The 57,671-nt window shown below is 26.9% G+C and carries 53 protein-coding genes (1 of these 53 running past the window's edge); 19 read left to right on the top strand and 34 right to left on the bottom strand.

Annotation, left to right across the window (positions count from 1 at the left end; genetic code table 11):
* Positions 1–1,210 carry the 3' portion of an oligosaccharide flippase family protein gene (locus BLV71_RS13015; RefSeq protein WP_255405199.1) on the top strand. The gene continues 41 nt to the left of window position 1, outside the view, so only the last 1,210 of its 1,251 coding nucleotides appear in the window; its start codon lies beyond the left edge, outside the window; its stop codon occupies positions 1,208–1,210.
* Here BLV71_RS13015 and BLV71_RS13020 read toward each other — a convergent pair.
* Entirely contained in the window at positions 1,197–1,610 is a 414-nt protein-coding gene (locus BLV71_RS13020; RefSeq protein ID WP_093870969.1) for a VOC family protein, read from the bottom strand. The two genes, BLV71_RS13015 and BLV71_RS13020, sit on opposite strands and share 14 nt — an antisense overlap.
* Before the next feature lies 1 nt (position 1,611).
* Entirely contained in the window at positions 1,612–2,541 is a 930-nt protein-coding gene (locus BLV71_RS13025) for a 2-hydroxyacid dehydrogenase (protein ID WP_093870970.1), read from the bottom strand.
* 116 nt (positions 2,542–2,657) lie between these two features.
* Here BLV71_RS13025 and BLV71_RS13030 point away from each other — a divergent pair, with 116 nt between their 5' ends.
* Positions 2,658–3,068, top strand: a complete 411-nt coding sequence (locus tag BLV71_RS13030) for an Lrp/AsnC family transcriptional regulator (protein ID WP_093870971.1) — start codon at positions 2,658–2,660, stop codon at positions 3,066–3,068.
* Between the two features lie 89 nt (positions 3,069–3,157).
* On the opposite strand, the gene BLV71_RS13035 is transcribed toward BLV71_RS13030, so the two are convergent.
* The 4 genes from BLV71_RS13035 to BLV71_RS13050 all read right to left on the bottom strand — a co-directional run bounded on the left by BLV71_RS13035 (position 3,158) and on the right by BLV71_RS13050 (position 9,993).
* Entirely contained in the window at positions 3,158–4,351 is a 1,194-nt protein-coding gene (locus tag BLV71_RS13035; RefSeq protein WP_093870972.1) for a glycosyltransferase, read from the bottom strand.
* A 107-nt stretch (positions 4,352–4,458) separates the two neighbouring features.
* A complete protein-coding gene (locus BLV71_RS13040) occupies positions 4,459–5,988 on the bottom strand; it encodes a glycosyl hydrolase (RefSeq protein ID WP_093870973.1) in 1,530 nt (509 codons plus the stop codon).
* A gap of 3 nt (positions 5,989–5,991) precedes the next feature.
* On the bottom strand, positions 5,992–6,945 hold the full coding sequence (locus BLV71_RS13045; protein WP_093870974.1) for a hypothetical protein: 954 nt from the start codon (positions 6,943–6,945) through the stop codon (positions 5,992–5,994).
* Entirely contained in the window at positions 6,946–9,993 is a 3,048-nt protein-coding gene (locus tag BLV71_RS13050; RefSeq protein ID WP_093870975.1) for a glycosyltransferase family protein, read from the bottom strand.
* Between the two features lie 165 nt (positions 9,994–10,158).
* Between BLV71_RS13050 and BLV71_RS13055 the strand changes: the two genes are divergently transcribed.
* The gene (locus BLV71_RS13055) at positions 10,159–10,503 is read left to right on the top strand and encodes a glycosyltransferase (protein WP_093870976.1); all 345 of its coding nucleotides are present in this window, start codon (positions 10,159–10,161) and stop codon (positions 10,501–10,503) included.
* Between the two features lie 270 nt (positions 10,504–10,773).
* Here BLV71_RS13055 and BLV71_RS13060 read toward each other — a convergent pair whose 3' ends face one another.
* The 5 genes from BLV71_RS13060 to gcvT all read right to left on the bottom strand — a co-directional run bounded on the left by BLV71_RS13060 (position 10,774) and on the right by gcvT (position 17,936).
* Positions 10,774–12,504, bottom strand: a complete 1,731-nt coding sequence (locus BLV71_RS13060) for an ATP-binding protein (protein WP_093870977.1) — start codon at positions 12,502–12,504, stop codon at positions 10,774–10,776.
* Positions 12,497–13,039: a heme NO-binding domain-containing protein gene (locus tag BLV71_RS13065; RefSeq protein ID WP_093870978.1), complete on the bottom strand. Its 543-nt coding sequence runs from the start codon at positions 13,037–13,039 to the stop codon at positions 12,497–12,499. The genes BLV71_RS13060 and BLV71_RS13065 overlap by 8 nt, the downstream gene beginning before the upstream one ends.
* A gap of 60 nt (positions 13,040–13,099) precedes the next feature.
* Complete coding sequence (locus tag BLV71_RS13070) at positions 13,100–13,501, bottom strand: response regulator (RefSeq protein WP_093870979.1); 402 nt, start codon at positions 13,499–13,501, stop codon at positions 13,100–13,102.
* Between the two features lie 424 nt (positions 13,502–13,925).
* Positions 13,926–16,520: a DUF6923 family protein gene (locus BLV71_RS13075; protein ID WP_093870980.1), complete on the bottom strand. Its 2,595-nt coding sequence runs from the start codon at positions 16,518–16,520 to the stop codon at positions 13,926–13,928.
* Between the two features lie 333 nt (positions 16,521–16,853).
* Positions 16,854–17,936, bottom strand: coding sequence for a glycine cleavage system aminomethyltransferase GcvT (gene gcvT / locus BLV71_RS13080; protein ID WP_093870981.1), 1,083 nt, complete (start codon positions 17,934–17,936; stop codon positions 16,854–16,856).
* A 155-nt stretch (positions 17,937–18,091) separates the two neighbouring features.
* On the opposite strand from gcvT, the gene BLV71_RS13085 reads away from it, so the two are divergent.
* Entirely contained in the window at positions 18,092–18,637 is a 546-nt protein-coding gene (locus BLV71_RS13085) for a TlpA family protein disulfide reductase (RefSeq protein WP_093870982.1), read from the top strand.
* Between the two features lie 32 nt (positions 18,638–18,669).
* On the top strand, positions 18,670–18,888 hold the full coding sequence (locus tag BLV71_RS13090) for a VF530 family protein (RefSeq protein ID WP_093870983.1): 219 nt from the start codon (positions 18,670–18,672) through the stop codon (positions 18,886–18,888).
* 71 nt (positions 18,889–18,959) lie between these two features.
* Here BLV71_RS13090 and BLV71_RS13095 read toward each other — a convergent pair whose 3' ends face one another.
* Complete coding sequence (locus BLV71_RS13095; RefSeq protein ID WP_143032789.1) at positions 18,960–19,304, bottom strand: hypothetical protein; 345 nt, start codon at positions 19,302–19,304, stop codon at positions 18,960–18,962.
* Between the two features lie 154 nt (positions 19,305–19,458).
* Positions 19,459–20,310: an alpha/beta fold hydrolase gene (locus BLV71_RS13100; RefSeq protein WP_093870985.1), complete on the bottom strand. Its 852-nt coding sequence runs from the start codon at positions 20,308–20,310 to the stop codon at positions 19,459–19,461.
* 91 nt (positions 20,311–20,401) lie between these two features.
* Here BLV71_RS13100 and priA point away from each other — a divergent pair, with 91 nt between their 5' ends.
* The gene (priA, locus tag BLV71_RS13105) at positions 20,402–22,825 is read left to right on the top strand and encodes a replication restart helicase PriA (RefSeq protein WP_255405278.1); all 2,424 of its coding nucleotides are present in this window, start codon (positions 20,402–20,404) and stop codon (positions 22,823–22,825) included.
* Between the two features lie 252 nt (positions 22,826–23,077).
* Positions 23,078–23,233, top strand: coding sequence for a hypothetical protein (locus tag BLV71_RS18625; protein ID WP_158530841.1), 156 nt, complete (start codon positions 23,078–23,080; stop codon positions 23,231–23,233).
* Positions 23,234–23,313: 80 nt separating this feature from the next.
* On the opposite strand, the gene BLV71_RS13110 is transcribed toward BLV71_RS18625, so the two are convergent.
* From BLV71_RS13110 to BLV71_RS13145, 8 genes are all read right to left on the bottom strand, one after another.
* Positions 23,314–23,880, bottom strand: coding sequence for a type 1 periplasmic binding fold superfamily protein (locus BLV71_RS13110; protein ID WP_093870987.1), 567 nt, complete (start codon positions 23,878–23,880; stop codon positions 23,314–23,316).
* A 13-nt stretch (positions 23,881–23,893) separates the two neighbouring features.
* Positions 23,894–26,299 (bottom strand): TonB-dependent receptor, encoded by a 2,406-nt coding sequence (locus BLV71_RS13115; RefSeq protein ID WP_093870988.1) that lies wholly within the window; start codon positions 26,297–26,299, stop codon positions 23,894–23,896.
* Between the two features lie 35 nt (positions 26,300–26,334).
* A complete protein-coding gene (locus BLV71_RS13120) occupies positions 26,335–26,649 on the bottom strand; it encodes a hypothetical protein (RefSeq protein WP_093870989.1) in 315 nt (104 codons plus the stop codon).
* Positions 26,650–26,712: 63 nt separating this feature from the next.
* On the bottom strand, positions 26,713–27,492 hold the full coding sequence (locus tag BLV71_RS13125) for a TerC family protein (protein ID WP_093870990.1): 780 nt from the start codon (positions 27,490–27,492) through the stop codon (positions 26,713–26,715).
* Between the two features lie 4 nt (positions 27,493–27,496).
* Positions 27,497–27,916: a hypothetical protein gene (locus BLV71_RS13130; RefSeq protein WP_093870991.1), complete on the bottom strand. Its 420-nt coding sequence runs from the start codon at positions 27,914–27,916 to the stop codon at positions 27,497–27,499.
* A 13-nt stretch (positions 27,917–27,929) separates the two neighbouring features.
* Entirely contained in the window at positions 27,930–29,273 is a 1,344-nt protein-coding gene (purB, locus tag BLV71_RS13135) for an adenylosuccinate lyase (protein WP_093870992.1), read from the bottom strand.
* A 101-nt stretch (positions 29,274–29,374) separates the two neighbouring features.
* A complete protein-coding gene (locus BLV71_RS13140; protein WP_093870993.1) occupies positions 29,375–31,882 on the bottom strand; it encodes a T9SS type A sorting domain-containing protein in 2,508 nt (835 codons plus the stop codon).
* Positions 31,883–31,965: 83 nt separating this feature from the next.
* Positions 31,966–32,562: a Crp/Fnr family transcriptional regulator gene (locus BLV71_RS13145; RefSeq protein WP_093870994.1), complete on the bottom strand. Its 597-nt coding sequence runs from the start codon at positions 32,560–32,562 to the stop codon at positions 31,966–31,968.
* 68 nt (positions 32,563–32,630) lie between these two features.
* Here BLV71_RS13145 and BLV71_RS13150 point away from each other — a divergent pair, with 68 nt between their 5' ends.
* Positions 32,631–33,038: a group III truncated hemoglobin gene (locus tag BLV71_RS13150; RefSeq protein ID WP_093870995.1), complete on the top strand. Its 408-nt coding sequence runs from the start codon at positions 32,631–32,633 to the stop codon at positions 33,036–33,038.
* Here the strand turns inward: BLV71_RS13150 and BLV71_RS13155 are convergent.
* On the bottom strand, positions 33,019–33,366 hold the full coding sequence (locus BLV71_RS13155; protein ID WP_093870996.1) for a hypothetical protein: 348 nt from the start codon (positions 33,364–33,366) through the stop codon (positions 33,019–33,021). The genes BLV71_RS13150 and BLV71_RS13155 overlap by 20 nt on opposite strands.
* Before the next feature lie 143 nt (positions 33,367–33,509).
* Here BLV71_RS13155 and BLV71_RS13160 point away from each other — a divergent pair, with 143 nt between their 5' ends.
* Entirely contained in the window at positions 33,510–35,528 is a 2,019-nt protein-coding gene (locus BLV71_RS13160) for a vWA domain-containing protein (RefSeq protein WP_255405200.1), read from the top strand.
* Between the two features lie 96 nt (positions 35,529–35,624).
* Here the strand turns inward: BLV71_RS13160 and BLV71_RS13165 are convergent, their stop codons facing one another.
* Genes BLV71_RS13165 through BLV71_RS13190 form a run of 6 tightly spaced genes read right to left on the bottom strand, consistent with a single transcriptional unit; the run spans position 35,625 to position 41,244 of the window.
* Positions 35,625–35,963: a hypothetical protein gene (locus BLV71_RS13165; RefSeq protein ID WP_093870997.1), complete on the bottom strand. Its 339-nt coding sequence runs from the start codon at positions 35,961–35,963 to the stop codon at positions 35,625–35,627.
* Between the two features lie 40 nt (positions 35,964–36,003).
* Entirely contained in the window at positions 36,004–37,338 is a 1,335-nt protein-coding gene (locus BLV71_RS13170; RefSeq protein WP_093870998.1) for a DUF58 domain-containing protein, read from the bottom strand.
* A 2-nt stretch (positions 37,339–37,340) separates the two neighbouring features.
* Positions 37,341–38,345, bottom strand: coding sequence for an AAA family ATPase (locus BLV71_RS13175; protein WP_093870999.1), 1,005 nt, complete (start codon positions 38,343–38,345; stop codon positions 37,341–37,343).
* A 2-nt stretch (positions 38,346–38,347) separates the two neighbouring features.
* Positions 38,348–39,553: a hypothetical protein gene (locus BLV71_RS13180; protein WP_093871000.1), complete on the bottom strand. Its 1,206-nt coding sequence runs from the start codon at positions 39,551–39,553 to the stop codon at positions 38,348–38,350.
* Positions 39,554–40,279: a hypothetical protein gene (locus tag BLV71_RS13185; protein WP_093871001.1), complete on the bottom strand. Its 726-nt coding sequence runs from the start codon at positions 40,277–40,279 to the stop codon at positions 39,554–39,556.
* Positions 40,279–41,244, bottom strand: a complete 966-nt coding sequence (locus BLV71_RS13190; protein WP_093871002.1) for a stage II sporulation protein M — start codon at positions 41,242–41,244, stop codon at positions 40,279–40,281. The genes BLV71_RS13185 and BLV71_RS13190 overlap by 1 nt, the downstream gene beginning before the upstream one ends.
* A 21-nt stretch (positions 41,245–41,265) precedes the next feature.
* Between BLV71_RS13190 and BLV71_RS13195 the strand changes: the two genes are divergently transcribed.
* From BLV71_RS13195 to BLV71_RS13220, 6 genes are all read left to right on the top strand, one after another.
* Positions 41,266–42,078, top strand: coding sequence for an RDD family protein (locus BLV71_RS13195; protein WP_093871003.1), 813 nt, complete (start codon positions 41,266–41,268; stop codon positions 42,076–42,078).
* Positions 42,079–42,176: 98 nt separating this feature from the next.
* Positions 42,177–42,512, top strand: a complete 336-nt coding sequence (locus BLV71_RS13200; RefSeq protein WP_143032790.1) for a hypothetical protein — start codon at positions 42,177–42,179, stop codon at positions 42,510–42,512.
* A gap of 113 nt (positions 42,513–42,625) precedes the next feature.
* The gene (locus BLV71_RS13205) at positions 42,626–46,939 is read left to right on the top strand and encodes a CusA/CzcA family heavy metal efflux RND transporter (RefSeq protein ID WP_093871005.1); all 4,314 of its coding nucleotides are present in this window, start codon (positions 42,626–42,628) and stop codon (positions 46,937–46,939) included.
* Between the two features lie 4 nt (positions 46,940–46,943).
* Positions 46,944–48,137: an efflux RND transporter periplasmic adaptor subunit gene (locus BLV71_RS13210; RefSeq protein ID WP_176974404.1), complete on the top strand. Its 1,194-nt coding sequence runs from the start codon at positions 46,944–46,946 to the stop codon at positions 48,135–48,137.
* Positions 48,138–48,234: 97 nt separating this feature from the next.
* Entirely contained in the window at positions 48,235–49,122 is an 888-nt protein-coding gene (locus BLV71_RS13215) for a cation diffusion facilitator family transporter (RefSeq protein WP_093871007.1), read from the top strand.
* An 80-nt stretch (positions 49,123–49,202) separates the two neighbouring features.
* Positions 49,203–49,991 (top strand): prohibitin family protein, encoded by a 789-nt coding sequence (locus tag BLV71_RS13220; RefSeq protein ID WP_369813937.1) that lies wholly within the window; start codon positions 49,203–49,205, stop codon positions 49,989–49,991.
* 41 nt (positions 49,992–50,032) lie between these two features.
* Here BLV71_RS13220 and BLV71_RS13225 read toward each other — a convergent pair whose 3' ends face one another.
* Positions 50,033–50,923: a sterol desaturase family protein gene (locus BLV71_RS13225; protein ID WP_093871009.1), complete on the bottom strand. Its 891-nt coding sequence runs from the start codon at positions 50,921–50,923 to the stop codon at positions 50,033–50,035.
* 123 nt (positions 50,924–51,046) lie between these two features.
* Here BLV71_RS13225 and rpsF point away from each other — a divergent pair, with 123 nt between their 5' ends.
* The 3 genes from rpsF to rplI are packed head-to-tail and all read left to right on the top strand — an operon-like array spanning position 51,047 to position 52,153.
* On the top strand, positions 51,047–51,388 hold the full coding sequence (rpsF, locus tag BLV71_RS13230) for a 30S ribosomal protein S6 (protein WP_093871010.1): 342 nt from the start codon (positions 51,047–51,049) through the stop codon (positions 51,386–51,388).
* 3 nt (positions 51,389–51,391) lie between these two features.
* Positions 51,392–51,688 (top strand): 30S ribosomal protein S18, encoded by a 297-nt coding sequence (gene rpsR, locus BLV71_RS13235; protein WP_093871011.1) that lies wholly within the window; start codon positions 51,392–51,394, stop codon positions 51,686–51,688.
* Between the two features lie 15 nt (positions 51,689–51,703).
* A complete protein-coding gene (rplI, locus tag BLV71_RS13240; protein ID WP_093871012.1) occupies positions 51,704–52,153 on the top strand; it encodes a 50S ribosomal protein L9 in 450 nt (149 codons plus the stop codon).
* A 225-nt stretch (positions 52,154–52,378) separates the two neighbouring features.
* On the opposite strand, the gene lysA is transcribed toward rplI, so the two are convergent.
* Positions 52,379–53,599: a diaminopimelate decarboxylase gene (gene lysA / locus BLV71_RS13245; RefSeq protein ID WP_255405279.1), complete on the bottom strand. Its 1,221-nt coding sequence runs from the start codon at positions 53,597–53,599 to the stop codon at positions 52,379–52,381.
* A gap of 323 nt (positions 53,600–53,922) precedes the next feature.
* Between lysA and BLV71_RS13250 the strand changes: the two genes are divergently transcribed.
* Entirely contained in the window at positions 53,923–54,327 is a 405-nt protein-coding gene (locus BLV71_RS13250; RefSeq protein ID WP_093871014.1) for a hypothetical protein, read from the top strand.
* A 99-nt stretch (positions 54,328–54,426) separates the two neighbouring features.
* On the opposite strand, the gene BLV71_RS13255 is transcribed toward BLV71_RS13250, so the two are convergent.
* From BLV71_RS13255 to BLV71_RS13270, 4 genes are all read right to left on the bottom strand, one after another.
* A complete protein-coding gene (locus tag BLV71_RS13255; protein WP_176974405.1) occupies positions 54,427–55,155 on the bottom strand; it encodes a head GIN domain-containing protein in 729 nt (242 codons plus the stop codon).
* Positions 55,156–55,177: 22 nt separating this feature from the next.
* The gene (locus BLV71_RS13260) at positions 55,178–56,275 is read right to left on the bottom strand and encodes a hypothetical protein (protein WP_143032791.1); all 1,098 of its coding nucleotides are present in this window, start codon (positions 56,273–56,275) and stop codon (positions 55,178–55,180) included.
* Positions 56,259–56,792, bottom strand: a complete 534-nt coding sequence (locus tag BLV71_RS13265; RefSeq protein ID WP_093871017.1) for a hypothetical protein — start codon at positions 56,790–56,792, stop codon at positions 56,259–56,261. The genes BLV71_RS13260 and BLV71_RS13265 overlap by 17 nt, the downstream gene beginning before the upstream one ends.
* Before the next feature lie 149 nt (positions 56,793–56,941).
* The gene (locus BLV71_RS13270) at positions 56,942–57,508 is read right to left on the bottom strand and encodes an RNA polymerase sigma factor (RefSeq protein ID WP_093871018.1); all 567 of its coding nucleotides are present in this window, start codon (positions 57,506–57,508) and stop codon (positions 56,942–56,944) included.
* Positions 57,509–57,671: the final 163 nt, after the last annotated feature.

Raw genomic sequence — 57,671 nt, forward strand, 5'->3', positions numbered from 1 at the left:
GTCACAGTGGTTCATGATAAGTGTGATGATTGTTAACGCTGGTAATTATATATATAATTTAGTATTGGGTAGGTGGTTAGGGCCAAGTGTTTTTGCAGATGTAGCATTACTAATTACATTATTATTAGTATTATCATTTTTAGCAATGACCATTCAGCTGTTATGTGCCAAATTTATTATTGAACTACCTAAAGATAAATTATTAAATTTTAAAAGAGTTATATACAAATACACATTATTTGTAAGTGCTATTATAGGTTTATTGTGTGTTTTTTCTTCTGAATTTTTACAAACTATATTTCAATTAAATAATAAATATGTTTTTTATCTATTTGGTTTTGGAGTACCTATTTATTTTTTGATGAGTGTTTCTAGAGGTTTAAATCAAGGGAATCAGGAGTTTGTAGCTTTGTCTAAATCATATTTGTTAGAAATGTTTGGTAGACTACTAGTAACATTCTTTTTAATAGGGTTTGATATTGTTGAACCTACAATAGCTGTTGCACTAGGTATTTTGATCTCATTTATTTTTGGATTGTATCCTAACCAATTTACTTTTTCTAGTTTAAAAGAAAAATCAATTCTATCAAAATTAGAAACAAAATCAATTTATAGTTTTTTATTAATAACAGCTTTATATGAAGGGACTCAAATTATTATTAATAACTCAGATATTTTAATTGTAAAACATTTTTTTAACCATAATGAAGCTGGATTGTACGCTTCATTAGCATTAATTGGTAGAGTAGTATACTTTGTTATTTGGATGTTAATTATGGTACTTTTGCCAAAGGTTATTCAAGCAAAAAAAGAAGGAGGAAACCCACAGAAAATTTTAAATAGTTATTTAAAGTTTATATTAGTTTTAACAATATCGTTAGTTACAGGTTGTTATTTGTTTCCTGAAATAATAATTAAACTTTTATTTGGAGAACAATATATAAGTTTGGGATTTTTATTGTATAAATATGCATTAGCAACATCATTATTTGCTTTGGCTAATTTATTTGTATATTATTTTTTATCATTATCAGACTATAAACCTGTTATAATGGCAATGGTATTTGGGATAGCTCAAGTAACTTTATTAATTAACTTTCATGAATCATTAGCCCAAGTAGTACATATACAAATTATGTTGATGGCTGTTTTATTAATTTGTATTTTATTTTATAATTTAAAAAAAAGAATGAAGCTTAACTATAAATAGCATCATTGTTTTTAAAGCTTTTAAATTCCAAAGGATTATTACTTAAATCTAAAACAAACATAGTTTGTTGCTCTTCATTTTTATTTTTGTATCGTACTTGAGGGTCAATAATAAATTTCACATTATATTTTTTAAGTTTTAGTTTAATTTCTGAAAATTCTGAGTTAGATATAATGCATCCGAAATGAGGTATTGGCACCTTTATTTTATCTACGATACCACAGTAATCTAATTCTATGATATTATTTGAAACATGGGCAGAAAGCTGATGTCCGAAAAAATCGAAGTCTACCCACTTTTTAGTTTGCCTACCAATTTTGCATCCTAATATTTTATGATAGAAGTATATAGTACTTTCAATATCTTTTACTTTAAATGCTAAATGAAATTTTGAGTTCATATTAATAACCTTTATTTATTGATACAATGTTTAGTAATTCTCTATTGTTAAGAAAGTTCTTATAATTTTGTATAACTTGATTACTAGCAGTTTTAATATCAGTAAGACTAGCAATATGTGGTGTTATTTTAATTTTTGAATGGTTCCAAAAAGGATGATTAAGAGGTAAAGGTTCTTCTCTAAAAACATCTAAATAGGCTCCTTGTAATTGATTACTATCTAAAAATGATATTAAATCATTTTCAACTAAGTGTTCACCTCTACCTACATTAATTATGATTGCGTCTTTTGGTAGTTTTTCAAATAGATTTTTATTTAAAATGTTTTTTGTTTCTATTGTTAAAGGAAGAATATTTATTAAAAAAGATGTGTTTTTTAGTAATACATCTAAGTTTTGTTTACCATAAAAACATTCTACATTTGTTATCTCTTTTTTAGAGGTACTCCAGCCTTTAACCTTAAAACCAATTTTCGAAAAATTTGAGGCAACAGTTTTTCCAATTTTCCCTAAACCTAAAATAGTTATTACAGTATCATTTATTGTTTGATAATTATGTTGTTCCCATTTCTTGTTATTTTTATTTTCTAAATAAGTATCTAAGTTTTTTATTTGATTTAATACAATTGAAATTAAATATTCCCACATATCATTAGATAATTTAGAGTCAACTATTCTTGTGAGAATAATATTATTATTGATATCCTGTGATGATACTATATGATCAATTGAAGCACCAACTGATTGAATAACTTTTACATTAGGAAATTTTTTTAAGATGTTTTTTTCAGGTTTCCAGCAAATAATAAATTCTACATTAGCAGGGGCTTTAACATTAGGATAAGTTTCTATGGTAGTATTAGGCATTTCTTGCTTGAGTTTTTTAGCCCAAGGCTCTGGGTTTTTATTGTTGAAAATAATAAGAATACTCATTGTTATAATTTTAGTAAAGATAAAATGTGTAAGGCAATTTAAAAAATTGATTAATAGTTGTTATTGTATATTAGCCATTTAAATATGCTTTTTATTCAATAATTAAAGTTTAATCAATGGTAGATAAAATAGATTTAAAAATTATAAATATTTTAAAGGAGAATTCTAGAATATCTTTTGCTGACTTGGGACGTGAAATAAGTTTATCTCCTTCATCAATAAGAGAGCGAGTAAAAAATTTAGAAGACAATGAAGTTATTAAAAAATACAGTATTGATATAAATAATAAAAAACTTGGATATGATTTAGAAGCATTCATTTTATTAAAAGTATTTCCTGGAAAACTAAAGAATATGTTATCAATAATAAGTTCATTTGAAGAAGTAAAAGAAGTACATCGAATAACTGGTAATCAAAATATACATTTAAAAATTGTAGTAAAAGATCAACAGCATTTACAATCATTATTAGATAATTTAATGGAATATGGAGATACTACAACTTTTTTAATACTATCTAAACTATAATTGTCTTTTTTAAATACAAAACTACTTTGAAATTTTATCAAAGTAGTTTTGCTTCTATTTAGGGGAAAAAAGGGGAAAATTGTATTTTATTATGCTAGTACCTGATCTATTGTAGTATTATAACTTTTTTCAAAAAGATCTAAATACATTTCACATATTTTAGACATAGGAAAAGCTGTAGCTGCTTTATAATTAGTTTTTTCTAATTGTATTCTATATAATTGTTTTTCAAGAATTACTTGTATAGCATCTGACAGCGTATCTGAATCATTAGAATTAAAAAACTCACCTTGATATCCTTCGTCTTGTATTAATTCTTTTAAATCACCAATATTAGGTAATACAACAGCCTTACCATAACTTCCTGCTTGATGAAGTACTCCAGAACTTCCTGTTGTTGATGTATAAGGAAATACTACCAAAGTACTTTCGTTAAATATCGTTTCAACATTTTCTTCAGGTACATATCCGGTAAAAGTTAATTGAGCTATATCTTTATATTTATTTTGTACACTTTTTAAATAGCCTGGAGTGTTTGGGTTATCAGTACCAGCTATCACAATTTCTATATCTTCATTTGTACGCTTTCTAATCTTCTCAACAGCTTCAATAATAATTTCAACTTTTTTATAGGTTCCAAACTTACCGAAAGTCATTACTTTTTTTGTTCCTTTTATTAGTTGGTAACTTGGTTGTTTAGCAGTTTCAAAAGTTCCATGAGGTATTACAACAACGTTATCAGCGTTATATTTCTTTTCAAGAATACGTTTATATTTTGGAATAGTTACAGCAACATTATTGGCACTTAATATAAGTTTGGTTAAACAATAACCTATTGCTTTATACACGACTTTTAATAACGGATTTTTTGTAAAACCTGCACTTTCTAAATCTACAGTTTCTAAAATATTATGAATTAAAACTGTTGAATGGATACCTAACAAACGAGTGATTTTTGGTAACATTAAACCTAAAGCTGCAGCAATTTTTTTATGGCCAAATTTCATAAACTGAAAATTAAATAAAACTTGATTTGGTTTGTATTGCTTTATTGCTTTAGTAACGGTAAAAATAGAAGTGTAACTATTAAACTTCCAACATTCAACTATTGTAACTTTTTCTGAGTATGGAAAATCTAGTATTTTATCTTCTTCTGTTGTATCACAAAATAGAATGATTTCTTCTATTTTATCTAAAGAAACGAAGTTTTTAACTAAATGATAGGCATATTCATTTAAGGTTATTTTACTTGGAGGAAATGATGTAACAATACCTAATTTCATGTGATAGCATTTTAAGTTATATTATAAATTTAAAATGAATATCCATGTTTGTGTGTTCTATTTCGATAAAATAACAATTACTAAAGACGAATAGTTGTTGATAAAGATTATTTATAAGTAACAATATACTTAGCAGCTTTTTTTAAATTTCCTTTTTTATCAATAAAGCCAAAGCTTTTTTGTGGGCCTATTTTATGAGGCATTTTACCAAAAATTTTTACATCTATTTTAGGAAAGTCGTAAAGAGTCCAACTAACAAAGTGATTAATATTTAAATCATGAAAATTTTGTTGCATATTTTTATGATATTTAGCTTGTTTCTTTTCGCTATATCTATATAAATTCCATATGCTATTGTATGAGTGCCTTCCAAACTCTTGAACTACTATTGGTTTGTTTACTTTCTTTTTTAAATTTAAGTAAGCATTTTTAAAGTCAATAGTTTTTTTATAATAATGAAATGAAATGAAGTCCATTTTGTTTTTTAATAAATGTCCAACTTCAGGAGTACTCCAACCAATAGTTATTGGAGTTTTTTGATCGTATATACGAATCCTAGAACTAATAAAATCTAACCAATTTAAAACTTTCTCTTTTCCATAATTTTTAAAATCTAAATCAGGTTCATTTTTAATGTCATACTGTAAAATAGCTGGATGCTTTTTAATTTCATTTATAATAGTTTCTAAATGTCTATCACAAAGTGTATAATCTAATACTTGATAATTACTGTAAAAATCAAAAAAGGTAACAATAACCTTAAGGTTATTTTTTTTTGCTAGATCTAATGTGTTTTTTAAATGATTTAAATATATTTCTGAAACATTCTCTTTACCAAAAAGTTTATAGGGAATAAAAATTCTAACCGTATTTAATTTTAATTTCTTTATTATGTTAAAGTCTTTATTAACCGTAATACTATCGTATTTTTTCCAAAAGTCAAACCAAGATGTTTTTTGAGGATAATAATTAATACCTTTTATTTTAAAGTTCTTATTAGTAGTTTTAAAAGTTTCATTTTCTTTTAAGAGAATTTTATCACTAATAATGTGCCTAACCCTCCAAAAACCATCTTCAAGTAGTAGAATAGCTTTATAATTTTTTAAAGTTTTTTCTTGATGTATTAATTTTTTCTTTTTGTAATAGAAAGTTTGTTCTTCAACATTTTTATCATCTAAATAAACAACTTGACCATCTTCCGAAAAGAATTTTATAGTTACATTATGATTAACACTTGTTGATCGTATATTAATAGAGTTTTTACTATTGAATTGAATTATTTTTTTAATTTTTACTTGGGCTGAATCTGTATAAAAATCTTCAATAGCATTATAATCATTATTTTGCAAAGCATATTTTTTTACATACCAAGATTTGAGGTAGTCTTTTTTTATATTTTTTATAATTTCCTCATTAGGGTCTCGACCTTCTACATTATCATAATTAACTTTTATTTTAGGTAAATAATATGTGTTGTTTTTTAAGTCAATATGTAATAATTTACTTCTATCCGCACCAGAATTAAACTCATAATAAATTTTAGAAAGTAAACTTATTAGTAATAAATTAACAAGAACAAAAGTTGTAATTATTACAACTTGCTTAAATGTTCTTTTATTTAAGAGTGTTTTTTTCATAAATCAATCTATTTTTTTAGTGTATTTTATATTCAAAGAATTGCTTGAAGCAAATCCTTCAACATAAGCTTTGATATTAAATGATTTAATTTTCTCAGGATGAACGAATTTAGTTACTGCAATTCCATTATTTGTTTTTCCGTAAGCCTTTAAATGCGTATCATCATTCGATATATAAAAACTAACAATAGTACCGTTTTCAATAATATTATTAAATTGATCTTTTATAACAGATGTTTTAAAAGTAGTTAACTCTTTACCATCAGCAAATGAATTATTTCTGTCGAAAGAAATAGAAAAATTTGTAGGATTATTTGAGAGTATAGATAATTCTAATAGTTTAGATTTTAAACTATCAATATAAGTTCTAACAAATATTTTACCTGTTTTAGTTTTGCTATATATGTTTTTATAACTTAATAGTTCGGTTGTATTTATATTAGTGTTTAAAGGTGTATTTCTATATAACTCATAAGCAGTATAATTAGAACGATTTGGGTTGTCATAAATATCGTTTGGTATTACAACAAGCATGGAATAATCGGTTTTAGATGCTACTATATATGGAGGGCCACAGTAAGTTTCAAGTAAAGTTGTTTTTTTTTGGGGTTTAATAATTAGTTTATCAGTTAAAATCTTTTTCTTATTAATAACTATTGCGTAATTTAAAATACCAGAGATTGTAGAAAAGTGTTTTGGAATTATAAAAGTTAATTGATTATTTTTTACTTGTGGTTGCAAAATAGAACTACCATAATCATTATTGATAAATAATAGTATATCACTAATTATAGTATCAGTTTTAAAGGTGAAATGAATATTTTCACTGGCATATACTGATCTAGGTTTATTAATCCAACTAATTTTTGAGGTTTGATTATTAGGTACAAGTTTGATTTTCTTGTTGTTTTTACAAGAAATTAATAATAAAATAAATATGTATAATATGAACCTCATTTAATTACCAATAAAATTAGCGATTTGAAACTTTATTTGAAATTCATTTTTCTGAATCATAATGTTTTTATTTTTAGATTCATTATAGCCTTCTAATCTATCAAATGTTCCCTTTTCATTTTGAACACCATTAACATAACAATTTTCAGTAGTTTCTGATATTATTTCAATCATATCAGTTACTATTGGTGTATAATTAAAGTATCCTTTTCTATGAGGGCGTATGCTTTCTTTTAAAAATAGATGGTCAACCCATACAAGTTTATCATTTTTATAGTACGAAATTAATGTTTGGGCTATAGTAACTTCTTTATAACCTGTATTAAATAACATTCCTGATATTTTATCATTAGTATAATTAAGAGCATTAACTTGTACAGATTGGTACAAATTTTTAGTAGCTACTGTAGTACCAACATGCAATACAAACTTAACAGGTTTTTGATCAAACTTTTTTAAATGAAATTCATTAGGGTCGAAACTTTTATTTTTTTTATCAGAATCAATCCAAGCAATTTCTTCAAAATCTATTTTAAAAACTGTTTTTTCAAAAGGATTCAAATAGTGTTTGTTTTGAAGCTTGGAACTATAACTAGCTAACTCATTATTTTCAGCATCATATAACACAGCTTTTAAATTAATAGCAGAAGGAAAATAGTCTATATTTTGTAATTCACCAATAATATGATACTGATCATTATTTTGGACCAATTTAGCATTATTAATGTATGCAATAGGTTGTGGTAAAACATCTTCATGATGGGTTTGTTGAGTAGTTATTTTACGTCTACCTTGATTATAAAATATAGTTTCAGGAGAATTAAAAAACTGATTAGAGGGTTTGTAAGGATCAGGTTCTTCAGGTAGTATAAACCATTTGTTATTTTTCGAAATAGTTTTTATAATTTCTTTTTTATTAATTATTTCTAAAGGAGTAACCCATTTAGTTTTTGCTTCTATTAATACAGTATCATTTCTTTTGTTAATTATTTTAGTTCCGATATTTTCTAATTTAGCATAAGAACTTAATAATCCATCACTAACTGATATTTCAAGCATGAATTGATCTAGTGTTTTTTTTGAATTTCTATCTAAATAAGAATGAGCTTTTGTAAATCTTTTAAAATCTAAAGCATCATAGTATGCTTTTACTACATTTATTGATGAATTTTGTGTTCCATTTTCGTCATATATAAAATATGCACCTATAATAGCGGCAAATAGTAGCATTGTATTCCAAGGTAGTAATGTTTTGGAAAAAGAGAAAGATGCAGAAGGAGAATTCTCATTCTTTAAACTCACTATTTTATTTTTTGAAAATAAAAAGGTTCCTATAAACCAAAAAGTAGCTAATGATAATAATATGACAGGAACAAACGACCATATTATTTTTTGATACCTTGGAATATCAATTTTAGGTAATATGGATGCTAAAGGTTTAATATTTTTCTTTTCCCATACCATTATACCGTTTTCAAGATATGAGAGTTTTTCCCATCCTGTAAAATATAAAATAGGATCATAAAATTTATCGTTAGAAAAAATATATTTTAGATTAAATTTTTCTGAATTCGCTAAAAATTGTTGAAGAGATCCAATTCCTTCAATCCCACGATATTTTGAGTTTTCCAGGCGTTCAACAGCTCTAGTGGTTAATTCAGGAAGTCGCCTAGCGGAATGATAGTTGCCATCAACTGACAAGGCTCTAGTTTGTGATGCTAACCATGCCATTTGATCACCAAAACCAAGCGTTAAATAACGCCATTTATAATGCATATCTTGGTTTATGAAGTTTACAATTGGTAACATTTTAATAGCTCTAGGTTGTGAAGGCCTAAATTTCCCTAAATTAATAGTGAAAATTGCAAAAAACAGAATAATGCTACCTATTAAACCAATGCAAAAGGTATAGTATGTTTTACCAAATTTTTTACTTAAATATGTTTTATAATCAGATTTTGATAGACGATAAAAAAACTCTCCAGCAATTGGGAAACTCATTATAGAAGCCCAAAAGGTAAAACGATCTAATGTCAGTATAGAAAAGGCATTTTCACCTAAAATCATTCTAGGTAGTGGGGTAGTACCACCAGTACCTAATAAAACAAGCATAGAAAATGAAATACCAAAAAATAATAATCGTTTACTAAAAAATCGATAAAAAAGATATGGGAATAGGGTTAAAAGAATTCCATAAGGAATTAAAAAGAACACGAGACCAGATGATAAAACTTCAAGAAAGTTATCACGAGAACCATGTGGTATTGGTACTTGAGTTATTGGATTGTTTTTAGTATTAATCCAATAAGGTAAAATGCATACTATCATTATAACTAATGATAAAAAGCCAAATGTTAAAATTGGTTTCATTGACTTTAGCAAATGTTTTACAAAAAATAAAAAACGGATATTCTTATAACTACCAGTGAGGTCCTTAATGTTATCCATAATAGCTAAACCTATTAAAGGGAATATAAAAAAGACCATTCCGAATATTGGAGTTACATGATGAGAGCAAACCATTAATCCCATTAACAATAAAGAAGAAATCAAATATTTATATTCTTTTGTACGAATCCAATAGTAAATTTCAGGTATTGAATGCATTAGCAAGGATATTCCTGCTAATGTTGGTAATTGACCAAATACATGTAAAGTTTCGATAAAAACGGAAGAGAATACTGAAAAGATAGCAGCAAAGCCAGCATAGTCTTCGTTTTGAGTAAGTAATAAGCTAAATCGATAAACACCAGTAACAAATAGTATAATAATTATAAAAGAGTAACTAAATAAAGCAAATTTAAAACCGCCAATAAATGATAGTATCGCTAATGATTGATGAACAAGTGGCGGATACCCCATTATACTAAATCCAGTGTACCATTTATAAGACCATGGTTCTTGCCAATTATTAGCATAATGCTCTGCAAAAAATAAATGTATTAAAGCATCATAAGTTTGTTCAATAGTATAAAACACTGCACTACCATGAAATAGTAAGGCAAACCCTAGGGCTAATAATAAATATTTATTTATTGAGTTTTTCATTAATTTAATTATAACATTCTAATATAATAAAGTTAAGTAATATGTTAGGTAAACTAATCTATACATTTTTACGTTTCATCGACACTAAAAACCGTACTAAACGATTAAACTTCATAAACACTTAATCTAGAAGCTATTTTTAAGGAGTATTAAAAACAGATATATATGAAGATTGGCATTATCATTCCATGTTATAATGAAGAGAAGGGGGTAAAAATTAAAGCATTTAAAAAGTGCTTAAAAAAATATAGCGACGTTCACCTCTGTTTTGTAAACGATGGAAGTAAAGATAATACTTTAGATGTTTTATATAAATTAAAAGATGAATTTGAAAAAAAAGTTACTATTATAAATATGAAAAAAAACCAAGGAAAGAGTAGGGCTATAAAAGTTGGTGCTCGTTTTTTTTATAGCTTGTCATCTGTTGCACATGTTGGTTGTTTAGATGCTAACTTTACCATTGGCTATGAAAATTTTGGAAGCTTATTAAAGAATTTAAAGAAAATATGATTAAAAATAAAGTGCTAGTTTACTAGTTATTTTCCCCAACCTTAAAAACCTCATTATAAATTAAATAATGAGGTTTTTTATAGTAGAAAATTAAGTTTTTTCATTCATCGATAGTTAAAAGCATTTCATCGACAGAAAAAAAAGAGTTGAACGATTTTTAGAAATCTTTACTCTATGAAGTGATTATATTTGAATAAGAAAACATAGAAAAAATATTTAAATTAGTAGTTTGTTTGTATTCCCCAATTATCAAAACCTTATTAAGTAATATTAATGAGGTTTTTTTAATTCGAAAAAAAAGGAACACCCTTTACCTAATTCGCTTTCTAACCATATTTTACCATTATATAAGTCGATAATCTTTTTTACAATTGAAAGACCTATACCTGTAGAGTCATCATTAGGTTCTTCTAAGGTTTCAAATACTTCAAATATTTTTGAGTGGTATTTTTTATCAATACCAATACCATTATCTTTTATAATAAATAGAAATTTAATATCTAAATCTTCTACTTCTATAGTAATAATACCTTTCTCTTTATCATTATATTTAATAGCATTACTTATTAAATTCTGAAATAACTGTTGTAAACGAAATTTATCACCATAAATAATTGGTAGCGTGTTCTTAATTTGAATATTAATATGTTCAGGAACAAAAATTGTATCAATTATATCTGTAACGGTTTTCTGAAGATCAACTTTTTGGTCAGTTTTATCAATCTTATCAATACTTGAATATTTTAATATTCCATTAATAAGGTGATCCATTTTATCAATTTTTTTTAATAAAGAATTAAAATTAACGGTAGTCTCTTCATCAAAAGTACCTTCATTATCTTCTTGTATCCAAGAAATTAATGCGGACATGCTTCTTAATGGAGATTTTAAATCGTGAGAAACTACATGAGCAAAGTTTTTTAACTCTTCATTGTTTTTTCCTAATTGAACCAGTAATACATCTTTTTCTTTTTGAGTTTTTTTCTCTTTAATTAGACTAATAGCACTATTAAATTGAGCAGAAGCTAAACTAGCTATGTTATGAAAAACCTCAATGTGGTCATTATTGAAATAATTTTTTTTGCTATGTTCAGAGTCAATAATACCAATTACTTTATTATCAGCTATAATAGGAACCGTTAATTCTGAAAAACGAAAAAAATCATCAACCTCGTACAAATCATTTTTTGAAGTGTCATTTACTAATGAATACACTCCTGTTTCAACTACTTTACCAATTACCCCTTTCCCTATAGGTATATGTAAAGGAGGTTTTTTGGTTATATCAATATCAGGGTTATTTGAATAAGCAGCTATTTCTTTTATGATATTAGATTCATAATCAATAGAAAAAACAAGACAATCTTCTAAATCTAAATGATTAGCAGTGTTTTTTGCTATTTCCCAGGCAATTTCATTTAAATCTCTTTTTCCTAATATAGATACAGAAAGACTGTTTAAAGCATTTAACATTCTTGTTTTTTTATCTATTTCAGAAACATCTTCTATTAAAGCAATATGGTACTTTACATTACCTTCATTATCTCTAACTGCACTTACGTTTGTATTACAAGAAACATAGTTACCATCTTTTTTTCTGTATCTTTTTTTTATTAAAAACTTATCAATTTTACTTTCTTCTAGTAGTTTTAGCTGTTTTTTGGCTTGTGGTAAATCATCAGGGTGTGAGAGTTCGTAAATATTGACATTTAATAATTCATCATCAGTATAGCCTAATAAATTTGCAAAAGCTTTATTAAATTTAATTAAGTTATTTTTTTGAGATAAAACAATACCTAAAGATGAGTTATCAACAATCAATTTTAATTGAGCAGTTTGATCATTTAATAAAGCTTCAGTTTTTTTATTGGAAGCAGTTAGTTTTTGGTTAGCCTCAAATAATTCTAATGATTTTTGTTCAAGAATTTCTTCTGCTTGTTTTCTAGCTTTTCTTTCTCTTTGTAAGGCTCTTTCAAATATTTTTACTTTTTCATCAGACATTTCTTACTAGTGTAAATAAAACTTTAGTTCCATCAGAATTCAGTAATTCTTTTTTTATTGTAACCTCTTCATTATAATGCTCTAATGTACGTTCCATAAGTCCTTGTGCAAAGGAAGACATAGCTCTTTCAGATTGGTATTCGATAATTAATTTGGTATCAGTTTCCTCGTGAGTAATGAAACTAGGGAGTTCAGCATCAGGATAAATTTTTCTTACATGAACATGTATATGCTTTTCTATACCCGAGATAAGGTTAAAACCAGTTTTGTAATGTTTAAAAATATTAGGGTATCCATTTTTTAAAGTGTCAAAAAAATATAACCCATAGGTATATATTAAGGTAGGAACGTCTATTTTAGTTTCCTCGCTAAGATTGGTTATTAAGCTTACCATTTCTCCAAAATCGTATGTACCTACTGAAGTGTATACACCCTCTGATTTTAAATTTGATTTTGTAATAATGGTGTCTGTAGTTTCTAATCCAAATTTTTGTTCAACCATTTCCAAAAATTCGGTAAATACAATTCCTTTCATCTAGTTTTATATTGGGGGATTAAAATTAATTAATACTAAAGATGAAATATACTGAAAAAATTATAAAGAGACTAATTCATTCATAGACCAATAGTCAATTATTTTATCAATTTGATTCACATAATCTTCATAACGCAATGGTTTTACAACATAACCAGCAATACCTATTTTGTATGCATTAATCATGTCATGATGATTATTTGAGGTTGTAAATACCACAGTAGGAACAAATTTTAAGTTTTCGTCAGATTTTAAAATAGATAAAAATTCAAACCCATTCATTTTAGGCATATTTAAATCTAATAGAATTAAATTAGGCAAACTTTCTTTACATTTTTGTAAAGCTTCTTCACCATTACTAGCCTTGGAAACTGAATGATTTAACTTTAACTTTTTTAAAGCTCGGTCAAACTTTAGTTTCTCTATTTCGTCATCTTCAACAAGTAATATATTTAAATTCATAATTATTTTTTGTACGTAGGTTTGTATATAACAAATATATTTTTTTTATAACAATTGTTTCTTTTTAAAAGATAGCAACAATTTATCTGTAGATGAATGGTATATATGTGTAGTTAAACGGTTTTTAAGTGTTATTATTTTTAATTACTAGTAGATATATATAATTGGTATGCACTTACCATATTTAGCTAAAATTTTTATTTATTTTAAGTAAAATAAATTCACTCTTTTAAGAGCTTTAAATTGTGTACTTAAACTAATCATTCACTAGTTTTTAAAATAGCTTTAAAAGCCATAATTCATTGTTTTTTCATGAAATATTAGACGTTTAATCACAATGAAATTAATTTTTAAGTTATTATTAAAACAAATAAAAGAGGTAAGAACCTCCTTTATTATAATTTATATTTTAAAATATGCCGATTTATTTGATAACTAACTTTTTGGTAATATAATTTAAGTTATCACTTTTAATTTTAAAGAAATAAACTCCAGTGGCTAATTTGTTTCTGTATATAGTAACTTCATTTTTACCACTATTTATCTTTAAATCACTTTTTTGAATTATTTGACCTAATTGATTGTAAAGGATTAAACTACCATTTTGATATTGTGAGCTATTAAACTGAACATTTGCTGATTCAATCATAGGGTTAGGTGTTACAGAAATTTGATTAGCTAAAGAATTAGCTTCATCATTAGTTGACAACGCACTAGAATTAACTAATTTTAATTCACTAATATTCATTTCTTTTACTTGTTTTTCACCATTTTTAGAAACCATAGTAAATACTAATGTAACTACATCACTGAAATCTGCTTTTGAGTTTTTGGTAGATGTAAAATCATCGAAAAGGATTGTGTATTCTTGATTAGTTGTACCTAAATTAACAGTAGCATTAAATTGATCTTCCCAAACATTAATACTTTCTTTTATAAAACGAACTTCAAGGGTACCTGTACCATTTCCTTTAAACTTTAAAGCATTGTATGAAGAAATATCAACAGATTTAAATCTAGGATTAAATGCTTTATATACGGAAACGTATTCTTTTGTTGAAGCTTTTAAATTTATATTTCTTTCTATAGACATTTCAGTATCATCAGTTTGATCTTCATTTGGTGTTACAGTGAAATCTGTAACATTAGTGCTAGTAGCTGCATCATCAACACCCCATGAACCATCAGACATGAATAAGTCATCTGGTGTATTGGTTCCATCACCAATTCTAAAGCCTATGTCAAATAGTTTACCAGTATCTAAAATTACATTTGAAATGTATTTTTTATCTAAAACTATTGTTGATGACATATTATCTAAATTACTAGTCTCTGTTTGTTTAAATCCGGCATCAAATTCAACAGTAGTACTTCCATTTACATTAACTATGTCTAAATTTAATACGCCATTTTTGTAGAATCCTTTTTTTACAAATACTGGAGGAGGAGGAGAAATGTTATAAGTATCAATTGTTTTCTTTACATCTAATAAACGAATCACTTCGGTACTAAGTAACATTAAATCGTCAATTGAATTAGACCATATTTGGAAATTAAAATATCCAGTTTCAGATTTATACTTATCTAAATTCCAGTGATTTTCAATTATGAAGTTTTGACCATCACTTGATTCTCTAGCTGATAAACTTAAAACGAATTCAACACCACCATCTACATTTTTAATAATTGATTTAATAAAATTATGTTCTTCAATTTGGATTGTTGAAACAGATAATAATTCAGCACCTAATAAACGATCACATATATATTTAGTGTGCTCATATACTTTGTCTTCAGTTTTTAAAGCTAAGATAGAAGCTACAGTTTTATTTTTTCTTTGATAATCAACAGATACTATATCTGTAGCATTTGTGATTTTTATTAAATCAGTAGGTGATGATTCAATAGCTTCGTCTTCATTTATAACTTTTAGAGGAATAAAATCATTTAAAGTTAATGCTTTTTTAGCACCTCTTTGGGCGTATGTAGATTTTTTCACTATCCTTTTAGCTGTTTCTTTTCTAAAAGTATAATTAGTTTTTATTCTATTATAGTTACGTTTATTAATTTGTTGAGATAATCTATTGTTACTTTCTAAGCCTCCATTATTACCACTAGTTGTTGGTGCAACTATTGTTGGACAAGCAGATACTCCTGAACAAGAAGGATCATCACAATCTGCTAATCCATCACCATCATCATCAATTCCATTTGTACAGTCTTCCATAGGTACTGGCGCAGTTGGACAACGTGCTCCATCATTACTAGAACTAGATGGTCCAAAAGCAAAAAGATTAGAGTTAATACTACTACCATTATTTATGTTGGTAACTTCATTTATGATATAAACAGTTCCTGTTTGATTTGCTGATACATAAAAATTCCCCATGTTATCAAAATAGACTGCACCATAAGTATAGTTTAACCCAGCTAATGCTGGTACTACACCTAGATTTTCAACATTACCAGTTGAAGCATTAATTCTATATAATTTATTAGTTCCTTTTTCAACAGTATATAGGTGGTTGTCTAAAGAGTTAAATGCCCAATCATGAACCAAAATACTTTGTGAAAGTGTACCTGTTCCTAATGAGGTTAAATGTGTTGGAGATTCAGGATCTAAATCTATAATGTAATATGTATCTCCACCAGATTTAGAATAATAAATTCCCTCATGACTTACATCACCTATGTATCTGTTTGAGGTAGGTAATGCATCAATAGTGTAGGTTGTTGTGGAAAAATTTTTTCCAATTCTAACGATTGACTTTTGAGGGTATGTTAAAGATCCCCATATATAACCATCTTTAGGATTATATCCAGCTCCGTTAATATTTCCTGTTGTTATATCCGTTGCAACTTCATAAGCGGACCCAGATGCTAAATCTACAGCAAATACGTCATTTTTTTGAAAAAGATATGCATAATAATCACAATTGAAAGGAGTGTTTTGTGAAATTAAAGGTTGAATTGAAATTAAGGTTAAAAGAAGAAGGTTAATAAAGTATTTCTTATTCATGATGTTGATTTTGAGGGATTTGTTAAGTGAAAATACAGCTTTTATATATCTCAAAAAAAAATTATAGATGAATGGTAGTTAAGTATAGATGAATAGAAAAAAAATAAAAAAACTTTAATAATTGAATTAAAAAAGAACTTAACTTGCTTTAATGTAGTATGTTATTGTTATTTGATTAATTGTTTTTTAGAGGAATTAAAGAATAGTGAAAGTGCTGAAGTTTTTATTATTATTTATTTAATAAGGTCAGAAGAAAGATTTGGATTAATTTATAATAAAAAAAGCGATTCATAAATGTATGAATCGCTTTTAATTTTATAATGTACAATTAAATTACCCTTTATAAAAAGGTAGTTTAACTACTTTGGCTGCTATTTGTTTTTTACGAACTTGAATAAACACTTCGCTATCAACTTTTGAATTTTCGATAGTTACATACCCTAAACCAATCCCTTTTCCTAAAGATGGGCTCATAGTACCAGAAGTAACATTACCAATTTTAGTACCTTCAGCATTTATAATATCATATCCTTGGCGAGGAATTCCTTTTTCAATAATTTCGAAAGCAACTAATTTACGAGTTACTCCGTCAGTTTTTTGTTGTTTTAAAGCTTCAGCATTTACAAAGTCTTTAGTAAACTTAGTAATCCAACCTAAACCAGCTTCAAGAGGAGAAGTAGTATCATCAATATCATTTCCATATAGGCAATATCCCATTTCTAAACGTAAAGTATCACGAGCTGCTAATCCTATGGGTTTAATACCCCAATCAGCTCCCGCTTCAAAAACTTTTTTCCAAACAGCTTCAACATCTTTATTTTTTACATAAATTTCAAAACCACCAGATCCTGTATAACCAGTAGCAGAAACTACTACATTTGGTAAACCTGCAAAATCAGTAATTTCAAAAGTGTAAAATTTAATAGCTGATAAATCTACAGATGTTAATGATTGCATAGCTTCGGCTGCTTTAGGACCTTGTATAGCTAATAAAGACCATTCATCAGAACGATCTTCCATTACAACACCTAAATCATTATGTTGTGAAATCCAGTTCCAGTCTTTTTCAATGTTTGAAGCGTTAACAACCAGCATGTACTCATTTTCTTCAATCATATATATGATTAAATCATCTACGATTCCACCATCAGCATTTGGCATACAACTATACTGAGCTTTTCCAGGTACTAATTTAGAGGCATCATTAGATGCTATTTTTTGAATTAAAGCCAAAGCATTTTCTCCTTTTAAAAAGAACTCTCCCATATGGCTAACATCAAATACACCAACACCGCTTCTTACAGTTTCGTGTTCAATGTTCACACCTTCATATTGCACAGGCATATTATACCCAGCAAAAGGAACTAATTTTGCTCCTAAACCTTCATGAATGTGAGTTAATGCAGTATTTTTCATTTTTTATGAATTGTTTGTTTATAATTATGCTAAAGTATGTAAAAAAAGGTAAACAAAAACGGAGAAATTGTTTAATATTTATAGCTGTTTTAAGCTATTTAATGTTTTGTAACAGTAATAAATAGTTCTATTTTTGAGGTGTTAATATAGTACAGATGAAAATTACTAAAAAATCAATATACAATCTTCTTTTTTTAATAATTATAGGATTGTTGCTTTATCCGCCAACAAAAACCTATTTTATTCGTTTGATTTCTTTTTCGCCTTCTATTATTAAGAGTGAAAAAAGAGATGTTTTAAATGATTATAATTGGTCATTAAAAGGGTTAAATACAATTGATGTAGATTTTAATAACCTAAAAAACAAAGTTGTTTTTATAAACTTTTGGGCAACATGGTGTCCTCCTTGTATAGCTGAAATTCCTAGCATTCAAGAATTATATAACGATTATAAAGATGAAGTAGTATTTATATTTGTTAGTAATGAAAAATGGGAAGTTATAAATGCTTTTTATAAAAAACATAATTACGATTTACCTACATATAATTTGGGAAATAGTTTACCAAAAATATTTCAAGTAAACTCGATACCTACTTCATTTGTAATCAATAAGAAAGGAGAAGTAGTTATAAATAAAAGTGGAGCTGCAGATTGGAACAGCTCTAAGTTTAGATCATTGTTAAATGAATTAATTAAATAGAAAATGTATTTTCTAAATCATTGTAAATAAGTATGAGTCAAGAGCAACCAAATAATCCATTACATGGAATAAAGTTAGCAACAATTTTAGAAGAATTATTTTTAGAATATGGATGGGAAGAGTTAGGAGAAATTTTAAACATAAATTGTTTTAAGAATAACCCAACTTATAAATCAAGTTTAAAATTTTTAAGAAAAACTCCTTGGGCAAGGGCAAAAGTAGAAAAGTTATATTTAGAAATGATAAATTAATATTATACTGATATATATCAAAAAAATCGTCTGAAATTAATTTCAGACGATTTTTTTTGTTTTAAAATAACTTATGCTTTATTAACCTTTATAGGTAGCGTATAAATTTCTTTTTGTTTTATTTTAGAAGAATTAATTTTCTTATTATTTAATTTTTCTTTTATAAATAAACTTAAATCTTCATTTTTTGAAGTAACATCTACAACAATAATTTCATTTTTATTATTAACAGTAAAGGAAACATCTACTTTTAAAGTTTCATAAGTGTTAAAAGGTACTTTATCTCCTATTAAAGCAATGATTTGATTGGTTAATGAGTTGTCTTTACCTAAGTCGTTTTTTGGAGTAGCAAAAGTTGACAAAGAAAGGAAAAGGCTAATGCTGAAAATAATTAAAGTTTTTACTAAAGTCTTCATAATATATTAATATTTATTGGGTTTATATTTGCTTATAAGACTACAGAAAAAAAATAATGTTTCAGTTAAACTGGACTTTAATATAAAGTTAACAGGTTTTAACTAAAATTATGAAATTAACACTGTAAATGAGTGTTTTAGTTTAGTTTTTAAATTACTTTAAGATTAAATTACTCCATTCTTTTGGAGACTCAAGCATAGGGAAATGTCCAGAGTTTTTTAACCAGAATAAATTATTATTGGGAATTTCTTGATGAAGTTGATCAGCAATTGCTTTTACAGCAATAGGATCATGAGTTGGCCATACTATTTTTGTTAATATACTAGTATCTTTTAAGGCACCAATCCATCTATGCCAAAAATAATAACGTTCATTAATATAATTACTTAATAAATGAATAACCTTTCGGCCACCATTGTGTTCAAGTAAAAACCACATGTCGTTTAGTTCATTTTTAGAGACTTTAGAACTATCAAAATATATATTTTTAATATTCCTATTAAAAATTGTTTGAGTAGCAATTTTAGCTACCCATTTACCAGTGTATTTATTTTTTAACAATTTTTGAATAGTTCTTAGCTTGGCTAGTTCAATATGCATGCTACCGTTGCAAAGAATTAACTCTTTAATATTAAGAGAAAGCTGATTTTGATTATGGCGAGCAATAATCTCAGTAGCTATGCTTGTTCCATAATCATGTGCAAGTACAGTTACTTGAGTTATTTTGAGAAATTTCCATAATTGAATAGCAATATCAGCTTGTTCAATTAAAGAATATGAGTAATTTAATGGCTTTTCAGAGTAACCAAAGCCTAAATGATCATGAATAATAACTCTATACTTTTCAGATAAATAGGGGAGTACTTTGTAATAATCAAATGATGAGGTAGGATATCCATGTAAAATGACTAAAACTTCTTTACTTCCTCTGGTATCAACAACAAAAATAGTTTTACCATTAATCGAGATAAATTCTCCCTTAGATTTCCATTCTTTAGCGTTCATAATTCCTTAAAAATTCTGTTTACAATGTAGTGAAATTTGTGTAGTTTTGATATAACATTAAAAGAGCTTTTCTATTTATTTTATAGACGTCATATTACCCATACCTCTAAAAAAAATTTTTACATACTCGGTAACTGAGGCTGAAGCAAGTTTTTTACAAAAAGGAATGCGTGTTGCAGTTTCTTTTGGGAAATCAAAAATTTATACTGCAATTGTATTTAAAATACATCAAATAGCTCCAGTTTTATATGAAGCTAAAGATATTCATCAAATACTAGATGGATATCCTGTTGTTAATGAACATCAATTAAATCATTGGGAATGGATATCATCATATTACTTGTGTTCATTAGGAGATGTATATAGGGCTGCTTTACCTTCTGCGTTTTTATTGGAGAGTGAGACTATAATTTATAAAAATGATTCTTTTACTGAAGATGTAACTTTAGGAGACGATTCTTTTTTAATTTTTGAAGCTTTACAGCACCATTCTCAGTTAACTATTCATCAAGTAAGTGATATTTTAGGTAAAAAAACAATTTTACCAATAATTAATGAATTACTGGAAAAAAATGCTGTTATTATAAAAGAGGAAATTTATGAAACATATAAACCTAAACTAGTTAAATATGTACGTTTATTACCTAAGTATACAACGAATGAAGGTCTTCAAAATTTATTAGAACAGCTTTCTAGAGCAAAAAAACAACGCGAAGCTGTTTTACATTATTTTCAGTTATCTAGTTCCAAAAAACCTATAAAAGCTAAAGAATTAGAAGAGAAATCAAACGTATCAACTTCTATTTTAAAAGCATTAGTAGATAAAGAGATATTTGAATTTTATCATATTAAAACTGATAGGATTAGTTTTGATGGAACAACAAACGAAATAAAAGAATTAAATGAGTTTCAAGAACAGGCTTATAAAGAAATTAAAAAGTCTTTTGAAAAGCATGAAGTTACTTTATTACATGGAGTTACTGGTTCAGGTAAAACAGAAATATATGTAAAACTCATAAAGGAAGTTTTAGCTTTAGGCAAACAAGTTTTATTCTTATTACCAGAAATAGCCTTAACAACTCAAATAATTGTTAGATTACAAAATTATTTTGGTTCTCAAATTTCTGTATTTCATTCTAAGTATTCAATGAATGAACGAGTTGAGGTTTGGAATAATGTTTTAAACAATAAATCAAAAGCACAAATAATTTTAGGAGCTAGGTCGTCAATTTTCTTACCTTTTTCAAATTTAGGGTTAATTATTGTAGATGAAGAACATGAAAGTTCGTATAAACAATTTGAACCTTCACCAAGATATAATGCAAGGGATGCAGCAGTAGTTTTAGCATATCAGCATAAAGCAAAAATAGTATTAGGCTCAGCAACACCTTCTATTGAAAGTTATTTTAATGCAACTCAAAATAAATACGGATTGGTTGCTTTACATAGACGTTTTGGAAATATTCAATTACCCAAAATAGAATTAATTGATATTAAAGAAAAGTTCAAAAAGAAAGTAATGAAAGGGCATTTCTCAGATCGTTTATTAGAAATGATAGAGGAAGCATTAAATGAAAAAGAACAGGTTATTTTATTTCAAAACAGGAGAGGGTTTTCTCCTGTTGTTGAGTGTACTACTTGTGGAAATTCACCTCAGTGTCCTAATTGTGATGTTAGTTTAACGTTTCATAAATACAGAAAAGAATTAAAGTGTCATTATTGTCATTATCAACGTTCTATGCCAAATAATTGTGGTGCTTGTGGAAGTACAACTCTTGATACAAAAGGTTTTGGTACTGAACAAATAGAGTTAGAGTTAAAAGAATTATTTCCAAATCATACCATTGGTAGAATGGATTTAGACACTACTCGTGGAAAGTATGGATATCAAAAAATTATAGGAGCATTTGAGGCTCAAGAAATAGATATATTAGTAGGAACTCAAATGCTCTCCAAAGGATTAGACTTTGAAAATGTATCACTTGTTGGAATTTTAAATGCAGATTCAATGTTGAATTTTCCAGATTTTAGAGCACATGAGAGAGCTTTTCAATTGATGGTTCAAGTATCGGGTAGGGCAGGGCGTTCAAAAAAACAAGGTAATGTGGCTATTCAAACGTATAATCCATATCATCAAATTTTACAACAAGTTTCTACTACAAATTATACAGAAATGTATAAAGAACAATTGCAAGATCGTTGGCAGTACAATTACCCACCTTATTATAGACTAATTAAAATTACATTAAAACATAAAGATTATACAAAAGTTGATACTGGGATACATTGGCTAGCTAGAGCTTTACAAAATATTTTTAAAGAAAATGTTTTAGGACCTACTGAGCCATCTGTATCGCGTGTTCGAAATCAATACATAAAAAATTTAGTTATTAAAATACCACCAAAACAATCATTAGGTAAAACTAAAGAACAATTACAAAAAATTAAAAACACATTTGAAGCAGTAAAAGATTTCAGACCAATTCGTTTTATTATTAATGTTGATGCGTATTAATATATTTAGATATTTTTTGCTAGTTTTAAAAAAAGTGTTATATTGCACATGTCTTAGGAGACGTCCTTAGACTTTCTTTTTCATAGCAATTTTCCCACTCAATTTATTGAGTGGGTTTTTTTATACAACCATTTTACAGTTTATCTATAGATATTGTTCATTGAAAGATAGTTGTTTAGGTTTGAACCGACCAAGAGTTATTTCATCAAATTTACTTACTAATTTGCAGTATATAACCGTAAAGATTAAGTCATGAAAACAGAAACAGTTAGAATAAAATTAGTTAATAAAGAAGGTAATCAGACAACAAATCAATTTGCTTTTATTGATATACCGGTTACTACATACGAAATATTGTTTAATCAAATATTTATAGTTGAAGATTTTGGGTGTATTTTTTTAAATTAAATAATATTTTACATAAAAAAACGAACTCTATAAAAAATAGAGCCCGTGTATATTTGTATTAGTAGCTTAATTTATAAGTATTATTGTATAGTTATAGGGAAAACTACTTCAATATCAGTTTCTCCACCTGCATTGGTAATATCACCACCTTTTACACCAGTAGCTGTTTTATTAGGTTCATGTCTTAAAATCACTGTATAATTTCCAGTTCCAGCAGCTCCAGTAGCAACCGTAAACTTAATACCTACAGGATTACCATTAGCATCATTTGTTCCTGCGTACGTAAATGTACTATTTACACCTCCAGAAGTGCTATAAAAAAATTGATGCTCATCAGCTTCTTCTGCAACCTCTTTAGTGATATCTTCTGCAGGACTTTCAGTTTCATTTAATAATGTAATATCAGCATTATATGTTGTATTTGCAGCAAGAGTTCCACCAGTGATAACAGGAGCGTTTGGTCCATCACCATCTAAATCTTTACTTTGAATAGTTACTGCATTTCCTCCTGCACTAGGTGTAAGTACTATAGTCATTGTCGTAATTACTTCTTCTTCATTAACTGGCGTAGGTACTTCATCGTCTGAACAAGATGTTATTGTAAATGCAGAGATAAATAATACAGCTAATAATTTAATATGTTTCATAATGTTTTGTTTTTTAATAATTAATTTTTAATTGAATTTTAAAATTCCTCCCTAAGTCATCAGCAAAATATCGTAACCTATTTAAATAGTTTCTATAAGATTTATTAAGTAAATTATCTACTGAAAAGTTTATGTTTACTTTTGTTTTAGACATTTTAAACTCAAAACCTGAAGAAAAATTTAAAAGATGATATGCAGAGGGAGGTGTACTAACATCAACTAATTCATAACGATTTAACGGGGCTATAAAAGCTTGAAAATTATTGTTAGGAAATTCGTTTTGTTTAGCATTAAACTCACTTTCAAGAGAAGCAAAAAAGTTTTTCCAATTTTCTTTCTTAAAAAGTAAGGTAGTAGTGGTTTTAAAAGGAGGAATATCAATCAAAGGTCTTTTGTTTGTTATATCACGTCCTTTTAAAAATGATAATTTACTTGTTAGTAAAAAATCTTCATTAACCTCATATTGTAAATTTGTATCAACACCAAATAAATGAGCTTTAGTTTGTTTGTATGACCAAACAGGAAAAGCTCCTCTTAGTGTAGTTTCAACGCCCGAAGGCTCTATATAAATAAAATCTGAAATAAAATTATAAAATCCTTCAAATGTAATATTGAATTTATCATTATTAAACCTGTAAGAAGTTGATATTCTATTTGATGTTTCTGACTTTAAGCGTAAATCACCTAATTCAATTCTAGCAGCTGAATGGTGTAAGCCATCACTAAATAATTCTGATGCATTTGGAGCTCTATTTGACAGCCCGTAATTTACTATAAAAGAATTTTCCTCATCAATGGTATAGGTTAAACCTAGTGAAGCTGAAATATTATGATATGTAAATACTGGATTTGTTAATAATTGAGATCCTTTTACGTCATTATCAATAATGATATTACTAAAATCGTTTTGATAATTTAAAGATTGCCATCTTGATTTTTGATAAAACTTTTGAGCGTTAATGTGCTCTAAATCATATCTAACCCCTCCAGTTATAATCGCTTTTTCAGACTTAAAACTACTTATAGCATAGATACCTAAATTATATTTATCATAATCAGGAATAAGTCTTCTTACTTCTGTTATTGGATCAGGGAAATTATTTTGAAATCCTCCACTAACACCAAATTTGTGAGTATAACCAGCAGAAGCATCAAGATTTAAATCTGCTCTAACTGTATGCGTTTTTAATGCTAAGTCAACAGCTTGAAGCTCTTTTTTATCACCCCTTCTTTTATCAAATTCAAGTCTATTATTTACTTGATAATCATATTGAAGAGAAAGTTTACCAAAACCTTTGAATCGTTTATAAACTTTAGCTTTTAATAATTGATGCGTAACTTCTTGTTTAGGATTGTTAATATCATAACTAAAATCTTTAATAATCAAAGGAGTGTCACTATTTATAGCATTTACTAAATCAGTTACCCCACCATTATGAGAAGCACTTAAAATTGCAATTCTATTAGATAAACGACTATAAAATAATTCAAACCCTTTTTCAAACCTCTTATATCCAGTACCAATTGTAAAAGCTTTTGAATTTATACCTGTATTTGTTAGGTTATAATTTGAAGCTTCAAAATCACCAGCTCTTTTATAAGAAGCTTGCCCATTGATATACCAACCTGAAGAATAGTTTTTATGTAAACTACTTGTTACGGAAAATAACCTACCATTACTTTGTTGAGAAAATATACTTTTACCATATAAAGTATCTTTTCTACTATTTGTAGCAGGATTAACTATAACAACTCCACCAATAGCATCTCCTCCATATTGAAGAGCGTTAGCTCCTTTTATTACAGAAATTGATTGAGCAGCATTTACATCAATATTTGGAGCATGTTCAATACCCCATTCTTGATCTTGAAGTCTAACATTGTTATAAGAAATTAATATCCTACTACTGTGCAAACCATTAATAACGGGTTTAACAATGGTATTTCCTGTGTTTATTGATGATACACCAGAAACATTTTTTATAGCATCACCTAAACTAGCATCACTAAAATTTTCAAGAGTTTTAGTTTTAATTAAAGTTTCTTGAGCTGTTTTAGTTTTTAAACTTACGTTTCCTTTTATATTAACTTCATTTAATTCTTCAACATGGTGTTCTAAATCAATAACCTTATAAATATCTTTGGTTATATTTAGTTCTAAAATTAGTGGCTCACACGCAACGTGAGAAGTTTGAATAATTATTTTACCTGAACAAACATTTTTAATAGTAAATTTTCCTTCAATATCAGTAGTTGCATACTTGTTTTGTTTTTTTATAAAAACAGTAGCTCCAACTATAGGCGATTTATCATGAAAATCTTCTACCAAACCAGAAAATGTATGTTCGCAATTTTGACTATTTGCTAATGCCGAGCATAATAAAAGCAAAATAATCAAAAGAATACTTTTTGATTTCATTTAAGATTTATTTGTAATTTATATAGTATACTAAATTAAATTACAAAAGGAGGGCCTCTAGGAGTTTTTTTATTAGTGTTGTGTAGTGTTACAGTTAATGGTTGGTTAAACTGCGGATTATAGATTTCTTCTGATATTATTTGATAATCAAATGGGGACTCATAAGTAGTAACACCAACTTGAAAATGTAATATAGAACAATCTATTTCTTGTTCATGAAAGTGATGTTCATCTATTGACGAACAAATAATATGCTCATGATTTTCGAAAGCATGAATACATTGTATTACTGATGGTAGTAGTAATACAAGTAAACTTAGAAATATAATATGCTTTTTAAATCTAAACATTTGAGCAAAGGTAGTAAAAATAAAAAAACTGATATTTTAATATCAGTTTTTTTAAGTATTATATTATTTAGAGGTTTTTTTCCTTCTCATTCGCATATTAAGCATTTCAACAACTAAAGAGAATGTAATTGCGAAGTATAAATACCCTTTAGGTACTATTCCCATTTCTTCACCAAATAGTTTAGCATGAGATAAATGTGCAGCCTCAGCAATTAACATAAAACCAATTAGTATTAAAAAAGATAAACCTAACATTTGAATTGTAGGGTGTTTGTTTACAAACTTACCAACTGGATTCGCAAACAACATCATAATAATCATAGATAGAATAACAGATACTACCATAATAATCATTGCTCCTTCAACACCATTTGTCATACCTACAGCTGTTAAAATAGAGTCAAATGAAAAAACAATATTAATTAATGTAATTTGAACTATTGCTTGGCTTATTGTGTATTTCTTTTTAGGTTTTTGATCAACACTATGTTCATCAAGCCCTTCAACTTTATGGTGAATTTCTTTAGTACTTTTGTATAATAAGAATAAACCACCAGCAAACAAAATCAAACTTTGTCCTGTTACACCTGCTTTAAACCAAGAAAGATCTACATTAAAAAGAGGAGAATTCATTGCTATTAATAATGAAATTCCGAATAAAAGAACTATACGAAGTACCATGGCTAAAAACAAACCTATATTGGTTGCTTTTTTTTGTTCATTTTCTGGAAGTTTGTTTGCTGCTATTGATATAAATATAATATTATCAATACCAAGTACAATTTCTAAAAAAGTTAAGGTAACTAATGCCCCCCAAGTATCTGCTTGTAAAAATATTTCCATAGTTTTAATTTACTTTATAAACGGTTCCTTTTTGTTTAAATTTTGAATACCCAATTCTAGCTGTAAAGTCATACGAATTATCGGTAACTTTAGTTATTTGTACAAATATAGGATCTTTATCTAAATCTGTTTTTGGGTTCTTCATTTGCAAAGTATATGCAAAATTATTTTTCCATTTAATGAACAACGTATCAGTATGTTTCTCTTCTTTTAGAGTAACTAAACTATCAGATGAAATACTTGTTTTTTTAGTATACTGTTCTATTTGTAAGCTATCTTTTCTAGTAATGATAGTTTTTCCATAAGATTCTCCTGCAGGAATTTCAAAAACTCCTTGTTTAAAACGAGTAGGGTCTCCTTTTTTTTCAGTAGAACATGAAAAAAATATTAAGAGTAAAGAAAATAGTGATAATGTTGTTTTCATTAATTTCATAAAATTATATTCCAGTATAATTTGAAGGTGTTATTACTTTTAATTCTTCTTTTATTTCAGAAGATACTTCTAATGTATCAATGAAATTAGCTATTGATTTTTGCGTAATTTTTTCATTGGTACGTGTTAATCCTTTTAAAGCTTCATAAGGATTTGGGTATGCTTCACGACGTAAAATAGTTTGAATAGCTTCAGCAACAACAGCCCAATTATTTTCTAAATCTTCAGCAAATTTATCAGCATTTAAAAGTAATTTGTTTAATCCTTTTAAAGTAGAAGCAAAACCAATTAAAGTGTGCCCAAATGGAACTCCTACATTACGTAAAACAGTACTATCAGTTAAGTCACGTTGTAAACGAGACACTGGTAATTTTGCTGCTAAGTGTTCGAAAATAGCATTAGCTATTCCTAAATTACCTTCAGAATTTTCAAAATCAATAGGGTTTACTTTATGTGGCATAGCAGAAGAACCTACTTCGCCTTTTTTAATTTTTTGTTTGAAATAATCATTAGAAACATAGGTCCAAATATCACGATCTAAATCAATTAAAATTGTGTTAACACGTTTTAAACCGTCATATAAAGCAGCCATATGATCATAATGCTCTATTTGTGTGGTAGGAAATGAATGGTGTAAGCCAAGAATTTCTTCTACAAAGTTAGTTCCAAAGTTTTTCCAATCTATATTAGGGTAGGCAACTTTGTGAGCATTAAAATTACCAGTTGCACCACCAAATTTAGCAGCATGTGGAGTGTGTTGTATATGTATAACTTGATTATTAACACGTTCTACAAAAACAAAAAACTCTTTTCCTAAACGAGTAGGAGAAGCTGGTTGACCATGCGTACGAGCTAACATAGGAACGTTTTCCCATTCTTCAGATAAATCAGCTAATTTACAAACTAAAGTGTCTAATGAAGGATAATATACTTCTTCCATAGCATCTTTTATAGATAATGGAATAGCAGTATTATTAATATCTTGAGACGTTAATCCAAAATGAATAAATTCTTTGAATTTTTGAAGATCTAAGTTGTCAAATTTTTCTTTAATAAAATACTCAACAGCTTTTACATCATGATTCGTAACACTTTCAATATCTTTTATCTTTTGAGCATCTTCACTAGAAAAATTAGTGTAAATTTCACGTAAATTAGGATACAAATCTTTATTAAAGTCAGCTAATTGAGGTAAAGGAATTTCACATAAAGCAATAAAATACTCAATTTCTACTTTAACTCTGTATTTTATTAAAGCTTCTTCTGAAAAATAATTTGCTAAATCAGCTACTTTGTTACGATATCTACCGTCAATAGGAGATATAGCATTTAATTGTGTTAAGTTCATTTTTATCTGTTGTGTTGAAGCAACAAAAGTAAAAATTCTAAAATAGGTATAATAAAAAAAGGGTATCTAATTTAGATACCCTTGTCAAGTTTTTTATAAAATTACTGTTTAATGAATTTTTTTAAAGCAATTTTATTATCTGTGCTTTCAATTTTTATTAAATATAAGCCTTGATTTAATGAAGTTGTATTTATATTTAATTTTGATGTTTGAAGAACCTTTTTACCTAAAGTATTAAAAATACTAATATTTTTAATTATCTGATTGTTCTGAGTTGTAATTTTTAAGCTATTTATTACCGGGTTTGGGTAAATGTTTAATTGATTTGTAAATAGTTTATCAATGCTTGCTGTAGCACCACAATTTTCACTGTAAATAGCAATATTATCTTTTTCCCAATTAGTTTTAGCTTCAGCTTCACTTTTTGAGTCAACTTGAATACAAGTTAAACTACTATTGTATTTAGTATCTAGATTAGATAAAGAAGCATTGTTACCGTTTTGGATATTTAATTCTTTTAAATTATTATCCTTACAAGATAAAAAAGTTAATTTTGTATTCTTTGAAAGATCTAATGCCGTTAGTAAATTATAACTACAATCTAAACTAGTCATTTTTTCAAAAGCCTCAATACCAGTTAAGTCCTTGATTTTTTCAGAAATATTACTATGCGAATTATTAATATATATACTACCAGGATAACTTTTAGCTTCTAGTAATTGTATTTCGTTATCTCCATTTCCATTAATTATAGTACTATTTAGCAAATATTTCTTGAAATTTGAATCAGGAATATTAATTACTTCTGTAGATAAACTTGAACAGTTTTCACTATAAGTTGCATAATGGTCTTTACTCCATTTGCTATTACTATTTGCATTTAAAGGATTGTCAACTTGAATACATAATAGTTTATTAGTAGCTGCTTCCATTAAATATAACTTTTCATTAGCTCCATTTTTTATGTTTAACTCTGTAAGTTCATTATAACTAGAAGATAAATGTGTTAAATCAGGACTATTAGATAAGTTTAAACTTTTAATTTGATTCCAAGCACAACGTACTTGTATAAGAGAAGTATTATTTGTTAAATCTAAATTGTTTAATTTATTATGATCACAATTTAGAATATTTAAATCAGGGTTTTTTGACACATCTATATTGGTTAGTTTATTACTACTACAATATAACTTTTTTAGTTTTGTGTTTTTTGATACATCTAAACTCAAAATAGAATTTCCTGATGCTCCTAGTTCTAATAAGTTAATATTTTTTGATACATTTAATTCAGTAATTTGATTATTATAACAAGAAAGTTTCGTTAATTTGATATTGTTTGTTAAATCAATACTTGTGATTGAATTATTATAAAAAATTAATTCATTTAAAGAAGTACAGGTGGTAACATCCAAGTTTGATAACTTATTATAGATACAGTTAATATTTGTTAATTGATCACTGTTAGAAATATTTAAATCTGTTATGGAATTATAGTCGCAATCTAATTTTTTTAAATTATTAAAAGAAGATAAATTAAGAGTTGTTAATTTGTTTTTATTGCATTTCAATTCAGTTAACTTTTTATTGTTAACTAAATCTAATTCAAGTAACATGTTATTATTACAATTTAAAATTTCTAATAACTTATTGTTTTTTATATCTAATTGAGTAAGTTTATTTGACGTAAAATCTAAACGTTTTAAGTTTGTGTTTTTTGAAACATCTATTTGACTTATCTGATTATAATTACAACTTAAATGTACAAGGTTTAAGTTTTTAGAAATATCAATGTTTGTGATATTATTTGAGCTTAATTTTATTTCGTATAATTCCTTGTTATTTGTTAAGTTTATATTAGAAATTTTATTTCCTGAACAATTTAATCCTGTAATTTTAGTAAAATACTCAATACCAGTTAAATCTTTAATTTTTTCATCATCTGCTTTTCCATATGAGCTAGTACTAAGGTAAGGACCAAAAGAGTTAGCTTCTGAAAATTGAATTTCTCCATCGTTATTCGTATCTATTTTTTGAGAATGATTAAGCAAAGCCTTTTTAAAATTAACATCTGGTATAATTACAATTGAATTTGCATCGAAAACAGAAACATTGTCAATAAGTATTTTTGAACCTACATCTCCATAAGTTTTGATATATACTTGTATGTTTTCACTAGTTGTTGCAGTAAACTCAAATTCTCCTTTTGTCCATTTATCAGTAGGGAAATTTGTAAACTCTTTAGTAGATAAGTTTTCAGGGAAACTTCCTGGTTTGTGTACCAAGTTAAAATTTACTTTACTAAAAGTACCTGAAACTAACTTATAATAAAAGATACCTATGTACTTAGTATCCTTAACAAATGGAATATTTGGAGAAAAGATAAAATTTTGAGTTTGCCCAGTAGTAATTTCTAGCTCTAAACTAGCAGTTTTATTTTGAGCATCTGAGCTTTTTTTCCATTTTCCATTACTAAATCTAAACCACTTTGTAGGATTAGAATCAGAAGCATCCCAACTTTCCATGTTTCCATTGGGAACCAAATTAGTTTGACCTGAAATAGTTAGAAAGGAGAATACGCAAAGCAATAAAAAAAAGTAGTTTTTCTTCATTTTACAATTGTTTTTGAATTATTGAAGGTGCGAAAATACTTTTTTTTAAAACATTATTATTTTAAATTTTAAGTAATAATGTTTTATCGATATACTTTTCTATTAATTATTTTTAAATATCCTTTTTTTTCCAAGTTTTTGATGGCTCTTATCGTTGTTTCAACTCTAAGCCCTAAAATATCTGCTATTTGTTGTCGTGTGTGAGGAATTTTAAAATTAAATTGACCATGTAACTTATAAACATCATTTTTAAGATAATCAAAAAATCGAAGTACTCTATGTCCTGGTTCTTGACTTGAAATTTCTGAAGCAATAATGGCTTTGTAGTATAATCGTTGTGCTAAACTTTGAGTTATTTTTAAATGAATTTCTGGATGTTTCTCTAATAAAAGTAAAAGTTTGCTTTTTGGAAGGACAATAATGTTTGATTCTGATAAAGTTACTGCATTAGCGGGATATTTTACATCAATAAATAAAGGGGGTTCTCCAAAACTTTGATTTTTGTAAAATATACCTTGAATAAATTCCTTTCCTTCATCATTAAAATTATTCATTTTTACAGCACCAATAACTATTTGATAATAATTACGTGCAATATCGTTTTCTGAAAAAATTAAGCTGTTTTTTTCAAAATGTTTTATTTGAGCTCCAAAATTTAATAAGGTTTCTTGTGGAATCATTATGATTTAAGTCATAAATTGCAAAAGCATAAAGATATACTTTTGATTTAGATTAATTTTATTTTTAAATGAGCAAGAGAGAAATAACTACAAGAGATGATGTTTTTTTATTAGTATCGACATTTTACGATAAGATTAAAAAAGACGATTTTATTGGTCCAATTTTTTTAAAAGTAATACCAGAAAAAATGTGGGATAGTCATTTGGAAAAGCTTACGGATTTCTGGGAAACTAATTTGTTTTTTGTTAGAAAATTTAAAGGTAATCCAATGAAAGTTCATAAAGATGTTGATAAAGAGTTTAGTTATGGTATTTCTCAAGAACATTTTGGTAGGTGGCTTCAATTATGGTTTTCAACAATAGATGATTTATTTATTGGTACTAAAGCAAATGAAGCTAAAGAAAGAGCACGAAACATAGCTTCTATGCTCTTTTTTAAAATGTTCGAAGTAAAACCTAAGCCATCAATTCAATAAGTTGATAGGCTATTAAAAGAATATTTCCTAAAATATTTATTATAAAGGCCCATATAATTGTTTTGAATGATCTTTGACTAATAACAATAGCATTTGCACCCATTGCTGAAATACAAGTAAAAATTAATGGAAACAAAGCTATTTCTTTATGTACAGCTAATGCAGCTGATATGGAAGCAATCATAGTCCCAAGAATTAATAAAATAATAGAAATCCCCATTGCATTCTTTTCTTCAGTAGCTATCCAATCGTTTAACTTAGTAATGCTATGAAAACTTAATTCTTTTTTGTATGTTTTAGTTTGAGTTATTGTGTTTGTAGTGTTCATAATATGAGTTGTTTATAGCAAAATTAATCAGTAATATATTATTAAATTATGACCTTAATCATAAAGAGTATTTTAAATTAAGAGTGTATATACAGTTCGTATTTTAGTAGATATTTTTATATTCACACTTTAAATATAATTTTGTGCAATCAACAACTCTAATTTATATAGTTATAACAGTTTTATGCAGTTTAGTAATTGCTTTTTTTCAATATTTTTTTAAAGAAAAGAAGCAACCAAAAATTGTTATAGCATTATTTATTTTAAAAGCTTTGAGTTTATTTTTAATTGGATTATTATTAATAAATCCTAAAATTGATATTGTTGCTACTCAAAATATCAAACCGCAGTTGTCAGTATTAATAGATAACTCTCTGTCAACTAGGTTTTTTAAAGAAGAAGAAAAAGTAAAAGAGATACTTAATATTATTGTTAATAATGAGGAACTAAATAAAAAATATCAAATATCTAATTTTTCTTTTGGAAACTCTATAAAAGTATTAGATAGCTTATCTTTTTCTGAAACTAGCACCAATATATCTGAAGCTATAAATTCGGTAGATGAATTAGTGAAAAACAATAAAAAAGCTACAATTTTAATTACTGATGGTAATCAAACTTCAGGAAATGATTATGAGTTTTTAATGCCAAAAGATAAAGTATTTCCTATTGTGTTAGGAGATACAACTCAATATCAGGATGTTCAAATAACACAACTTAATGTAAATAAATATAGTTACATAAAAAACAAGTTTCCTGTAGAAGCTTTTTTATTATATGAAGGTAAAGGTGCAGTTAGTTCTGTTTTTACATTATCTCATAATGGAAAAAAGATATATTCAGAAAGAATTAAACTTTCATCTGAAAACCCGTCAAAAACAATAACTGTTAATTTAACATCAAAAGAGAAAGGGCTTCAATATTACCAAGCCTCTATAACAAAACTTAAGAAAGAAAAAAACACTAAAAATAATTATAAAAGTTTTTCGGTAGAAGTTATAGATGAGCAAACTAAAGTATTACTCTTAAGTTCAATAATGCATCCAGATTTAGGAGCTATAAAAAAAGCAATTGAAAGCAATAAACAACGAAAAGTAACCATAGAAGTAATAGGAAACAAGCAGTTGAACTTAAAAGAGTATCAATTTTATGTTTTTTATCAACCAAATTTTTATTTCAGAAGAATTTTTGAAGAAGTGTCTTCTAATTTTTTAGTAATCACAGGAACAAAAACGGATTGGAATTTAATAAACTCATTAAACTTAGGGGTAAAAAAGAATGCAATAAATCAGTTTGAGAATTATGGAGCAATTTATAATGATAGTTTTTTAACTTTTATGCAAGATGATATTGGTTTTGAAGAATTTCCTCCTTTACGTGATAAATTCGGGAAATTAAGATTGTCAAATGAAACACAAATTTTATTATATCAAAAATTAAATGGTATAAATTTAACAGAACCTTTAATAACATCTTTAGAGAAAAATGATGTTAAATATGCTTTTATATTTGGAGAGGGGATTTGGAAATGGAGATCTGCTAGCTATTTAAAAGATAAAACATTTGAAAATTTCGATACTTTTATAAGTAATATAGCACAGTATTTGGCTTCAAATAAAAAAAGAAAACGATTAGAAGTAACCTCTAAAAGCATATATCCAGCTAATGCTATAATACAAATTTCTGCGTTTTATGTTGATCGTAATTATAAATTTGATAATAGAGCTTCTTTACAGTTAAAAATAACAAATTCAAAAACAAAAGAGGTTAAAGTATTACCATTTTCTTTAACTAATAATGCATATCAGGTATCTGTAGAAGGTTTGTTAGCTGGAGATTATATGTACCAAGTTTCTGTTGAAAATCAAAATATTAATAAGTATGGACGATTTAAAATATCAGCCTATCAAATAGAAGAGCAGTTTACAAATGCTAATAGTAATAAATTACAAAAATTAGCAAAAAATTCTAATGGAAAACTGGTTTATTCTAATCAAGTTGAATCATTGATTTCAAATTTACTTGCTGATAAAGATTATTTTACAGTTCAGAAATCAATTACAACCCAAAAGAGTTTAATTGATTGGAAATGGATTTTGGTTTTAATTGCTTCTTTATTATCTATTGAATGGTTTGTAAGAAAGTATTATGGAAAGACTTAATAATTGAATCTAATGTATATAAAAGCCTCAGTAGTTTAAAATTACTGAGGCTTTTTGTTTTAGATAGTTAATTGTTATTAGATTAGTTAATAAAAATTACTCTTCACCAATCATTGAAATATCTGTTCCTGTTTTCTCAAAATCTATAGGTAGCCCTCCAATTTTTTTCAAAACAAAATTAAGTAGCATTGTACCAATTAAACCAAAAATAAACCCAAAAATGAAGTATAGAACAGGAATAAAGATTAAAGCAAGTAATCCACCTCCCATAATTGTAGCAAAAGCTCCCATGTCTCCACTACCAGCACCTATTAATGTGCTAAATAAAGTTGTTATTCCAATAACGATAAAGCCCATTAATGCCATTAATATTCCTGTTATTAAAGCATATTTTACAGGATCAATTCTTTTTAATTTTAATTTTAATTTACTCATAGTTTGATTAAGTTTTTAATTTTTGTAAAAATATTTGAAATTAAAATAAGCCTCTAGATTTTAAATCTAAATACTTATTTATAGTATTTCCAGTTAAGTTTTCTGGTTTAGTTAGTACAGATTGTATTCCGTATTTTTTTAATTCGTTTGCAATTTGTTTTTTCTCATACATAAATTTTTCAGCAATAATTTTATCATATACATCTTCAACTGAACTTGATTTTTGTTCTACAATTGTATTTAATTCAGTGTTTTGAAAGAAAACAACTAATAATAAATGATTTTTAGCAATAGCACGAAGATAGGGGAGTTGCCTTTTAAGTGCATCTAAAGTTTCAAAATTAGTGTATAATATGAGTAAACTTCTACTGGTTATTTTTCGTTTTATAGTAGCATATAATAAACTGTAATCAGCTTCCAAAAAATTTGTTTTGACATTGTATAAAGCTTCAGAAATTAAATTCATTTGCGAATTACGTTGTTCAGCTACAATAATATTTTCTAACTTTTTAGAAAAAGTAAGCATTCCAGCTTTGTCTTGTTTTCGTAAAATAATGTTACTTACAGCCAAAGTTGCATTAATTGCATAATCAAGTAGAGAAAGGTTGTTAAAGTGCATTTGCATTGGTCTACCTTTATCAATTATTGAATATACTGGTTGTGATTTTTCTTCAACATATTGATTTACCATTAATTGGTTTCTTTTAGCTGTAGCTTTCCAATTTAAAGAACGAATATCATCACCAGAAACATATTCCTTAATTTGTTCAAATTCTAATGAATGTCCAATTCTTCTAATTTTTTTATTACCATAGGTATTTAAGTCGTTTGATACAGCTTTTATATCAAATTCTTTTAGTTTTAAAAAAGAAGGATAGCATTTTAATTTTTTTTCTTCTCCTAAAATATATTTTCGAGTTGCAAGCCTTAAAGGAGAACTAATGTAAATGTTAATATGCCCAAAATCATAAACTCCTCTTTTTTTTGGAGTAAGATTATAATTAATTTTATTTTCTTTGTTTGGTTTTAAAATTTGTTTAAAAGAAAAATTTATTTTTTGAAACTGAAACGGTAATTCTTCAATAATAATAGAATGAATATTGAATTTATAACTACTTTTAAGTGATATAGATATTTTATTATTATCACCATTTGATAATCGTTCTGGTAAAAACCGTTCAATATGAATTCCTTTTTTTAAGCTGTAGATTAATAATATATCTATAAAAGTTACTACCAGTAAAGAAAATAAAAGAACTTGTCCTAAAGAGAAAAAAAGAGGGATAAAAAAACCAGCAACAAATAATACAGCTATGAAAATTATTCCATAAAATAAGTTGTCGTTTAAAAATAAAGAATTATAAAGTTTCTTCATTATTATCTTGGAATTTCTACAGATTCAATTATTTGTTCAATAATTTGAGTACTAGTTAAGCCTTCCATTTCTCTTTCCGGTGTAACTATAACTCTGTGTTGTAGTACAGGAATTGCTGCATTTTTAATATCCTCAGGAGTAATAAAGTCTCTTCCATTAATCCCAGCAAAGGCCTTTGAAGCTTTTAAAATAGCAATTGTAGCTCTTGGAGAAGCTCCTAAAAATAAAAAAGAATTATTTCTTGTGCTTACAACAATGTTAGAGATGTATTTAAGCAGGTGTTCTTCAACTTTTATTTGGGTAATTAACTTTTTATATTGCTCAATTTTTTCACCAGATATAACAGTTTCAATTTTATCAATCTTTGTATTGTTAATTAAAGCTTGCTCTCTTGTTACAATTTCTAATTCTTCTTCAGCAGTAGGGTAGTTTACATTTATTTTAAAAAGAAAACGATCTAATTGTGCTTCAGGCAATCTATATGTACCTTCTTGTTCAATAGGATTTTGTGTAGCTAGTACTATAAAAGGAGATCCCATAGAATAGGTGGTTCCATCAATAGTAATTTGTTGTTCTTCCATAACTTCAAATAAAGCTGCTTGAGTTTTAGCTGGTGCTCTATTTATCTCATCAATTAATACCATATTTGAAAAAATAGGACCTTTTTTAAATTCAAATTCAGAATTTTTAACATTAAAAACTGAAGTTCCTAATATATCTGAAGGCATTAAATCAGGTGTAAATTGGATACGGCTAAAATCTATAGTTATAGTACGAGATAGTAATTTGGCAGTTATTGTTTTGGCTACTCCTGGAACACCTTCTATCAATGCATGACCATCAGAAAGTATTGCAACAAGTAATAAATCGATCATTCTTTTTTGACCAACAATAACTTTATTCAATTCTGTTTTTATCTTATAAATACTCTCTTGTAGTTCAGATAAGTTAATTCTGCTTTCGAATTCTAAACTTTCACTAGTAGTATTTGTAGTTGTGTTTTCCATAATTAATTGTTTTCAAAAAAGTTTTCAATTAGCGTATTTAAGCGCATTAATTCATCTTGCGTACAATTTGATTTTTTATTTACTGCTATAATAGTGTTTATCAAATATCGAGTTGTACTTAATTTATTTCCAGATTTAGATGCTAACTTTTCAATAAAAACACTATTTAAGTTATTTGTGTTGATTAAATATTTGGTTCTAACTTTTTCTAAAAAATAAGTTATTTTTTTTGTTACTAAATTTTTATGATTTTCTTCTTTTAAATATAAATTGGCAATCGTATGTGTAAAATCTGAAGTTGAGTTCTTTAATTTTTCAATAGAAGGAACAACTCGTTGTTTTCTTCGAGCATTGAAAAGAATAAAAAGTAATAGCCCCCAAAAAGCAATATATAACGACCATTTTAAAGATGTATGTTTGTTGAAAAATTTAAATACAGACTTTTTATTTTTGTCTGTTGAGTTTTTTCTGGATTTCACTTGTGGGTCCCATAAAATTGTTCTGTCTGGTAAATAAGAAAAGATATTTGAAGCATAAGTACCCTTTTTATTAAGTAAATAATAATTTGTAAAAACGATTGGCTGTGTATGCAAGTATATAGCTCCTTTACCATGGTATACTTTTATAAAGTTAGGTTGTTTTTCATGGTTTATTTTTTGAGTACCTAAAACAATCGTTGTTAAAGAATCGAATTTTGAGAAATAATGACGTCTTATATTACGTTCAAACTTAAAAACGCTATCTTTAAATTGATCATTTTTTAAGTATAAAGATCCTTTTAAATTCTTTAATTCCTGAAGGGCGTATGTGTTCTTATCTAAATTATCAGTACTGATATTTAAAGATTTTTTAAAATTTTCACTAAAATGATTTAAAGAAATAAAAGCATCATTACCAGCAAATACAAATTTAAGCAACTTATTTATTGATCTTTTATCTAGTTTGTTAGCAGATGATTTAATACAGATGTAATTTGCATAACCAGCATCATTATCATAGTATATCTCATTAAAGAAATCGGAGATGTTTTTCTTTAAATATACCTTTTCATTCCCATTATATAAGCTCGTTATTTCATTATGAATTATATAAGTTCCAAATGGAGCTTTTGATAGTTCTCTATAATTTTCTCTCCAATCTGTTTTTTTACATCCAGTAAAAATTAGTGAAATAAATAATAAAAATAATATGTAGTTTTTAGTATTCAATTATAATTTTTTAATGTAAGATTTATAGTTGTTTTCAATAGCATTGAATTTTAATTCATCAATAGGGAATTCTCCATACCAAACATAATCATACAGGTATATTAAGTATGAAAATTGCTTACGACTATTAATACTTTTTAGTTCGAACAAGTATTCTGAATTTGTTTTGTCTTTATCGTATTTGATTATGCCTTTTTGTGACATTATTTTAAGTAATAATAAATAATAGTACCTCGTAGCAAGTCTATAATCATTATTTAGAATTGCTCGTTCTAATAACTTACTATAGTCATTTTTATTAATATCTTCATCTTCTTCTTCAAATATAAGTGCTTTCTTATGTTGTTTAGTAGATTTGTTAAATTTCCAAAAATCCATTTCAGTAAAAACAAAACTTTTCAATAAAATAAGAATAACAATTAAAGCTAGTAAATAAGGGAAAACAGTACCCAAGAAGCTAATTAAATCTTTAAAAAAGTCTAAAGTATTTTCATTAATTTTCTTTTTTGATTCTTTTTTAGTTTTTTTAGGAGGTGGAGTGCTTTCAGTGTAAATAAAATCTTTGCCTTTATATTTTGATTTCAAGTCATTTCCTAATTTTCTTTTTTTTACATAGTCTACATTTTTATCATACGATATACTATCGTTTTCTAATAACGTATTTATGTCTTGAGAATGCACACAAACACCCAAAAATAAAAAAAGTATTATTATAATATTTCTCATTATCGTAATTGGTGTTTTGAAGCAACTTTATATGGTAAAATCAAATAATAATAAGAAATAGATGCTAAACAAGACAAGATTATGAGTAAGCATATTACAGTAGGCATTTGATTATAATATCTTGTAATATAACCTTCTAAAAAGGCAGCTATAAATGTAAAAGGTATAGTGCTTAAAAAAATAAAGAAAGCTTCTCTTAGTCCTTTTTTAAAAGATTCAATTCTATCTAATGATCCAGGAAATAATATACTAGCTCCTATAATATATCCACAAGCAGCTTCTATAATCATAGCGAAAATTTCATAAGTTCCATGTATCCAGATACCTTTTACACTATCAAAAAAAGTATTATTTTGATAAAAGAAAGCTTGAAAAACAGCAACCATAATACCATTGTATATAATATAGTATCCTGTTCCCAATCCAATAAATAAACCAGATAAAAACATATTTAGTCCTACACGTAAATTATTGTCAAAAATACCGATAAAGCTTCCCCAGTTACTTCCGCCTTTATAAATAGCTAATGCATCACCACTTTCAATATTTTCGAGAGTAACATCAATATATTCATTTCCTAAAATTTCTCTGGCAAAACTATCGTCATTAAATGTAGATAGCAAACCAATAAAAAAACATAAAAAGAAAAAAATAAATGAGATATAAATATATTTACGATGCTTATAAGCAAGTAAAGGAATTTTTTCAAAGAAAAATTGTGCTAGGGTATTTTTATCTTGTTTTTTAGTATGGTAAATTTTCCCATAACTTTTCTTAGCAAGTTTGTTTAAGTATATAACAACCTTACTTTTAGGATAAAACGATTGTGCATACGACAAATCATTCATTATCTTAATGTGCAATTCAGCAATTTCGTCTGGGCTCTTTTTCGTATTATTTGAAATTACTTGTTCAAATTCAAGCCATTTTTCTTTATTTTGCTTTATAAAAGCTACCTCTCTCATTGAGACAAATGTAAATAATGTATGAAAAGACTGCAAGTAAATACCACACAAAATGTTATTATCAATTTTGAATTAGCTAATCTTGGTCAGCGTATACTCGCTTTTTTTATTGATAACATAATAAAATTTGCTTACATATATTTCATCATATACATGTTTAACTTCACTTTAATTAAAGCGGCTGTTGATGGAGATTCTTGGTCTATAAAGGCTATAGATATTTTATTATTTTTACCTATTACGTTTTATTCATTATATACTGAGATGTTGTTAAACGGACAAACTCTAGGTAAAAAAATGTTGAAGTTAAGAGTTATAAATATTGATGGATTTAAACCTTCATTTACAGATTATACGATGCGTTGGTTTTTGCGAGTAGTAGATTTTAATTTATTTATGTTGATTTTTGTATATGTATCTTCTTTAGGAGCAAATGAATATTTAGGTTTGCTATGGTTGATATTTTTAGGTGGTAAAATGGTAGGTTTATTTTCAATAATTATGACTAAAAATAATCAAAGGATAGGTGACATATCTGCTAATACAGTTGTGGTTAATTTAAAAGATGAAGCAAAATTTTCTCAAACTATTCTTGAGGATATTAGTGAAGAGTATGTGCCAACTTATCCAAGTGTTATAAAACTTTCAGATAATGACGCTCGTATTATAAAGGATACTTTTTCAGTTGCTAAAAAAAGTAAAGACTATAAAACTCTTATAAAATTAAGAACAAAAATAGAAGAAGTTACAGAAGTGAAATCAAAAGATAAAACTGACATTATATTTATAGATACTATATTAAAAGATTATAATTTTTATACTCAAAACATGTAAGTTTATTTATCAATTAATATTGGTTTAAAATTAAAAAAAGGTTAAATTTGTTAACCCAGATATAAAATGTTACTTTATTCTGTGTTTATTATAAAATTTTGAAGAACTCTATTGTATACATGTTAATACTATTATTGTTTGCACCTCCAATGCAAGCACATAATGATGTAGTTATATATGATACTATAGAAAACCATTTTGATATTGATGAAGCTCATGAAGATATTCATCATCAAGAAGATTCTAAAGATGAAGAAAATACCGAACATCATCATCATTGTAATGTAGTTTCATTGTCTTCAGAATTTGTGCCAATTTTAGAATATAATTTTCAATTTCTTACTTTTATAACGATAAAGCAAGAAATCAACTTTTATCAAAATACTTACCTTAATTCATTCTTAGAGGAAATTTTCCAACCACCAAGAGTTTAATTTATTATATCATTTATTTAAAATCATGTACGCATCATAAATTTAATATGATGTGAAAAGTAGTTGTATATCAATATATACAATGAAAAAATAATAAATTAAAATCATTGATAATGTTAGATAACATCATAAAATTTTCAATTAAAAATAAATTGATTATTGGTGTATTAGTATTAGCGTTAATAGGTTGGGGTGTATACTCATTTAAACAACTACCTATTGATGCAGTACCAGATATAACAAATAATCAGGTGCAAATAATAACATCAGCACCATCACAATCAGCTCAAGATATTGAACGATTAGTTACATTTCCTATAGAAATGACTATGTCAAGTATTCCTAATATAGAAGAAGTTCGTTCCTTTTCTAGATTTGGACTTAGTGTTGTAACTATTGTATTTAAAGATAATATAGATATTTATTGGGCGCGACAACAAATTAATGAACGCTTAGTTGAGGCTAAAAATCAAATTCCAAGTGGTGTTGGAAATCCAGAAATGGCACCTGTAACTACAGGGTTAGGAGAAATTTACCAATATACTTTAAAGGTAAATGAAAAGAATAAAAAAGAATATTCAATTATGAAGCTTCGTACTATTCAAGACTGGATTGTTCGACGTCAATTATTGGGTATTGAAGGTGTTGCGGATGTAAGTAGTTTTGGAGGTAATTTAAAGCAATACGAAGTAGCTTTACACCCTGAAAAATTACAAACGTTAGAAGTTAGCATACAGGAGGTATTTAAAGCATTAGAAAATAATAATCAAAATACGGGAGGAGCTTATATAGATAAAAACCCAAAAGCTTATTTTATAAGAAGTGAAGGATTAATTAAAACTCCAGATGATATTAGAAACATTGTTATCAAGAATACAAAAAATGGCACTCCAATTTTAATTAAAAATATAGGAAATGTACAATTAGGTAGTGCAGTTAGATATGGAGCTATGACTAAAAATGGTGAAGGAGAAGTTGTAGGAGGGATAGTTATGATGCTTAAAGGAGCAAATTCATCAAAAGTTATAAAGACAGTTAAAAATCGTATTGCGCAAATAGAAAAAAGTTTACCCAAAGGGGTTGTAATTGAGCCATTTTTAGATAGAACTAAACTAGTTAATAAAGCAATTAATACTGTAACAACAAATTTAATAGAGGGAGCACTAATTGTTATATTTATTTTGGTGTTGTTACTGGGGAATTTAAGAGCTGGATTAATTGTAGCTTCTGTAATTCCAATAGCTATGTTATTTGCTATTAGTTTGATGAATGTATTTGGTGTTTCAGGTAACTTAATGAGCTTAGGTGCTATAGATTTTGGGATAATTGTTGATGGTTCAGTTATTATTGTTGAAGCTACTTTACATTATTTAGGGCTTAAAAAAGCGAATACAGTATTAACTCAAAAGCAAATGGATGAAGAAGTTTATAATTCGGCATCTAAAATTCGTACCAGTGCAGCATTTGGAGAAATAATTATTCTTATTGTTTATTTACCAATTTTAGCGCTGGTGGGTATAGAAGGAAAAATGTTTAGGCCAATGGCTATCACAGTTAGCTTTGCAATTTTAGGAGCATTTATATTATCATTAACCTATGTACCTATGATGAGTGCTTTGTTTTTAAAGAAAAAAATAAGTAATAAATCTACTGTTTCTGATAAAATAATAGAAGGAATACAAAAAGGCTATAATCCTTTGTTAAATTTTGCATTAAAAAATAAATTAAAAGTTGTTATAGGAGCTGTATTAACTTTTATAGCTAGTGTATTTATGTTTACTAAGATGGGAGCTGAGTTTATTCCTTCTTTAGATGAAGGAGATCTTGCTGTACAAGCAGTAGTATCAACAGGGAGTTCATTATCATATTCGGTTGATGCCTCTAATAAATCTTCAAAATTATTATTAAAAGAGTTCCCAAATGAAATAGAACAGATAGTAAGTAGAATAGGTTCTTCAGAAATACCAACAGATCCAATGCCTATTGAGGCTACGGATATAATTATCATTTTAAAAGATAAAAGTCATTGGACGAAAGCTTATACTAAGAATGAGTTGACGTATAAGATGCAAAAATTATTAGAAGATAATATGTTAGGTGTTTCTTTTGGGTTTCAACAGCCAATACAAATGCGTTTTAATGAGTTAATGACAGGGGCAAGGCAAGATGTAGTGTTGAAAATTTATGGAGAAGATTTAGATAAGTTAGTTAAATATGCTAACGAATTAAGCGTAATAATACCAAAAGTAGAAGGAGCTGAAGATTTATATGTTGAAAAAATAACAGGTTTAAAACAAATTGTAATTAACTATAAACGAAACCAATTAGCATATTATGGTTTAAATATATCTGATGTGAATACCGCTATAAATGCAGCTTTTGCAGGTCAAAAAGCAGGCTCTGTTTATGAAGGCGAAAAGTGTTTTGATTTAGTAGTACGATTAGCAAAAAATAAAAGAGAGAGTATAGAAGATATTCGTAAGCTATATATATCTACAGCCACTGGATTACAAATACCACTTGTAAATGTAGCTGATGTTAGTTTTAAAATTGGACCTAATCAAATTCAAAGAGATGATGCTAAACGAAGAATTACTGTAGGTTTTAATGTAAGAGATCGTGATGTTGAAAGTATTGTTAAAGAATTAAAAAAGAAGGTAAATGAAAATATAAAATTTGATGCTGGATATTATATTACTTATGGAGGGACTTTTAAAAATCTTGAAGAAGCTAGAGAACGCTTATCTGTAGCTGTTCCAGTAGCCTTGTTGTTAATATTTATATTGCTGTATATTACATTTAATTCTATTAAACATAGTGTGTTAATTTTTACAGCAATTCCAATGTCAGCTATTGGAGGAATATTAGCATTATGGTTAAGGGGGATGCCTTTTTCTATTTCTGCCGGTGTTGGATTTATTGCATTGTTTGGCGTTGCAGTATTAAATGGAATTGTATTAATTGCAGAATTTAATAGACTAAAGAAACAGGGGATTACTGATTTATATGAAATAATAAAGAGAGGTACTTCTGTGCGTTTAAGACCTGTAATTATGACAGCAGCTGTAGCTTCTTTAGGTTTTTTACCAATGGCTTTATCATCATCTGCTGGAGCTGAAGTTCAAAAACCATTAGCCACTGTCGTTATTGGTGGTTTAATATCTGCTACATTTTTAACACTGTTGATTTTACCAGTGTTATATATGTTATTTGAAACTATTAAACTAAAAAAAGTTAAACCTTCTGTATTAGGGATTGTTTTACCAATACTATTTTATTGTTCTATATCTAATGCTCAGGAAAGAAATAGAAAAATATCAGAAAATGATGCTATTAAAATAGCATTGAAAAAATCGGTAATTCTTAAAAAATCACAACTTAATATCGAAAAAAGTAAGGCTGGTGTTTCTGGAGCAATAGTATTAAAGCCTATGAATGTAAGATATCAAGATGTTGGTGTTTCTTCAGGTATTAATGAAAAAGAATGGTCAATTAACCAGAATTTTGGATCTGTATTGTCGCATATAAAAAAAAGAGAATTAGCAAAAACAACTGTTGAGTTAATGAATATATCTAATGAGATTTCCGAAAAAGAGTTGATTAAAAAAGTTAAAAGCCTGTATCAAGAATGGAATTATTTATATGGACTTAATGTTTTAATGAATAAACAACAGCAAAATAGTAGTAAAATTAGCACTATAGCAAAAGAATTGCATAAGGCTGGTGAAATAGGTGGTTTAGAAAATGATTTAACAACATTACAGTTTTTGGGTATACAATCTCAAAAAAACAAGATGTATAAGAAGTTACTAGAAGTAGAGAATGAATTAAAAAAGATACTTCAAATAAGCTATGCTATTATTCCGACCAAAGATTTTCCTAAAAAGAAAATAGTATCAAAAAAAGATGGAATTCTCTCTAGTAGATTTAAAAAGATTTTAAATAAACAGAATGAAAGAGCAAGTAAACAAGTTTCTTTAGCAAAATCTGCTAATTTTCCTGAGCTTACAGGAGGTTTGTTAAGAAGGAAAACAGGAGTTAATACTAGTTATACTGGGTTTAATGTTGGTGTAAATATACCTATTTCATTTTGGTCTAATAATTCAAAAGTTAAACAACAGAAAATATTTAAAGAAGAGGTTGTATTTGAAAATGAATCAAAGTTTATCGCTATTAATAATAATTTCGAGAGTTTACAAAATCAGATAGTTTATTTAAATAAAGAGTTAAAAGGAATTAATAAAACTGTTCTTGTAGCTGAAAAATTTATAGAAAAGTTACAAATAGCATACAAAGCAGGAGAAATTGATGCGTTTCAATACAGTCAAAGTTTCACAGCATATTTTCAAGTAATGCAAAATTATTTATCACTTATAAATAATTACAATCAAACAGTAATAACGTATGAATTTTATAGTAAAGAATAACACGATGAAAAAATATATAATACCACTACTTTTTATAATAATTACAAGTTGTAATTCTAAAAAAGAAGATCACTCAGGGCATGACCATGCAAAAAAGGATCAAAAAAAACAATCAACAATATCTAAAGAAGAATATCATGAAGAAAATAAACTTCATTTAACAAAGGAGCAAATACAAAATGCTGACTTAAAAATAGAAGTGCTTAGTAAAAAATTAATAAGAAATAGAATAGCTGTAACTGGAACTATTGAAGCTCCTCCACAAAATAAAGCTACAATTTATGCACCAATGGAAGCATTTGTTTATAGTACTGATGTATTGCCAGGTGATAAAGTAACTAAAGGACAAACAGTAGCAATTTTGGAGCACCCTAATTTTATAAAACTTCAGTACTCGTACTTAGAGTCAATAAATAATTGTAATGTAGCTAAAGCTGATTATGATAGAAAAAAAATGCTATTAGAAAAAGATATAACTTCTAAAAAATCTTTTCAAGCATCTGAAGGAAGGTATAAGTCGTTGCAAAGTTTGGTAAGTAGTTATGCTTCTCAATTGAAAATGGCAGGTTTAAATCCTGTTACTATAAATAAAAAAGGAATTCAACAATATGTATATGTTAAGTCTCCTATAACAGGCTTTGTAGTTGAAAATAATATAAATAAAGGAAAATTTTTAATGGCTAATTCTGAAATGATTGAAGTGATTGATAATGATCATATTCATGCAGAATTAAATGTTTTTGGTTCTGATATAACTAGAATAAAAAAAGGAAGTGATTTTTCATTTAAACCATCCGGATTAAATCTACAATATGAAGGCTACATTAAGCTAATTAGTCAAAAGGTTGACGATAAAACTAAAACAGTAAATGTTCATGGTCATTTTGAAGACCCAGAAGGAAGGTTGAAGTCAGGTATGTTTATCAATGCTGAAGTTTTATTGGAAGGGAGCAAAGTATATGCTATTTCTGAAAATGCTGTTATAGAGAATGAAGGAAAGAATTTTATTTTCATTGCTATGAATGAAACTGAATTTATACCTGTAGAGGTTAGATTAGGAAATACAGATAAAGGTTTTGTAGAAATTAAAGAGATAGAAGAAGATAATTTTAATGTAAGTGTGGTAATAACTGGAGCGCATTTTTTAAAAGGTAAACTTATGCAAATGTCTGGTGGCATGGATGGACATGCTCATTAAAAAATATAATTATGTGGTTACAGAAATGTAACCACATTTTATTTATAAATCATGCATCTTTTTTGTAAATTAATTGTCTTGTAAATAAAGTAATAAAATGGGACACAATCATTCGCATAATAATTCTTCAGAAAATTTAGCGACAGCTTTCTTTTTAAATTTAACTTTTACTATAATTGAGTTCATAGGAGGGTTTTTTACTAATAGTTTAGCTATAATGTCAGATGCTTTACATGATTTAGGTGATAGCTTAAGTTTGGGATTGGCATGGTATTTTGAGAAAAAGTCAACTAAAAAACCAACTAAGAAGTATACATATGGATTTAAAAGATTGTCTCTTTTAGGAGCTATTATAAATTCAATAATATTAATTATTGGTTCAATTTTTATAATAAAAGAGGCGATACCAAGAATTATGAACCCAGAATATTCTGATGCAAAAGGAATGATGTGGTTGGCTCTTTTAGGTATACTTGTAAATGGAGCCGCTGTTTTTAAATTAAAAAAAGGAACAACCATTAATGAAAAAGTGGTTTATTTACATTTAATAGAAGACGTTCTGGGTTGGGTTGCTGTACTTATTGCAAGTATTATAATGCAGTTTTGGGATTTTCCAATTTTAGATCCAATTTTATCATTATTAATAGCATTATATGTTCTCTTTAATGTTTACAAGAATATGAAAGAAAGCTTAGCTGTAATTCTTCAAGGGATTCCTGAAAATTTATCGATAGAAGATATTAAAAATTATATATTAAAAAATCCTTCAGTTGAAGATGTTCATGATTTTCATCTTTGGACTATGGATGGAGAGTATACTATTCTTACTGTTCATGTTGTTTTAAAAAACAATAGTAATTTAAAAGAGATTGCTGTTTTAAAAGGAACTTTGAAAAAAGAATTACATGATAAATACCATTTAGAACACATAACTATTGAATTTGAGTTAAAGACTGAAGAATGCGAATATCAAAATTGTAATTAGTGAATTTAATTGTACATTTGAAATAAAAAACAATGAACAATAACAGGCAATTAGATTTAAAGTTTCCTAAAGGAGGTTTTATGGTAGTTTTATTAGCTGTAATTACAATTATAGCTTTTTCAAAATCAACAGAAACTATAAAGTCAGGTCAAGCTGGAGTTTTGTATAAAACTTTTGGAGGTGGTGTAGTAACAGATGAACCATCATTAGGTGAAGGTTTTCATATTGTGGCTCCATGGAATAAGGTTTTCGTGTATGAAGTACGTCAACAAGAAATTTTTGAAAAAATGCAAGTTTTATCTTCAAATGGATTAGAAATTCAATTAGAAGCTTCTGCATGGTTTCAACCACAATCAGAAAATTTAGGGTTATTACATAAAGAAAAAGGAGAAAATTATATTTCAAGAGTTATTCAACCAGCCATTCGTTCTGCTGCTAGAAGTGTTGTAGGTCGTTATACACCAGAACAATTATACTCTAGTAAAAGAGATGTAATTCAAGAAGAGATATTTGTTGAAACAAAGAAAATATTAGACAAGCAACATATTCAATTAAATGAAGTATTAGTTAGAGATGTTACTTTACCAGCTACTATCAAATCAGCAATTGAACGAAAACTAAAGCAAGAACAAGAGTCATTAGAATATGAGTTTAGGTTAGTAACTGCACAAAAAGAAGCTGAAAAACAGATAATTGAAGCAAAAGGAAAAGCAGATGCAAACAAAATTTTAAGTGCTTCACTTACTGATAAAATTCTACGTGATAAAGGTATTGAAGCAACAATGAAATTATCTGAATCACCAAACAGTAAAGTTGTGATTATAGGTTCAGGTAATAGTGGAATGCCAATTATCCTTGGGAATCAGTAATTTAAAAAGTAAAAAATATAAAAAAGAGATAAATTATTAATTTATCTCTTTTTTTTTGCACTCCATTCTTTTCTTAAATCAGTAGATAATTTACCACTACCATCATGTTTCCATCCTGGTGGCTTAATCAAGTATTTAAGTTTATTTATAATAGATGTTTTAGAAAATAAAAAATCTGATAGCATATTGAACCACTCATGAAAAGCAACTTTAATAGGATTGTATGTGTTAATATTACTAACTAAACCATATATAGGTTTTTCTATTTCTGGTTCAAATGTGCCAAATAGTTTATCCCATATAATAAAGATACCAGCATGATTTCTGTCTAAATATTGTGGATTTGTTGCATGATGAACTCTATGGTGACTAGGAGTGTTAAAAATTGCTTCAAACCAATTTGGTAGTTTGTAAATTAATTCAGTGTGAATCCAGTATTGATATAAAAGGCTTATACTCATTTGCATTAAAATCATTGCAGGATGAAACCCTATAAGGGCTAGGGGAGTCCAGAAAATAAAAGTATAAAAACTACCAGACCAAGTTTGTCGTAAAGCCGTTGATAAATTATATTTTTTTGAGGAATGATGTACCACATGACTAGCCCAAAATAACCTACTTTCATGTGCAATTCTATGATTCCAGTAATACACTAAATCTTCAGCAAACAATAAAATTAACCACGACCACCAAATAAAGGGAATTGTAAAAAAGCGGTATTCATATATAAATAATAAGAAAGCGAATGTAATTCCTTTAGTAAATAATCCTATAAAAACATTACCTAAGCCCATCGTTATTGAAGTTAAGGAATCTATATATTCATAATTTTCCATTTTTACTTTTACAGTTAAAATTACTTCAATAAGTACTGTAATTATAAAAAAAGGAATAGCAAAATGAATAATATTAGGTAATTCAGGGATTAACATATTTTTGAAATTTTAGAAGGGTTACAAACTTACTCAAAAACAAATAAAAAAATATAGCGTGTAGTTGTTATATATATAGTCTATTTTTTATATATTTGCACCCTTAAAATAAAATTTTTAATTATGAACCATTACGAAACTGTTTTCATTTTGAATCCCGTTTTATCTGAAGGTCAGATAAAGGAAACAGTGCAGAAATTTGAAGATTATTTGACTTCAAAGGGTGCAGAGGTGATTTACAAAGAAAATTGGGGCTTAAAGAAATTAGCTTACCCAATTGAAAAAAAGAAAAGTGGATTTTACCACTTAATCGAGTTTAAAGCATCAGGAGATACTATTACTCCGTTTGAATTAGAATTTAGACGTGATGATAGCATTATGCGTTATTTAACTGTAAGGTTAGATAAACATGCTGCGGCTTGGGCTGAGAAGAGAAAAGAACGTGTTAAATCATCAAAAAAGTAACCTATGTCGTCTATAGATCAACAAGCAAAAGGAAACAAGCAAGGAGAAGTACGTTACTTAACTCCACTTGACATTGAAACTAAAAAAGAAGCAAAATACTGTCGTTTTAAGAAAAATGATATTAAATACATCGATTATAAAGATGCTAGTTTCTTAATGTATTTAGTAAACGAACAAGGTAAAATTTTACCAAGACGTTTAACAGGAACATCATTAAAATATCAACGTAAAGTTGCACAGGCTATTAAAAGAGCTCGTCACTTAGCTTTAATGCCATACGTTGGTGATATGTTAAAATAATAAAGAAGTAGAAACATGGAATTGATATTAAAACAAGACGTAGAAAACTTAGGTTTTAAAGACGATGTTGTAACCGTTAAGAATGGTTATGGACGTAACTGCCTAATACCTCAAGGATATGCAATTTTAGCTACTTCTTCAGCTAAAAAAGTATTAGCAGAAAACTTAAAGCAACGTGCTTTTAAGGAAGCTAAATTAATAGAAGATGCTACTAAATTAGCAGATACTATTAAAGGATATGAACTTAAAATAGCTTCTAAAGTTGGTACAGGAGACAAATTATTTGGATCTGTAAACAATGCTGATGTTGCTGTTGCATTATCAAAAGCAGGAACTGAGATAGATAGAAAATTTATCAAAGTTACTGGAGGTAATGTTAAAAGATTAGGTAAATATAATGCAGCTGTTCGTTTACACAGAGCAGTAGTAGCAGATATTGTATTTGAAGTTGTTGCTGAAAAGTAATAGTTTATTACATATAATATATTAAAAATCCGCTATAAGCGGATTTTTTTATGAATAAAAACAGGGTTTTTCCTGTAATAATTTTATTTTATTTATAGTATGTTTGCAAAACGGATAGATAAATAGGGGAATTTATCTGTAACTTCTAACCAATTCTAATATAATTCGATGAAAGGATTGTATTAAAAAACTCCAATATTTTTTAGAAAATATTGGAGTTTTATTTTAGTTAATAACTACTTGTTCTTGATTTCGTACTATGTCTTCAAAGGTTTCTCTTTTTCTAATTAAATAGTCTTTCCCTTTATAAAGCATAACTTCTGCAGGTCTATACCTTGAGTTGTAGTTTGAAGCCATAGAAAAACAATATGCACCCGCATTATGGAAACATAATATATCATCTTCAGCTATTTCTGAAATTCGTCTATTAGAACCAAAAGTATCGTTTTCACATATGTATCCAACTATACTATAAAATCGTTCTCTACCTTTAGGATTAGATATATTTTCAATATGATGATATGAGTTATAAAACATTGGTCTTATAAGATGGTTTAAACCACTATCAATTCCAGCAAATACTGTAGATGTTGTTTGTTTTATAACATTTACTTTAGCTAGAAAATAACCAGATTCACTTACTAAAAATTTACCAGGTTCAAACATTAAGGTTACATCTTTACCGTAATTTTTACAGAAATCATTAAACCTTGTTGATAGTTTTTTACCTAATTCATCAATGTTTGTTGAAATATCATCTTTTTTGTAAGGAACTTTAAAACCGCTTCCAAAATCAATAAAATCTATATTTTTAAATTGTTTAGCTATATCAAATAAAATTTCTGTAGCTCTTAAAAAAGTATCAATATCTAAAATATCTGATCCAGTATGCATATGAATACCATTTATATGCATGCCTGTATTTTCAACAACTCTTTTTATATGTGGTACTTGGTGTATTGAAATACCAAACTTAGAATCAATATGACCAACAGATATTTTACTGTTTCCACCAGCCATAACGTGTGGATTTATTCTTATACAAACAGGTATTTCAGGGTGTTTTTGACCAAAAAGTTCTAATATTGATAAGTTATCAATATTAATTTGCACACCTAATTTAGCTACTTTTTCTATTTCTTGTAAAGAAACTCCATTAGGGGTGTATATAATATCTTTTGGTTCAAAACCAGCCAATAGCCCTAGTTTTACTTCCTGTATTGATACCGTATCTAATCCACTTTTTAAAGAATTAAAAACTTTTAATATGTTAATATTAGATAGTGCTTTTGTTGCATAATTTATCTTTACATTTTTAACTTTAGAAAAAGCGTTTGTAATTTTTTTATATTGATTAATTATTACATCTGTATCATAAACATATAACGGACAACCGTATGTGTCTGCTAGCTTTAGTAATTCTTTTCTGTTCATTTTTAAAAGTATTTTACGGTTCAAATGTAGAAAAGATAGAAAGTCAAGCAAATTAATTTTAAGAAATAAACATATCTATGATTTTTTGTAAAAATTAGATATTAGGATATATTTAATTTTTACTTATTATAAAAAGAAGATTTTATATAAGAAACAAAAAATTACAAGTAAGTTGCTTTATAATTTTTGATAGTTCCATAATATGTTAAGTCAATGAGTAGTTAATTTAAATAATATACAGTTTAGCTTTTTTATTTAGGGTTGCTTTCTAGACGCAACCTTTTTTTTATTTTAAGACTATATAGAAAAGTATATTAATTAAATATAAAACTATTATGAAAAACATTAAATCAGTAATTCTTTTAGTAACAGTGTTATTCTTTTCGTGTAATGAAAATGATTCACCAACAATAAGTTTGAAAGATAATACGTTTGGGCTTTGTTTAGAAAATGAACCTAAATTAACTGACCTTAATTTTACAGGAACAGTTTGTTGTTTTCAAAGAAATTCAACATTGAATATTGGTACTCCAATAGTTTATGAATATGTTACAAATCTATCAGATCCAATTGTAAAATGGGAAATAATTTCAGGAGATATTGAATTTTTGTCAGGGATTGATAATAATAAAGTTACGATACAATTAGGGAATAATTTTAAAAATGGAAAAATTAAGGTGAGAGGTGTTTCATCTGGCGGTTTAACGTGTGATGAAGTTATTATTATTGAAGAAGATTAATTTTTAATTAATAGTATTTTTATAAACTAAAAAGTTATAATCCCATAAAAGGTAATTTTATGGGATTATAACTTTTTTAATATGAAAGAAGTATGAATATTAGTTTCGACTAATAACATTTCCAGAACCAATAGAGTTAGTGTCTACATGTTTTGGTTTTCCTTTATAATAAATATTCCCAGAGCCAACTACGTTAGCCTTTATTTTTTTAGATACAGATGTTTGTATATCTCCTGATCCTGCTATGCTAGCTTTTAAATAAGAAGTTTTTAATTCATATGCTTTAACATCTCCTGAACCAGCGATAGAGCATTTAAAATTATTCGTACTTCCTTTTAATTTAATATTTCCTGAGCCTCCAATAGAAGCTCTTATTGTTTTAGCATTAACCATAGCTTTTATGTTTCCAGACCCAGCTATACTGAAAGAAATATCTTCTTCTTTAATTTTTTTATTTACTACAACGTTTCCAGAGCCTTCTAAAGATACACCATCAATACTTTCAAAAGAAACAGTAACAACAAGTTTTTTAGTAGTTCTTATATTAATATTCTTTTTGAATTTAATTTTTAGTTTGTTGTTTTTTACAATTGTTTCAATGTAAGGAATAATATTTTCTTCACCTTCAATTGATATTTTACCTTCATTACCTTCTACAAGTCTAACATCAAAAGAGCCGCCAACGTTAACTCTATCAAAATCATTCACTTTTCTTGTTTCTGTAGTTACATTACCATTTCCTTTTACTTTTTTTGAACTCCACCAACTTTGAGCTTGTGATGTTAAGCTCATGCTTATTGCTATTAATATTATTATTGATTTTTTCATTTTTAAAGTTTTTATAATTGTTTTAGTCATTTGTTTTTAAAGAAACCCCTCCGTAACTTGACTTTATATTAATTACAGAATTACTATTTGAGTTCCCGAATACTCCTTCATAATATTTTTTTGAGGATTTTTTAATGCTTTTATACATCTCTACTTTATCTTTCGGATAATTGAAACTTGCATATCCTAAACTCATAGTGAATTTGAAATTATTTGTACTGCTTGTTCCTAGCTTTATGCCTGCATAACTACCATCGATACTTATTTTTTCAAAATTATTTGCTATGTTTTGTATTTTAACACTTCCGTAATCTGTATTTATTTCGAGGTTCTTTTTTAAAGTACCAATTTTTACACCTGCATAATCAGAATTACCATATATATTTTCAACATTATTAACAATAAGACTACCATAATCACTATTAAAGTTTATAGTATTAGAGTTTTGAATTTTTACTGCAGAGTAATCAGCATTAATTTTTAGTTTTTCAGAATTATTAATTCTTAATTTAGAATAATCTATAGAGATGTTACCAGATTTTATATAGTTAATTTCCGAAGCACCGCAATAATCTAAATTTATAGTATTGTTAATATTGGTTAGTTTATCTATATCAATATTTCCATAATCACAATTAATGTTTGATTTTCCTTCAAGTACATCAATTTCGATATTTCCATATGCATTATTAAAATCTGCATTATTTGTTACTGGCATTTTAATAAAATAATTAATTTTAAAATTAATATTATTACTTTTCCACCATGATGACCAACTAGATTTTGTTTTTTCTATTCTAGTTCTGGCTTCTACTAAATTTTTAGTAGCTTCAAAATCAACAGTAATAGCATCTAGTTTATTTTCTACTTTATCTAAACTATTTCCCTTTACAGTAATTTTCACATCAATTTGTATACGATTTTCATTCCATGTAGTTACATTAATGTTTCCATATTTGTTTTTAATATATAGTGTAGCATTACTATTTACTGAAAATTGTTTTTTAATGGTCTTACTTTTTTCATGCTTTTTACTACTATTATCATTAATTGTATTTGAGAATAATAGAGCAGGAGTTAAGCCAATAACTAATAAAAGTGTTTTATATAATTTCATCATATTTAATTTCAAATTTTGTTGGGTTTTTTTGATATTCTAATTGAGTAAGTAATTCTCCTAAAATATCTAATCTCTGTTGGTAATTATTTATCATTCTTTGTATGATGTACCTTTTGTTTTCATTTTTAAGTAGCTCTTTAGAGAATGTTTTAAATTTATCTTCAAGGTCTTCAAATTTATCAAGAGCATCTTCAATTAGGGTTTCAGTTTCAATATTTCTATGCTTTTCAACTTCTTTTAATTCTTGCTTAATTGTTGAAACAAAAAAAGTTTCAGCTTCGGCCATTTTAGGAGATATTCCAGCTAAACCATATTGTGCTTTTGTGTTTTGAATATTACCTAGATAAAATCCTAAAACTAATATAACAGAAGCTGCTATACTCATCCATTTCCATGAAGTAAATGTTCTTTTTTTAGGAGTTTGTAACTTGCGTTGAAATCTAATAAGATGACCAGAATGAGGTTCATGAATATCGAAATCATTATCATGAAAAAAGTTATGTAATTTATCTGCCATAAAATTTCATTTTATAAATTCTTATTAATTTATTTAATACTACATCTTTTTAAAAAAGTAGTAACTTTAATTTTTGTCTAAATCGGTCAAAATGTCCAGAACGTGGTTCATGAATATCAAAGTCATTTTCATAAAAAAAGACAAGTAATTTATCTACCATATATTTTTGTTTTAACATCATTTCCAATTAAAATTTGCTTTAACTTTTTCTTTGCTCTAGAAATAGTTGTTCTAACATTTTCATTGGTGTAATTTAAAATTTGAGCTATTTCTTCATAATCATACCCTTCAACAAGGTTTAGAGTAAGTGTTAAACGGTAATTATCTTTTAAACTTTGAATTACTTTTAATACTTCTTGTATATCTAAATCGTTGTAATTAATTGTATCACTCTCAACTTCATTATTAGGAATTACATCCATTTTTACTTCATCGTAGCGATTGTTTTTTTTTAATTGTGTTAAACTTTTGTTTATTACAATTCTTTTTAACCAAGCACCAAAAGCTACTTCACCTTTAAAAGTGTGTAATTTTGTAAATGCAGTAAGAAAAGCTTCTTGCATTAGATCTTCAGCTTCAAATTCGTCTTTTAATATGCGAAATGCGGTATTATACATTGCTTTATAATAGCTTTTATATACTTGCATTTGCGCATTATTATCCTTCTTCTTACAGCGTTCGATTAGTTGGTTGATATGTAAATTTTGCGATTCCAATAAATATATTCTAACCTAATGACAATCTAATTTTTAATGTGTGACACTTTTTTATAAAAAAGTTTTATGCTTATAAAAATAAAGAAAGAGATGAGAAATTACTTTTTTTATAAGTATTAAATTATTATATCAAAATTTAAAATAAAAAACTAATGAAAATATG

Source organism: Tenacibaculum sp. MAR_2010_89, from assembly GCF_900105985.1.
In the GTDB taxonomy this organism is placed as follows: domain Bacteria; phylum Bacteroidota; class Bacteroidia; order Flavobacteriales; family Flavobacteriaceae; genus Polaribacter; species Polaribacter halocynthiae.

What these genes read in the sequence shown, in the direction of transcription:
- BLV71_RS13020 (WP_093870969.1), bottom strand. Translation starts at nt 1,610, where the DNA reads ATGAACTCAAAATTTCATTTAGCATTTAAAGTAAAAGATATTGAAAGT.
- BLV71_RS13025 (WP_093870970.1), bottom strand. Translation starts at nt 2,541, where the DNA reads ATGAGTATTCTTATTATTTTCAACAATAAAAACCCAGAGCCTTGGGCT.
- BLV71_RS13030 (WP_093870971.1), top strand. Translation starts at nt 2,658, where the DNA reads ATGGTAGATAAAATAGATTTAAAAATTATAAATATTTTAAAGGAGAAT.
- BLV71_RS13035 (WP_093870972.1), bottom strand. Translation starts at nt 4,351, where the DNA reads ATGAAATTAGGTATTGTTACATCATTTCCTCCAAGTAAAATAACCTTA.
- BLV71_RS13040 (WP_093870973.1), bottom strand. Translation starts at nt 5,988, where the DNA reads ATGAAAAAAACACTCTTAAATAAAAGAACATTTAAGCAAGTTGTAATA.
- BLV71_RS13045 (WP_093870974.1), bottom strand. Translation starts at nt 6,945, where the DNA reads ATGAGGTTCATATTATACATATTTATTTTATTATTAATTTCTTGTAAA.
- BLV71_RS13050 (WP_093870975.1), bottom strand. Translation starts at nt 9,993, where the DNA reads ATGAAAAACTCAATAAATAAATATTTATTATTAGCCCTAGGGTTTGCC.
- BLV71_RS13055 (WP_093870976.1), top strand. Translation starts at nt 10,159, where the DNA reads ATGAAGATTGGCATTATCATTCCATGTTATAATGAAGAGAAGGGGGTA.
- BLV71_RS13060 (WP_093870977.1), bottom strand. Translation starts at nt 12,504, where the DNA reads ATGTCTGATGAAAAAGTAAAAATATTTGAAAGAGCCTTACAAAGAGAA.
- BLV71_RS13065 (WP_093870978.1), bottom strand. Translation starts at nt 13,039, where the DNA reads ATGAAAGGAATTGTATTTACCGAATTTTTGGAAATGGTTGAACAAAAA.
- BLV71_RS13070 (WP_093870979.1), bottom strand. Translation starts at nt 13,501, where the DNA reads ATGAATTTAAATATATTACTTGTTGAAGATGACGAAATAGAGAAACTA.
- BLV71_RS13075 (WP_093870980.1), bottom strand. Translation starts at nt 16,520, where the DNA reads ATGAATAAGAAATACTTTATTAACCTTCTTCTTTTAACCTTAATTTCA.
- gcvT (WP_093870981.1), bottom strand. Translation starts at nt 17,936, where the DNA reads ATGAAAAATACTGCATTAACTCACATTCATGAAGGTTTAGGAGCAAAA.
- BLV71_RS13085 (WP_093870982.1), top strand. Translation starts at nt 18,092, where the DNA reads ATGAAAATTACTAAAAAATCAATATACAATCTTCTTTTTTTAATAATT.
- BLV71_RS13090 (WP_093870983.1), top strand. Translation starts at nt 18,670, where the DNA reads ATGAGTCAAGAGCAACCAAATAATCCATTACATGGAATAAAGTTAGCA.
- BLV71_RS13095 (WP_143032789.1), bottom strand. Translation starts at nt 19,304, where the DNA reads ATGAAGACTTTAGTAAAAACTTTAATTATTTTCAGCATTAGCCTTTTC.
- BLV71_RS13100 (WP_093870985.1), bottom strand. Translation starts at nt 20,310, where the DNA reads ATGAACGCTAAAGAATGGAAATCTAAGGGAGAATTTATCTCGATTAAT.
- BLV71_RS18625 (WP_158530841.1), top strand. Translation starts at nt 23,078, where the DNA reads ATGAAAACAGAAACAGTTAGAATAAAATTAGTTAATAAAGAAGGTAAT.
- BLV71_RS13110 (WP_093870987.1), bottom strand. Translation starts at nt 23,880, where the DNA reads ATGAAACATATTAAATTATTAGCTGTATTATTTATCTCTGCATTTACA.
- BLV71_RS13115 (WP_093870988.1), bottom strand. Translation starts at nt 26,299, where the DNA reads ATGAAATCAAAAAGTATTCTTTTGATTATTTTGCTTTTATTATGCTCG.
- BLV71_RS13120 (WP_093870989.1), bottom strand. Translation starts at nt 26,649, where the DNA reads ATGTTTAGATTTAAAAAGCATATTATATTTCTAAGTTTACTTGTATTA.
- BLV71_RS13125 (WP_093870990.1), bottom strand. Translation starts at nt 27,492, where the DNA reads ATGGAAATATTTTTACAAGCAGATACTTGGGGGGCATTAGTTACCTTA.
- BLV71_RS13130 (WP_093870991.1), bottom strand. Translation starts at nt 27,916, where the DNA reads ATGAAAACAACATTATCACTATTTTCTTTACTCTTAATATTTTTTTCA.
- purB (WP_093870992.1), bottom strand. Translation starts at nt 29,273, where the DNA reads ATGAACTTAACACAATTAAATGCTATATCTCCTATTGACGGTAGATAT.
- BLV71_RS13140 (WP_093870993.1), bottom strand. Translation starts at nt 31,882, where the DNA reads ATGAAGAAAAACTACTTTTTTTTATTGCTTTGCGTATTCTCCTTTCTA.
- BLV71_RS13145 (WP_093870994.1), bottom strand. Translation starts at nt 32,562, where the DNA reads ATGATTCCACAAGAAACCTTATTAAATTTTGGAGCTCAAATAAAACAT.
- BLV71_RS13150 (WP_093870995.1), top strand. Translation starts at nt 32,631, where the DNA reads ATGAGCAAGAGAGAAATAACTACAAGAGATGATGTTTTTTTATTAGTA.
- BLV71_RS13155 (WP_093870996.1), bottom strand. Translation starts at nt 33,366, where the DNA reads ATGAACACTACAAACACAATAACTCAAACTAAAACATACAAAAAAGAA.
- BLV71_RS13165 (WP_093870997.1), bottom strand. Translation starts at nt 35,963, where the DNA reads ATGAGTAAATTAAAATTAAAATTAAAAAGAATTGATCCTGTAAAATAT.
- BLV71_RS13170 (WP_093870998.1), bottom strand. Translation starts at nt 37,338, where the DNA reads ATGAAGAAACTTTATAATTCTTTATTTTTAAACGACAACTTATTTTAT.
- BLV71_RS13175 (WP_093870999.1), bottom strand. Translation starts at nt 38,345, where the DNA reads ATGGAAAACACAACTACAAATACTACTAGTGAAAGTTTAGAATTCGAA.
- BLV71_RS13185 (WP_093871001.1), bottom strand. Translation starts at nt 40,279, where the DNA reads ATGAGAAATATTATAATAATACTTTTTTTATTTTTGGGTGTTTGTGTG.
- BLV71_RS13190 (WP_093871002.1), bottom strand. Translation starts at nt 41,244, where the DNA reads ATGAGAGAGGTAGCTTTTATAAAGCAAAATAAAGAAAAATGGCTTGAA.
- BLV71_RS13195 (WP_093871003.1), top strand. Translation starts at nt 41,266, where the DNA reads ATGAAAAGACTGCAAGTAAATACCACACAAAATGTTATTATCAATTTT.
- BLV71_RS13205 (WP_093871005.1), top strand. Translation starts at nt 42,626, where the DNA reads ATGTTAGATAACATCATAAAATTTTCAATTAAAAATAAATTGATTATT.
- BLV71_RS13210 (WP_176974404.1), top strand. Translation starts at nt 46,944, where the DNA reads ATGAAAAAATATATAATACCACTACTTTTTATAATAATTACAAGTTGT.
- BLV71_RS13215 (WP_093871007.1), top strand. Translation starts at nt 48,235, where the DNA reads ATGGGACACAATCATTCGCATAATAATTCTTCAGAAAATTTAGCGACA.
- BLV71_RS13220 (WP_369813937.1), top strand. Translation starts at nt 49,203, where the DNA reads ATGGTAGTTTTATTAGCTGTAATTACAATTATAGCTTTTTCAAAATCA.
- BLV71_RS13225 (WP_093871009.1), bottom strand. Translation starts at nt 50,923, where the DNA reads ATGTTAATCCCTGAATTACCTAATATTATTCATTTTGCTATTCCTTTT.
- rpsF (WP_093871010.1), top strand. Translation starts at nt 51,047, where the DNA reads ATGAACCATTACGAAACTGTTTTCATTTTGAATCCCGTTTTATCTGAA.
- rpsR (WP_093871011.1), top strand. Translation starts at nt 51,392, where the DNA reads ATGTCGTCTATAGATCAACAAGCAAAAGGAAACAAGCAAGGAGAAGTA.
- rplI (WP_093871012.1), top strand. Translation starts at nt 51,704, where the DNA reads ATGGAATTGATATTAAAACAAGACGTAGAAAACTTAGGTTTTAAAGAC.
- BLV71_RS13250 (WP_093871014.1), top strand. Translation starts at nt 53,923, where the DNA reads ATGAAAAACATTAAATCAGTAATTCTTTTAGTAACAGTGTTATTCTTT.
- BLV71_RS13255 (WP_176974405.1), bottom strand. Translation starts at nt 55,155, where the DNA reads ATGAAAAAATCAATAATAATATTAATAGCAATAAGCATGAGCTTAACA.
- BLV71_RS13260 (WP_143032791.1), bottom strand. Translation starts at nt 56,275, where the DNA reads ATGATGAAATTATATAAAACACTTTTATTAGTTATTGGCTTAACTCCT.
- BLV71_RS13265 (WP_093871017.1), bottom strand. Translation starts at nt 56,792, where the DNA reads ATGGCAGATAAATTACATAACTTTTTTCATGATAATGATTTCGATATT.